We start from the raw sequence: 57,671 nt of genomic DNA, 5'->3' as shown, positions 1-57,671 counted from the left end.
AACTTTATCGACCACTTGTGGGGCCGCGAAAGAGGTGTTCGCCACCAGGACGACACCGAGAAGCAGCGTTCTCCAATTCTTCATACTTTTTCCATTTCTTAGCCGCAAAGCGGACTGCTAATTCAAGTCAAAGTGAATTACATCGAGCTCTGATACGGCAGAATGTTTGAACGCAACATCTGCTGTGTGCCCAGGCCGTAGTTGGAACTCAGGCCACGTAACTCGATGTTAAAGCCAATTACGTTGTCGTATTTGCTTTGGTTATCTTCCCAACCGTTAATTTTGCGCTCATAACCTAAACGAATCGCATAACAGCAAGAGTTGTACTGCACGGCTAACATGGAATCAGCCGCTTGTTGTGCATTGGTATCGTAGTAATACGCTCCAACAACAGACCAGCGATCAACGATAGGCCAGCTCGCTGTCATCCCAACTTGTGAGATGCCATCTTTGTACTGGTCTTTATTGATGTCGATTTTAGAAACAGTAGCACCGATGTATTCAGGGCTTGCGTAACGGTAGTTAAATTGTACCAGGCGATCGTTATCTTTACGATATTCGATAACGCCGTTACCGGTCGCAATATTATCAAGGCGTGTATCGTACTGTACGCCACCGCGTAAGCCCCAGCGGTCAGTCATGCGCCAATAGGTATCACCAGCCCATACCACAGAACCTGTTTCGTCACCTTTTTCACTGTTAATCGTTTCATCACCAGTACGAGACTCGGTGAAGTAGTAGATTTGACCAACAGAAACATTAAAACGTTCAACCGCTGCGTCATCATAAACACGAGTTGTAACCCCCGTGGTGACCTGGTTGGCTGAAGCTATACGGTCAAGGCCGCCGTAAGTACGATCACGGAATAAGCCTGAGTAGTCAGATTGCAACAGCGCAGAATCATAGTTGTTGATGTTACTTTGGTCACGATACGGCACATACAGATACTGTACGCGTGGCTCAAGGGTTTGCGCCCATCCTGCAGCAGAGTCCATATCACGGTCGAAAATCAGCTTCCCGTCCATTTTGAATTGAGGCAGGGTACGGTTAACCGAGGATTCTAATTTACTGTTTTTATTTACGTTTTTTTCGTATTTTTCGAGGTTATCCTGCTGATAGTGTGTTGCCATCAGCTTGGCTTCGGTATTCAGGCTCGCCCAACCATTGGATAACGGTAGGCTAATGGTTGGCTCAACATGCAAGCGTGTAGCTTCCGGCATGTTGTTATTAAAGTTAGTAAACTTAACTGCCTGACCATAGATACGCGTATCAAAAGGTCCAACGTCGTTTCGATAGTAATTCATATCCAACTGCGGCTGAGCGCTATATGAATTTGCACCACTATTTTGTTGAGACTCAAATATCTGGAACTGTTTTGTCGCAAGGGTGGCGTCGAAGTTTTCGACGGCATAACCAATACTAAATTTCTGCGTGGCGTAACCGTCAGTACTGGAACCATATTGCGAAGTAAAGTCGTTGAAGTAGCTAGGATCGCTGACTTTGGTGTAGTCGATATTAAAACGCCACACCTGATCCATCACACCGCTGTGATTCCAGTAGAACAACCAGCGACGCTCATCCCCTTCTGGGTTCTTCGCGGTATCGTCTTTGTATTCCTCATCAGACAGCAGGTAGTCGAATTCCATAATACCCGCACCAGCTTTGGTCAAGTAACGGAATTCATTCTGCCATTGAGTACCACGTTGCTCCATATAGTGTGGAGTGATTGTGGCATCAAAGTTTGGTGCGATGTTCCAGTAATACGGCAGAGAAAACTCAAGGCCATTATTGGTACTGTACTTCGCATTTGGGATCAGGAAGCCGGAACGACGTTTATCACCAATTGGCAACTGCAAATAAGGGCTATAGAAGACCGGAACCGGGCCCAGTTTAAAACGGGCATTCCAGATTTCCGCGACTTCTTCTTCACGGTCCTGAATGACTTCACTTCCCACAACGCTCCAGGTATTAGAACCCGGCAAACAAGAAGTAAATGTGCCATTTTCCAGAATGGTGTAGCGATTATTGCCGCGCTGTTTCATCAGATCGGCAGTACCTCGCCCCTGGCGGTCTACCATTTGGTAGTCACCTTCCCAGACGTTGGTATCTTTGGTGTTCAGGTTTGACCAGGCTTTTGGCCCTTTAAGAATAACCTGATTATCATCGTAGTGTACGTTGCCGACAGCATCGACCGTGCGGACAGGGTCCGGCTGACCTTCAACCTGTTTTTGGTGTAGCAACACTTCATCAGACTGTAGGCGGCTATTGCCTTGCTGAATATCAACATTGCCAGTAAACACCGCATCATCAGGATAATTTCCTTTTGCGTGATCGGCATTTATAGTAACGGGTAGGTTGTTGGTATCTCCCTGAATTAAAGGGCGATTGTAACTTGGGATACCAAGCATACACTGCGACGCAAGATCGGCAGCCATACCTTGTTGACTATACAGCGCTGCGCCAATCAAGGTGGCCAGCAAGGTGGGAATACGTTTTTTCATACGTGTTATTCGTTGTTCCATCATCAATGGCTTAGCGTCGGCAAACGGTCAGAGACTAACTTACTCATCACCACAGCGCTAGTGTTAATCCTTCCCGTTCAGCAGAGTGCCGTTAGGCACCGCTATCAATGACGGGTATGATAAAGCAAATTCTAGCCGACGGCATGACGATTTGGGGAGTATATGCAGTATTGGGGAAAAGTACTCGGTGTCGCAATAGCACTAATTATGGGTGGTGGCTTCTGGGGTGTGGTTTTAGGATTGCTGATTGGCCATGCCATCGATAAGGTGCGTAGCCGTCGTCAGTCCTGGTTTTCTAACCAACAACAGCGTCAGTCACTGTTTTTTAGCACCACATTTGAAGTGATGGGCCACCTGACTAAGTCAAAAGGGCGCGTCACAGAAGCAGACATCCAAATAGCCTCGCTATTAATGGATCGCATGCAATTACATGGTGATGCGCGTAGTGCAGCACAACATGCGTTTCGTGTTGGCAAAGAAAATGGCTACCCGCTACGTGAAAAAATGCGTCAGTTACGCAGCGTATGCTTTGGCCGCTTTGACCTGATTCGGATGTTTCTTGAAATTCAAATCCAGGCGGCGTTTGCTGATGGCTCTTTGCACCCTAACGAACGGGAAGTGTTGTACGTTATTGCAGAAGAGCTTGGCATTTCACGCATTCAGTTCGATCAGTTCTTACGTATGATGGAAGGCGGGCAGCAATTTGGTGGTGGATACAACCAGTCGCAAGGCGGTGGTTTCCAGCAACAGCGTGGTCCGACACTCGAAGATGCATGCAATGTACTCGGTGTTAAAAGCACTGATGATGCGACTGCCATTAAGCGTGCATATCGCAAATTAATGAGCGAGCATCACCCTGATAAGCTGGTTGCTAAAGGTTTACCACCAGAGATGATGGAGATGGCCAAGCAGAAAGCGCAGGAAATCCAGAAAGCGTACGATCTGATTAAGACGGCGAAAGGATTTAAGTAATTGAAAAGCCTCTCAGGTTGAGAGGCTTTTTTTTAGAAGTCTGCCGGCGCGCGGAACGTCATGGGTGTTCCATACTCGGGATGGGTAATGGTCAGCATTTCAGCATGAAGCTGTAAACGCGGAGCCATTGCCAGTGCTTCCGGTGTAGCGTAGAAGCGATCGCCAAGAATGGGATGACCCAATGCCAGCATATGAACGCGTAACTGATGTGAGCGTCCGGTAATCGGTTTTAACAGCACTCGAGCCGTGTTATCCGCTGCATAATCCAGAACCTGATATTCCGTCTGCGCCGCTTTTCCGGTTTCATAACACACTTTCTGCTTTGGCCGGTTCGGCCAGTCACAAATTAGCGGTAAATCCACCAGGCCTTCTTCCGGCTGTGGATGGCCCCAAACCCGCGCCACGTACTGCTTCTTCGGCTCACGTTCACGAAACTGGCGTTTCAGCTCGCGCTCTGCCGCTTTCGTCAGCGCCACGGCAATCACGCCGCTGGTCGCCATATCCAGACGATGCACCGATTCTGCCTGCGGGAAGTCACGCTGAATGCGCGTCATCACGCTGTCTTTATGCTCATCCAGACGGCCCGGTACCGACAACAAGCCCGAAGGCTTATTGACCACCATGATGTGGTCATCTTGATAAAGGATGACCAGCCAGGGATCGATGGGCGGGTTATAGGGTTCCATTAACATTATTGGTGTGTCACCACAATCAGACGTAAAGCATCAAGACGCCAGTTAGCTTGCGCGAGGCTTTCCAAAACTTGCTGACGGTTGCTTTCGATTGCTTCGAGTTCATCATCACGGATGTTTGGGTTCACCGCTTTTAGTGCTTCCAGACGGGAGAGCTCGGAACTCAGTTTCTCATCAGCTTCTTCACGAGCAGCTTTGATCAACACTTGCGCTGCAGCTTCCACTTTCTCTTCTGCCAATTGCAAAATAGCGTGAACATCTTGCTGAACTGCATTCACCAATTTGCTACCAGTGTGACGATTCACCGTGCTGAGCTGGCGGTTAAAGCTTTCAAACTCAACCTGAGCGGCAAGGTTGGTGCCATTTTTGTCCACCAACATACGCACTGGCGTTGGCGGCAGGAAGCGGTTGAGCTGCAATTGCTTCGGCGCTTTTGCCTCAACAACATAAATCAGCTCCAGCAATAATGTCCCCACAGGCAGCGCTTTGTTTTTCAACAAAGAGAGCGCACAGCTACCAGTATCGCCAGACAGAATCAGATCCAGACCATTACGGATGATCGGGTGTTCCCATGTCACAAACTGCGCATCTTCACGCGACAGGGCCACTTCACGCTCAAAGGTAATCGTGCAACCGTCTTCCGGAAGTCCCGGAAAATCAGGCACCAGCATGTGATCGCCAGGGGTCAGCACCACCATGTTGTCGCCGCGGTCATCCTGATTAATACCGACGATGTCGAACAAGTTGAGAGCAAAACTCACCAGATTGGTGTCGTTATCCTGCTCGGAAATAGACGCTGCTAACGCTTGTGATTTCTCACCGCCGTTAGAGTGAATTTCCAACAGGCGGTCACGGCCCTGTTCCAACTGAATCTTCAGCGCATCATGCTGTTCACGGCATTGCTTGATAAGCGCATCGAAACCGTCGGTATTTTCAGGAGCTGCTAAATACTGAATCAGTTGCGGATAAACGCTGTCGTAAATTGTGCGGCCGGTAGGGCAAGTGTGTTCGAATGCATCCAGACCTTCGTGGAACCACTTCACCAGTACTGATTGCGCAGTTTTCTCAAGGTAAGGAACGTGAACCTGGATATCGTGCGCCTGGCCGATACGGTCCAGACGGCCAATACGCTGCTCCAGCAGGTCCGGGTTAAACGGCAGATCGAACATCACCAACTGGCTTGCGAACTGGAAGTTACGGCCTTCGGAACCAATCTCGGAACACAGCAGTACTTGAGCGCCGGTGTCTTCTTCGGCAAACCATGCGGCTGCACGGTCACGCTCGATGATGGACATGCCTTCATGGAATACTGCGGCACGAATACCTTCGCGCTCACGCAGAACTTGTTCGAGCTGTAATGCTGTCGCGGCTTTGGCACAAATCACCAGCACCTTCTGAGAGCGGTGGCTTGTCAGGTAACCCATCAGCCATTCGACACGCGGGTCGAAGTTCCACCACGTGCCGCTATCACCTTCAAATTCCTGATAAATCTGCTCCGGGTAGAGCATGTCGCGTGCACGCTCTTCCACGGATTTACGTGCGGCCATTATGCCGGACACTTTAATCGCGGTTTGATACTGCAGCGGCAGTGGCAAACGAATGGTATGCATTTCGCGTTTCGGGAAACCTTTAACGCCATTACGGGTGTTACGGAACAACACACGGCTGGTGCCATGGCGGTCCATCAGCATGGAAATCAGCTCCTTGCGCGCCGCATCACTACCTTCACGGTCACTGTTCGCGGTTTGCAACAGAGGCTCGATATCCTGCTCGCCAATCAATTCACTCAGCATATTGAGCTGATCGTTGGTCAAGTGATTGCCTGCCAGCAGCAGCGCAACGGCATCGGCCACCGGGCGGTAGTGTTGCTGCTCTTCAACAAATTGCTCGAAATCGTGGAAGCGGCTCGGGTCCAGTAAACGCAGACGGGCGAAGTGGCTTTCCAGGCCCAACTGCTCAGGCGTTGCGGTTAATAGCAAAATACCTGGAATATGTTCTGCCAGTTGTTCAATGGCCTGATATTCACGGCTTGGGGCATTTTCGCTCCACACCAAATGGTGGGCTTCATCGACCACCATCAAATCCCACTCGGCATCACAAAGATGCTCAAGGCGTTGCTTACTGCGGCGCACGAAATCAAGCGAACAGATAACCAGTTGTTCTGTTTCGAATGGGTTATCGCTGTCGTGCTGGGCTTCGGCATAACGCTCATCATCAAAGAGAGCAAAACGCAGATTAAAGCGGCGGAGCATTTCAACCAGCCACTGGTGTTGCAGGGTTTCCGGCACCACGATCAATACGCGTTCAGCGCTGCCAGCCAGCAACTGCTGGTGCAAAATCATCCCGGCTTCAATCGTTTTCCCTAAACCGACTTCGTCAGCCAGCAATACGCGTGGCGCATGACGACGACCTACATCGTGGGCAATGTTTAGCTGGTGTGGGATCAGGCTGGTGCGCATGCCGCGCAAGCCGCTCCAGGGTTGGCGATACTGCTCGCTTTGGTAAACGCGGGAACGGTAACGCAGGGCGAAGCGGTCCATTCTGTCAATTTGCCCGGCAAAAAGACGGTCTTGCGGCTTGCTGAACACCAGTTTGCTGTCGAGGAACACTTCGCGCAGCATGGTACCGGCTTCTTCTGTATCCAGGCGCGTACCGATGTAGGCAAGTAAGCCGTTTTCTTCTTTAACTTCATCAACTTTGAGTTGCCAACCTTCATGGCTGGTGACGGTATCACCCGGGTTAAACATCACGCGTGTGATAGGTGAGTCATTTCTGGCGTACAGTCGATTTTCACCGGTGGCAGGGTAGAGCAGGGTTACCATACGTGTGTCTAAAGCGACCACGGTTCCCAGTCCCAGTTCGCTTTCGGTATCGCTGATCCAACGTTGACCAAGTGTAAAAGGCATAAGATTTCGGCTCTATTATCAGTTACTAAGATTTGCAGGCAATAGTAAAACGACCGCGCGCAAAGGGGGCGGTAGTTCAAAAGTAGATTTAAGGATGATTCAGGAGGGCGCTATGGTACTGGAAGCAAACGCATTCGTCACCAACTCGTCATACTTCAAATTGCAACTGCGTTGACTGCACTCACTCACCCCAGTCACTTACTCTAGTAAGCTCCAGGGGATTCGTTCCCTTGCCGCCTGGTTGCACTTTGAATTATTTAGAGTTTCTCAAAATAACCCTAACTGCCCTGTCATCAGTGTAGCAAAGTCATCCTCGAGGAAAGGTAAAATTCCTTCAGCGACGGGCTGAAGCTGGCGGGTCAGGTAATGATCATAGTCCAGGGGGGATTCCTGGTAATCCACGGGTTCAGGGCCGTTGGTTGTAATCACATACTTAATGGTCCCACGGTTCTGATATTGAGGCGCACGCCCAAGCCGTTGATTATGCTCATCAGCGAGCCGAGCGGCACGGACATGTGGCGGCACATTTTTTTGATATTCGCTTAACGGCCGGCGCAGACGTTTACGGTAAATTAACTGCTCATCAAGCTCACCGGCCATCAAACTGGCGATAGTTTCACGGATATAATCCTGATATGGCTCGTTACGGAACACGCGCAAATAAAGTGTTTTCTGGAACTCCTGGGCCAGCGGCGTCCAGTCAGTACGCACGGTTTCCAGTCCTTTGAACACCATGCGCTGCTTGTCATGTTCCTGAATCATTCCTGCGTAGCGTTTTTTGGAACCTTCAACCGTGCCACGAATGGTTGGCATCAGGAAGCGGCAAAAGTGGGACTCGTATTCCAGTTCAAGTTTACTGTCTAGCTGCTGGGTTTCTTGCAGATGCGCTTTCCACCACGCATTAACGTGATTCACTAATTGCTGGCCGATACGCGCCGCATCTTCTTCTGAGCGGGCTTTTTTCAGCCAGACAAACGTGGAATCCGTATCGCCGTAAATCACGTCGTAGCCCTGAGATTCAATCAGCTCCCTGGTTTGTAGCATGATCTGATGCCCACGCATGGTGATCGACGAGGCAAGGCGAGGATCAAAGAAGCGGCAGGCACTGGTGCCCAACACCCCGTAAAACGCATTCATAATGATCTTCAGCGCCTGGGACAATGGCTTGTTGCCATGACGTTTGGCTTCATCGCGACCAGACCAGATTTGCCCGACGATTTCGGGCAGGCAATGCGTATTCCTGGAAAAATGCGCGCCAAGAAAACCATCAACGGAATGCTCAGCTTCCGGGTGCGCCATCCCCTCAACCAGGCCAACCGGGTCGATAAGAAATGTGCGAATAATCGACGGATAAAGACTTTTGTAATCGAGTACTAACACTGAGTCATAAAGGCCTGGGCGCGAGTCCATGACATACCCGCCAGGGCTCGCCTGCGGAGGCACATCTCCAAGATTTGGAGCAACATAACCGGCACGGTGCATGCGTGGAATATACAGATGACCAAATGCTGCAACAGAGCCGCCGTGGCGGTCAAGCGGCAAACCGTTAACCGTTGCCCGCTCAAGTAAAAATGGCATTAGTTCGGTTTTGTGGAAAATCCGCGTTACAAGCTCGCAGTCTTTAAGATTGTACTTCGCAAGTGCCGGCTTATCTTCGGCAAAACGACGGTCAATTTCGTCCATCCGCTGCCACGGGTTATCAATCGCTTTACCTTCGCCGAGTAGTTCCTGAGAAACAGTTTCGAGAGAAAATGAGGAGAAATTCCAGAAGGCAGATCGCAGTGCTTCGATACCATCGATAATCACGCGCCCTGCGGCCTGTGCGAAAAACACACCTTGCTTGAAACCATGCTCGCGCCATTCCAGCAGACTGTTTTCACGCCCAAGGCGCAGAGGAACCTGATAGCGCTCGGCCATTTTTTGCAGCACGCGCAAATCGAACTGCACTACATTCCAGCCAATCAACACATCGGGGTCGTGTTTGGCAAACCAGCTATTGAGTTTTTCGATAAGTAAAGGACGGCTGGCGACATATTCCAGCGTAAAATCCAGCCCGCTGGCGTCGCCATTTTCCGGGCCAAGCATATAAACGATACGCTGCCCGCAACCTTCCAGGCCGATGCAATACAGCTCGCCGTGGCGAGTGGTTTCGATATCCAGCGACACCCATTTCAACGGTGGGCGGTAATCCGGCGCGGGTTTTAGCTTTGTTTCAACCACCAGGTTGTTGCGCTGCTCACCGCTAAACCACACCGGGGCGGTAATAAAGCGCTCCATCAAAAAGCGCTCTGGTGGGCGAATATCGGCTTCGTAAACTCTGATGCCGCCATCGCGCAACAGTTTTTCGATACGCATAAGCTGGCGATGCTGGCGGCAATAAAGGCCGCAAACGGGCTGACGATGGAAATCTTTGAGGGACAGCGGTGTGAGCCGATACTGGCTTTCGCGCTCAAGTAAACGTGCGGCTTCGGCTTGTTGTGACTGTGGGATAAATGCGACCGATTCCTGGCGCGGCAGGCGCACTTTTACCGGGCCATCATCTGTTGCCAGCCAAAATTCAACTTCAGTACCGAGCGGGGTATCTCGCCAGTGACGCGTAAGTAGAAACCCCTGACGAGCTTGCGACACGCTGCATTCTCATAAAGGAAAAAGTGGTCTGATTATAGACCACTTTGTCAGGGGTTACTGCTTTTATATACAGTGTTCACTGCCCGTAATAGGCTTTTGCACCATGTTTACGCAGGTAGTGTTTATCGAGCAGAGTTTGCTGCATATCAGGTAATTCCGGCGCAAGTTGGCGGCAGAATATGCCCATATAGGCGACTTCTTCCAGCACGATGGCATTATGTACCGCATCGACCGGATCTTTTCCCCAGGCAAACGGGCCATGTGAATGCACCAGCACGCCGGGCATCTGTGTTGCGTCGATTCCACGCTCAGCAAAAGTTTTTACAATCACTTCGCCGGTTTGCCATTCGTAATCGCCATTGATCTCTTCATCGGTCATTTTGCGGGTGCAAGGAATGGTGCCGTAGAAGTAATCCGCGTGGGTGGTGCCCGTTGCGGGAATGGATTTCCCGGCCTGCGCCCAAATGGTCGCGTGGCGCGAGTGGGTATGGACGATACCGCCGATGTGCGGAAATTGCAGGTACAGCAGGCGGTGGGTTGGTGTGTCGGACGAAGGTTTCTTATTACCTTCAACCACTTCGCCGGTTTCGAGACTCACCACCACCATATCTTCTGCCGTCATCACGCTGTAATCGACACCGGACGGTTTGATGATCAGCACACCGCGCTCGCGATCCACCGCGCTGACATTGCCCCAGGTGAGCGTCACCAGATTATGTTTCGGCAGCGCGAGATTCGCTTCGAGTACCTGACGTTTGAGATCTTTTAACATATTAAGTCCCGGTCAAATTAGTGTCGGATGGCGCGTGTGCTTATCCGACCTACTTGAAGTTGTAGGGTGGATAAGCGCACGCGCCATCCACCGTTCTCCTGACTAACGTTTGTAGCTGTAATAAACCTCGTTCCAGCGCAGCGAATCTTTAAACGCAGGCAGGCGGGTGTCGTTATCAATAACCGCCAGTTCGATACCGTGCAGTTCGCTGAACAGGCGCATATCGTCAAGCGTCAGAGACTGGCTGAACACGGTGTGGTGCGCACCACCAGCCAGGATCCATGCTTCAGAAGCGGTTGGCAGATCCGGCTGCGCTTTCCACAGTGCATTCGCCACAGGAAGTTTCGGCAACTGGTGAGGAGCTTCAACGGTATCAACGCAGTTCACCAGCAGACGGAAACGATCGCCCAGATCAATAAGGCTCGCGTTAAGTGCCGGACCAGTTTGGGTGGAGAAGATCAAACGTGCAGGATCGTCCTTGCCACCGATCCCCAGGTGTTGAACATCAAGGATTGGTTTTTCAGCAAGAGCAATGGATGGGCAAACTTCCAGCATATGGGAACCGAGCACCATATCGTTGCCGTTTTCAAAGTGATAGGTGTAGTCCTCCATGAAAGAGGTGCCGCCCTGCAGACCGGTTGACATCACCTTCATGATGCGAAGCAGAGCGGCGGTTTTCCAGTCGCCTTCGCCCGCAAAGCCGTAGCCTTGTTGCATCAGGCGTTGCACTGCCAGGCCAGGAAGTTGCTTCAGGCCGTGCAGGTCTTCAAATGTGGTGGTAAAGGCATTAAATCCGCCTTGCTCAAGGAACTGTTTCATTCCCAGTTCGATGCGCGCGGCATCCAGTACGTTTTGGCGTTTATCGCCGTTGATTTGCGCGGCGGCTGTCAGGCGATAGCTGCTTTCGTATTCATCGACCAGCGCATTGACGTCGCCGTCGCTAACAGCATTCACGACCTGAACCAGGTCGCCAACGGCGTATGTATTGACTGAGAAACCGAACTTCATCTGCGCGGCAACTTTGTCGCCATCGGTCACGGCAACTTCACGCATGTTGTCGCCAAAACGCACCACTTTTAGCTGACGAGTATCTTGTTTTGACACCGCCTGGCGCATCCAGGAACCTATGCGTTGATGGGCTTGCGGATCTTGCCAGTGGCCGGTCACCACTGTGTGCTGCTGGCGCATACGTGCGCCGATGAAACCGAACTCGCGGCCGCCATGCGCGGTCTGGTTCAGGTTCATAAAGTCCATATCAATGCTGCCCCATGGGATTTGCGCATTGAACTGGGTATGGAATTGCAGCAGCGGCTTGGTCAGGATGCTCAGGCCGTTGATCCACATTTTTGCTGGCGAGAAGGTGTGCAGCCACACCACCATCCCTGCGCACTTATCGCTGTAGCTGGCATCGCGGCAGATAGCGGTAATTTCATCCGGCGACGTGCCCAATGGTTTTAACACCAGTTTGCACGGCAGTTTGGCTTCTTTGTTGAGCGCATTCACAACCTGCTCGGCGTGTTGATTCACCTGACGCAACGTTTCCGCACCGTAGAGATGCTGGCTGCCAATTACAAACCACACTTCATATTGTTCAAAAATGTTCATCGTCATGTCCTTAATGGGTCACAGTGGCCTGAGCTACACGAGTAACCGCAGCTGGGGCAGAAGGGAGATAGTGTTGTTCCGCGCTAATCGCCCATTGCTGGTAACGGCGATAGAGCTGTTCAAAGCGCTCGGCGCGTTGAGAATCGGGTTGCAGTGTGCTTTCAATCTGGCTGGCCATGGCGAGTTGGGCGCGGGAAATATCTGCGTGAATACCCGCGGCAACAGCGGCAAAAATGGCCGCGCCTAATGCACAGCACTGGTCAGAAGCGACAATTTGTAGCGGGCGATTCAGTACATCAGCGCAGACCTGCATGATGACCGGGGATTTGCGTGCAATACCGCCAAGTGCCATCACGTTAGTGACGGGAATTCCTTGCTCGGTGAAGCATTCCATAATCGCCCGGGCACCAAAGGCGGTTGCGGCAATCAGCCCACCGAACAGCGCGGGTGCATCTGTCGCCAGGTTTAAATCGGTGATTACACCTTTCAGGCGCTGGTTGGCATTCGGGGTGCGACGGCCGTTAAACCAGTCGAGCACTACCGGCAGATGTTCAAGGGAAGGATTCTTCGCCCAGGCTTCAGTAAGCGCTGGCAGCAACTGCTTCTTGCTGGCGTTGATTTGTTCGCTCAGTTCCGGATGCGCAAGCGCCAGTTGTTCCAGCGGCCAGCCAAGGACACGGCCAAACCAGGCGTAGATATCGCCGAATGCCGATTGCCCGGCTTCGAGGCCGATAAAATCAGGGATCACGCTACCATCAACTTGCCCACAAATACCTTTTACTGCGCGGTCGCCAACGGTGGGTTTGTCAGCAATCAAAATGTCGCAAGTAGAAGTGCCGATAACTTTCACCAGCGTGTTCGGCTGCGCACCAGCCCCAACGGCACCCATATGGCAGTCAAACGCGCCACCGGAAACTACCACGCTTTGTGGCAAACCAAGGCGCTCAGACCATTCGGCGGAAAGGTTGCCCACCGGAATATCCGCAGTCCAGGTTTCGGTAAACATCGGGTAAGCCAGATTCTGGTTAATCACCGGATCTAACTCATCAAAGAAACTCGCCGGAGGCAGACCGCCCCAGCTTTCATGCCACAAGGATTTATGCCCGGCGCTACAGCGTCCACGGCGAATATCCTGTGGTTGAGTTGTGCCGGAAAGCAGCGCCGGGACCCAGTCACACAATTCAATCCACGACACAGCAGCTTGCGCTACTTTTTGGTCGGCACGGGTAACGTGCAGGATTTTCGCCCAGAACCATTCGCTGGAGTAAATGCCGCCGATATAACGGGAATAGTCATTTTTCCCAGGCTGGTGGCACAAGCGGGTAATAGCTTCGGCTTCTTCTACCGCGGTGTGATCTTTCCACAACACGAACATGGCGTTCGGGTTGTCGGCAAATTCTGGGGTGAGTGCCAGCACATTGCCGTTAGCGTCAATTGGCGCGGGTGTTGAGCCGGTGCTGTCAACGCCAATACCACGAACCCGGGCGCGCTGTTCAGCCGTCAGTTCGGCGAGAACGGTTTTTACTGCCCGTTCCATGGACTCAATATAGTCTCGTGGGTGATGGCGAAACTGGTTATTTGGGGCGTCGCAGTATTGGCCTTCTTGCCAGCGCGGATACCATTCCACACTGGTCGCAAGCTCTGCACCGTTTTCACAATCAACGGCTAAAGCGCGAACAGAATCGCTACCAAAATCGAGGCCCAGCGCAATCGACATTTTTAAACTCCCTGACCTGTTATCTATGGAAATGACATTAGTTTTTATGCAGAAAAACAGTCAGGTCGTATTCGCTGTAGTTATGGAGAAATGTGCTGTGCCGTTGAGAAGTGTGACGCCCCGCAAATAATCGATGTGGATATTTCTGCTACTTTTATAAACACATTGGTTATCTTCTTAAAACCCCCAGGTTGTCAGATAAAAAGCATAGGTGCAGGTAAATTGCGGCTTTATGATGAGAATCTGACGGTTTACGGTTCAGACAGTGTTGCCCTGGCAAGGAATAGCACGGATATGGACAAATTGTTTCTACACCCTTCTTGAATAGCGAGCTTGTAGATGGCTGAAATGCAAAATGACCCACTGTTGCCGGGGTACTCTTTTAATGCCCATTTAGTCGCGGGATTAACGCCGATTGAAGCCGAAGGGCCGCTGGATTTTTTCATCGACCGCCCGTTAGGAATGAAAGGTTACATCCTGAATTTAACGGTGAAGGGTGAAGGAGTTATCAATAATCAGGGTAAAAACTACGTTTGCCGCCCTGGCGATATTCTGTTGTTCCCCCCGGGTGAGGTGCATCACTATGGCCGCGCTCCGGATAGCAAAGAGTGGTATCACCAGTGGGTTTACTTCCGCCCGCGTGCGTACTGGCAGGAGTGGTTAAACTGGGACCCTATCTTTGCGCATACCGGTTTCTTCCGTCCTGATGACGCCCATCAGCAGAATTTTTCACAGTTGTTTGGCCAGATAATTGAATCCGGGCAGGCAGAAGGGCGCTACGCCGAATTACTGGCGATTAACCTATTAGAGCAGCTGTTGTTGCGGCGTATGGAAGTGCTGAGCGCATCCCTCAATCCACCGCTTGATAACCGCGTTCGCGATGCCTGCCAGTACATCAGCGACCATCTGGCCGATAACCATTTTGATATTGCAGGTGTGGCGCAGCATGTCTGTTTATCGCCTTCACGTCTGTCGCATCTGTTCCGTCAGCAGCTTGGTGTCAGTGTTTTAAGCTGGCGCGAAGACCAACGCATCCTGCAGGCAAAACTGTTGTTGAGCACGACCCGCATGCCGATTGCCAGCGTCGGGCGCAATGTCGGTTTTGAAGACCAGCTCTATTTTTCTCGCGTCTTTAAGAAATGTACCGGTGCCAGCCCGAGTGAATTCCGTGCAGGCTGTGAGTAGCTTTACCCTTCGTACTTCACGCTGTCTCTTTGTTGGCTGCGTTTACTCACCCGAATCACTTACTTGAGTAAGCTCATCGGGACTCGTTCTCTTGCCGCTGCGATACAGCCCGAATTACTTTGGGTAACTATAATTGGATGACACAAATCATGTCTTGACGGTTGTCTCATCACTCAGGAGAATCGCCCACTCGTTTCTCGACGGATGCTTTATGGAAGCTTTGCTGGAACACTTTATTACTCAGTCAGTGGCGTATTCACTTTTCGCGGTGATGCTGGTGGCCTTTCTGGAATCACTTGCGCTGGTCGGGCTAATCCTTCCTGGTACAGTCATGATGGCAGGGCTTGGCGCGCTGATTGGTGGCGGTCAGGTGGGCTTTTATCACGCCTGGGCTGCCGGAATTGTCGGTTGCCTGTTGGGCGACTGGATTTCGTTCTGGCTGGGAGGCCGCTTTAAAGGGCCACTGCATCGCTGGTCGTTTATGAAAAAGAACAAAGCGCTGCTGGATAAAACCGAGCATGCGCTGCATCAGCACAGCATGTTTACCATCCTGGTCGGCCGTTTTGTTGGCCCGACACGCCCGCTGGTGCCGATGGTCGCAGGCATGCTAGACCTCCCGGTTTCTAAATTTATCATCCCGAACATTATTGGCTGCATTTTCTGGCCACCCATCTACTTCTTGCCGGGGATTCTGGCGGGTGCCGCGATTGATATTCCTGCGGATATGCAAAGTAGTAGCTTTAAATGGCTCTTGCTGCTAGTAGCACTGGGGCTGTGGCTGGCGGGATGGTTGTGTTGGCGCTGGTGGCGCAGTGGTAAAGCAAGTACTGACCGTTTAACTCAGTACTTGCCGCGATCTCGTTTGCATTGGTTAGCACCAACAATGACGGTGCTGGCCTTGGGGAGCTTTGTTGCAATCCAGATGCACCCGATGATGCCGATTTACCGCAGCATTCTTTGGAAAGTGCTCACCGGGCAACACTAATTCCTAACAGCGCTGATGCGCTAGCTTCTCCGCTTAATAAGGTTGCCGTGTCGCCATCCCAGGCGATACGGCCATCGACCACAACAAGACTTCTTTCAGCGATTCGCGCTGCATCTTCAATACTGTGTGACACCATCAATAGCGTCAGTTGTTGCTGGCGGCATAGATTATCAAGCAGTTGCAGCATCTCCTGGCGTAGTGCCGGGTCGAGTGCTGAAAATGGCTCATCGAGCAGCAAAATCGGTTGTTCACGAACCAGACAGCGGGCGAGGGCGACACGCTGGCGCTGACCGCCAGAAAGCTGCGCTGGCAGCCTGTCGAGTAAATCGCTTATCGCCATTTGGCTGGCAATTGTTGCCAGACGTTCGAGCTGTGCGGCATTAAGCTTCAGGCCAGGATTTAACCCCAGCCCAATGTTCTGGCGCACAGTCAGGTGGTTAAAAAGATTGTTCTCCTGGAACAGCATCGACACCGGGCGCTGTGCGGGTGCCGTCGCCGTATGGTCATTGCCATTAAGCATAATTTTCCCGCTGGCAGGTGCGAGAAAACCGGCAATTAAACTCAGCAGCGTACTTTTCCCCGCCCCGCTAGGCCCCAACACCGCAACGCGCTCTCCGGCGTTAATTTGCATCGAAAAGCGCATCGGTAAATGGTGATAGAGCCAGGTTATATCAGTTAGCTTTAGCATTCCCTTCATCCTTCAAGTTGCAGGTGTGTTGGCTGCTTTCTTTCATCCAGGTCACATAGTTTTCTATGTTCCCAGGCTTCATTCACTTGCCGCCTTCCTGCAACCTGAATCATTTTGGGAATCGCGTCCCGGAAGTTTTTCAATCAATGTGAATAAAGCAAAGCACAGTATCAGCAGAATTAGCGCGGTAACGGCACCATCCTGGCTGCGATATGAACCAATTTGTTGATAGAGATAGAACGGTAGCGTGCGGAAATCTTCATTACCAAACAGCGCCACTACGCCAAAATCACCAATCGACAGCACGCAGGCAAATGCCAGCGCTTGCGCCAGTGGGCGCTTCAGGGCGCGCAACTCGATATAACGCAGGCGGTTTAAGCCGCTGATATTCAGCGACTGGCACAGCTTGTTGTAGCGTTCAGCCACGTCCAGCATCGGGTTTTCCAGCACTTTCAGGGCGTAGGGAACCGCCATTAATGCATTGGTGAAAATCACAATGCCATCGGCGGATTGCGGCAAACCTACCGTGTTATTGAGCAGCAGGAAAAAGCCGGTCGCCAGCACGATACCCGGCATCGCGAGGATTAGCATGCCGCTTAACTCCAGCGCCTGCCCGGCAAATGCGCGGTTGCGCAGGCGTAATTCTCGTGAACTCCATAGCAGCATTACCGTGATGATTACGCTTATCAATCCCGCGCCGACTGCAATTCTTAACGAGGTGAATAATGCCTGCCAGAGAATCGGCTGGGAAAGCACGCTGTTAAAACCACTATTGATGCCATCAATGATGACCGCCAGCAGCGGAGGCAACAGCAGCAACAGTGCGAGTGAAATTAACAATCCGTCGCACAGTTTCCGGCGCAGGTTATCTTGCGGGTCACGCCAGCCCTGCATTTGGCTGATACCCACAGGAATGGCTTTACTGAGTCGTTGGCTCATCAGCACCAGGCCAAGACAGCAAACCATTTGTACTATTGCGAGCAGTGCCGCACGAGCAGGGTCGTAGTCATAACTGAGTGCCTGGAAGATGGCCAATTCAATGGTGGTTGCCTGCGGCCCGCCGCCGAGCGAAAGCACGGTGGCAAAACTGGCGAAGCAGAGCATAAAAATTAACGCGGCGGCAGGAAGAATCTGACGGCGTAGCCACGGCCATTCGACAAAACGGAAGAAGTTCCAACCCTGCATGCCAAGCTGTGCGGCGACCTGTCGTTGTTCGCTGGGGATATTTTCCAGCGCCTGAAGGAGCAGGCGGGTTGCCATCGGCAAGTTGAAAAAGATGTGGGCCAGCAAAATGCCTTTCAGGCCATAGGGTGAGAACCCCCATTCGATGCCAAGCCAGGCGCACAGTGAGGCCAGCCAGCCTTCACGGCCATACACCGTCAGAATACCGAACACTGCCACCAACACTGGCAAAACCAGCGTCATGGCGCACAGACGTAACAGTGCTAATCGCCCAGGGAAACGGCGTCGGTAAAGCGCCCGGGCAAGAAAAATGGCCGGGAACACCGAAAGGGTGGCTGAAAGAAATGCCTGCCAGAAGGAAAAGCGAAGTACGTGCCACAAATAGCTATCCTGCACCAACGCGCGGATATCGGTTTGCGGCGCGTTAAACCACAGCGCCAGAAAAGCCGCCAGGGCTACGGCTACCACGAGAGTGGCGGCGCATAGCCCTGGAATCAGCCAACCGGGAATTAGCGGCTGACGGAGCGTTGCCATTCACTGATCCAGCTGGCGCGATGGGAAGAGACGTCTTGCGGGCTAAATTCCAGCGTGGTCTGCGGTTTTACCAGACCATTAAAGCCTTCTGGCAATTTCACGTCTGTGACCGGGTACATCCAGTTGCCGGTTGGAATGGTGTTCTGGAACTCAGGCGTGGTAATGAACTTCATGAATTTCGCTGCCAACTCTGGCTGCTTGCTTGAAGCCAGGCGACCCGCAACTTCCACCTGCAAGTAATGTCCTTCGCTGAAATTGGCTGCCGCGTAGTTATCTTTTTTCTCTTCGATGATGTGATATGCCGGCGAGGTGGTGTAGCTCATCACCAGGTCGCCTTCGCCTTTGAGGAACAGACCGTAAGCCTCAGACCAGCCTTTGGTGACGGTGACGGTTTTTTTGGCCAGTTTCGCCCAGGCTTCAGGCGTTTTGTCGCCATATACTTTTTGCATCCATAACAGCAGGCCGAGACCTGGGGTGCTGGTGCGTGGATCCTGGTAAATCACTTTCCATTTTTGGTCACTTTCGACCAGTTCTTTCAGGCTTTTCGGCGGGTTTTTGAGTTTGTTTTTGTCATACACAAAAGCGAAATAGCCGTAATCGAACGGCACAAACGTATTGTTATTCCAGCCACCTGGGATTTTTAGTGAACCAGTGTCAACGTTGCTCGGCGCGAACAGTTTGGTTTGCGCAGCCGCTTCCAGCAGATTGTTATCCAGCCCCAGAACCACGTCGGCTTTGCTGTTTTTACCTTCCATGCGCAGACGGTTAAGCAGTGACACGCCATCTTCGAGTGCGACGAATTTCAGCTCGCAATTGCAGTCTGCTTCAAAGGCTTTTTTTACCGCAGGGCCTGGGCCCCAGTCGGCAGCGAAAGAGTCGTAGGTGTAAACAGTCAGCAGGGGTTTGGCGAAAACAGGGGCGGCGACGAGCGCCAGTAACGGCAGGAATTTTTTGAACACTTTGCACCTCTTTAAATTAGGGGTGGCAAAGGACTTTGAGAATTGAGCCTCAAATCCCTTCGCCGGCGTTATCCGGATCAGGTTCGACGGGTATTATCTCAGCCAGACTTTCGTCTTAGCACCCCGTTGAGAACGCGTGCATTGTAATGATTCTGTGAATGAATCGGAAGTATTAAGGTTCCGGTGGTGCAAACCATGCCGATTTAAAGTCAAACCAGCCGAGCGTGTTCATACGCACGCCGCGCATACTGCGCTGCCCTTCAATGCGCAACCAATGGTGGATTAATGGCAAAATATCATTGTTTTCAACTCGCTTCTGGCACCATTCAGGCAAAGAAAGCTCGCCGTTGTGCCATTTCCGGGTATCGGTTTCCCAGTCATTTTCGATGCATTTTTGAATCAGAGGGACTTCATACAGATGCGAATAAAGGGAGAATTCTAAAGGCAGAGTGAAGTTTGCGCTGTTAAGCCAGATATCGCTTTCGGCATTGCCCTGGTGCCACTCCTCATAGCTGACTTCCTGCACCACAAGCTTAACGCCTGCGCGAGCCAGCAGTTCCTCCATGACTTTACTGATAACCCGGTGTTCGACGTGATCGCGGTAAAACGTCAGCGTTACAGATTCCAGACCAGCAGGTTTTTCAAACACCGGTTGTGGACGTGCGTGGTGCCAGCGCGGCAGTAAACCATACGCCGGGAACCAGTACTGCTGGTTTTGAGCTCCCGCGCTATAAAGCAGATGAATGGGGGCCAACATATGGCTTAGCCAGCGGCGAACGTCGTCATTACTGCCAGATTTGGAGCGTCTATCAAACAAAATGTAATAGCAGCCTTCTTCCAGGCGGCTTTCGACGGCTTTTTCACTGTCAGGCATGCCCGATAGTTGCACTGCGCAACTGACATCTTCACCGATCTCTGGCAATACCCAGAAATTTACCTCGTCAATCAATGCGCGATAGCCGAAGTAATCATCGTAAGCCTGAATCTTCAGCTGGTTAGTGTTATTGCGCACAACAGAGTACGGCCCAGTACCGACTGGCTGGCGTGAAAAATTGCTTAGGGTTTGCCATTCACGGGGCAGAATCATGGCATGAACGCTACCCAGCAACCACGGCAGCCAGTTGTCCGGTTGCGAAAGGGTGATATCCAGTGTCCACGCGGTAGGTGAGGTGATTTGCGTAATGTGCGAATACAGCGGCAGCGCGTTAATCCGCTGCAAAGAGGTGACCACATCCAGCATGTCCAGCTCGCGGCCATGGTGAAAATGAATGCCGGGGCGCAAATAAAAACGCCAGTGTAATGGGGAAATTTGCTGCCAGTGATGGGCAATATCTGCTTCCAGTTCCCCATTTTCCTCATTTATACGAATTAAGCCGCTGAAAATTTGGCGGGCAATATGGGTTTCTGAACGACGTAAAGCCGAGCCTGGTAACAGATTTAACAGTGGACGGTAATAGAGAACGCGCAGGATATGCCGACCCTGGCGGAAGCTGCGGCCAAGATGCGAAATCAACATTTGGCGTACAGCGGCTTTATCACCAACGATCTGCACCAGTTGATCGATCCTGTCTTGCTCAAGAAGATCTTCAGCCCGCTGTTGCTGGAGTGCAAGGCCGGTATACAGGAATTCCAGCTGTGAACGCTTACCGCGCCCGACCTCTGCTTTCCAGCTGAGCCAGCCCGTTTCCTGCATTGCACTAAGCAGCGTACGCATATGGCGACGGGAGCAATTCAGCAGATCTGCCAGCTCATTGAGCGTGGTTTCCTGCGGCTTACCTTCAAAGTTTTGCCATAAACGTATGAACTGTTGTTGCAGACGACTGCTGGACATAAAAGAGGAACTCCCGTCAGAAACTCATCAATTTAACTTTCCTCATATTACGCCAATAATCATCAACGTTGAAACGAGGAAGTGGAGATGTATATGAAACGGTCACCAGTTATTAAGTTCTATCATCAGTATTTTGCCGCAACACAAAATGTTTCTGCTGGATGGCTGGCTCGCCTGACAGCAACGCAACGTCTGAAGATGCTCGAGGACTTAATGCAGTGGGAAATTACCGTTCCCGAGACCGGAAAGCACTAACTCGTTGATACATGTGTGACTGAGAATTGGTGAATTTCACCTGGCCAGCAGATTGTTCCTGCTGGCTTTTTTATACCCGTCATTAGGGTATAGTTTACGTTTTGCACACCCAATGAGCGCTCGAACAAAAGGAATTTCTGCATGCTTTGGTTTTTGACGCGAGGACGTCGCCTCAATCCGGTATATGCCGCATTTATGATTGTGGCTTTCATGATGGGGATTGCGGGGGCACTCCAGGCGCCCACTCTTAGCCTGTTTTTAAGTCGCGAAGTAGAAGTGCGCCCATTTTGGGTTGGGATGTTTTATACCGTCAATGCGATAACCGGGATACTCGTCAGCCTTGCGTTGGCGAAGCGTTCAGATAACCGGGGCGACAGGCGAAAACTGATTATGGTTTGCTGCGTTATGGCCGTGGCAAACTGCGTGTTGTTTGCTTTTAACCGCCATTACCTGACGTTAATCACCATTGGCGTTATGTTCGCGTCTATTGCCAACACGGCGATGCCACAAATCTTCGCTCTTGCCCGCGAGTATGCAGATAACTCAGCACGTGAAGTGGTGATGTTCAGCTCGATAATGCGTGCGCAGCTCTCGCTTGCGTGGGTTATCGGGCCACCATTATCGTTTATGCTGGCGCTAAACTACGGTTTTACCACCATGTTTCTTATCGCGGCCGGGATTTTCGTTATCTCGCTCGCGCTAATCTTCTTCGCACTTCCTTCAGTTGCAAGGATTGAGCAGCCCGCGGATGTTGCCCTTACGCAAGTCAGCGGCTGGAAAGACAAAAACGTCCGTATGTTGTTTATCGCCTCGATGCTGATGTGGACCTGCAACACTATGTACATCATTGATATGCCGTTGTGGGTCAGCACTGATTTAGGGCTGCCTGAATCACTGGCGGGGCTGTTGATGGGAACGGCTGCGGGGCTTGAGATCCCGGCAATGATCCTTGCAGGTTACTACGTTAAGCGTTTTGGTAAACGCCGTATGATGGTGATTGCTGTGGCGGCGGGTGTGTTGTTTTACGTTGGTTTGATTCTGTTCCATAGCCGCACTGCGTTAATCCTTCTCCAGCTGTTTAATGCGGTGTTTATCGGCATTGTCGCGGGAATCGGGATGTTGTGGTTCCAGGATTTAATGCCCGGCAGGCCGGGTTCGGCGACTACCCTGTTTACTAACAGTATTTCGACGGGCGTGATTCTGGCGGGTGTTTTACAGGGAGCACTGGCGGAAAGTTTTGGGCACCATTCGGTGTACTGGCTGATTGCCGGGCTGTCGGTGCTGGCGTTGATTTTGACCAGCCGGGTGAAGAATATTTAAGCTGAAATAATGTCGGATGACGTTGCGCGTCATCCGACAGCTAATCAGTCGGCCAGAAAAATCTCTAATAACGAATTCAAAAACAGCTTTCCGTGCTCGGTAATCTGCCAAAAATCTTCTGTCTCAACCAAATAATCCTTCGCAATTGCTTCGTCTAACTGCGCACGAATCACCGACTCATCAAGCCCGGTATACAGGCTAAATTCGTTGCGTGGCGCTGCTTCCAGCAGGCGGAAACGGTTCATAAAGAACTCGAATGGCTTGTCGGCTTGTTCAACATCGTGCTGCTTATCGAGGTATTTACCTTCCATATAACCGCGCGGATGGCGTGTTTTTGCGGTGCGCAAAATACGGCCGTCTGGAAATGTAACTTTACCGTGCGCACCGCAGCCAATCCCCAGGTAATCACCAAAGCGCCAGTAGTTCAGATTGTGCTGGCATTGGTAACCCGGTTTTGCATAGGCTGAGGTTTCATATTGCTGATATCCCGCAGCGGTCAACAGCTTGTCGCCTTGCTCGAAAATATCCCATAACGCGTCATCATCCGGCAATTTTGGCGGGCGTGAGCTAAACAAAGTATTCGGCTCAATCGTCAGCTGATACCACGAAAGATGCGGAGGATTGAGCTCAATCGCCTGGCGCAAATCGTCGAGCGCCTCTTCCAAAGATTGATCCGGCAAGCCGTGCATGAGATCCAGGTTAAAGCTGCGCAAGCCAAGCCCGCTAGCCAGATGTGCTGCACGCTTTGCTTCGCCAGAATCGTGAATACGCCCCAGGCGCTTGAGTTTCGGTTCGCTGAAACTCTGCACACCGATAGAAATGCGGTTCACGCCGGCGCGCTGGTAACTCACGAAACGGTCTGCTTCTACCGTCCCGGGGTTAGCTTCCATTGTGATTTCCGCATCAGCTGCCAACGGCAGGCGAGCACGCACACCGTCGAGCAGGTTTTGCATCGCCTCGCCTGAAAGCAAACTCGGCGTACCGCCACCAATAAAGATGGTCTTTATTTCACGTCCTTGTGCCATTGGCGCGTCATTTTCCAGATCGCGCAACAGGTGGGCGACATACTCGTCGTGCGGTACGTCGCCTTTGAGTGCATGAGAGTTGAAGTCACAGTAGGGGCACTTCTGTACGCACCACGGGATGTGAATATAGAGACTCAGAGGTGGCAAATTAGCCATTTTTCATTGCTTCCAGTAACAGTTTTAGTGCGCGTCCACGGTGGGAAATCGCACGTTTTTCATCACGAGTCAGTTCAGCGGCAGTTTTGCCTTCACTCGGGACGAAGAAAATAGGGTCGTAGCCAAAGCCACCCTGGCCTGCAGCTTCGTGGGTAATCTGACCTTCCCAGCAACCGTGACACACGAGTGGCGTTGGATCTTCTGCGTGGCGCATATACACCAGCACACAATGGAATCGCGCTTTACGTTGCTCGTCCGGCACATCTTTCAATGTAGTGAGTAACTTTTCCAGGTTCTGCTGATCTGAGGCATCAACACCTGCATAGCGTGCGGAGTAAATCCCCGGCGCGCCACCCAGCACATCAACAGCCAGACCGGAGTCATCGGCAATTGCAGGCAGGCCGGTAACTTGTGATGCATGGCGTGCTTTCAGAATCGCATTCTCGATAAACGTCAGGCCGGTTTCTTCGGCTGACTCAACGCCCAGCTCAGTTTGCGCCACCACATCCAGACCAAAATCGCCCAGTAAATCGGCGAGTTCACGCACTTTACCGGCGTTACCGGTCGCGAGGACAACTTTTTGCATAGTGAGAAAATCCTGTGAAATTGGCTAATTATTCGAGCAAAGCCGCGACTTCCGTCGGGATGTGTTGCGGGTCGATAATCTTAATTTGTTTATGACGGCCCAGTTCGCCTTTCTCAAGCAGCACCTGGCTTTTGGCAACTTTGAACTGCTTAGCCAGGTACTTTACCAGATGGGCGTTGGCTTTGCCGTCTATCGGCGGGGCGGTGATGGCGACTTTTAGCTCGTCGCCATGCAGCCCGATAATACTATCCCGGCTGGCTTTAGGCTGAATATACAGCCGTAAAACCAGCCCGTCAGAGTTAAGACTCACTGCACTCACAGCAAATACCAAAGCCCCGGGAACAAGTCCATGCCGAGGTAATTCAGCGCATAGAGAATCAAAATGACGATCATCGCTGAAAAATCGATGCCACCCATGGCTGGAAGCACGCGGCGAATTGGCGCCATCATAGGCTCAGTTAGTTGCATCAAAACGTATTCAATTGGGCTGCGGCCCTGGCTTATCCAGCTCATCAGCGAGCGGATAATAATCACCCAAAACACCAGCGTACCGGCGGATTTGAGCAGTGATAACAAGCCAACAAGCAAGTTCATCGGGTCAAGCGACAATGCGCCAACCTGAATGAGCAGCAAAACCGGGTACTTCAATGTGGTGAGAATAAACGCCAGCAACAATGAAGATGTATCAATCGGGCCAATGGATGGAATTACCCGGCGCAGTGGCCCGACAATCGGTTGAGTAATCTTGACGATAAACTGTGCAAAAGGATTATAAAAATCACAACGTGACCACTGCATCCAGATGCGAATCAGCAGCACCATTACATACAGTTCAATCAGCGTTTTGACCAGGAAAGTCAACGTCAGCATGGCGTTCCTCAACAATTATAATGAATTAACGAGCAGGGTAATCCCGCGCGCCGAAAATAGCGGTTCCAATGCGCACCATGGTGCTGCCTGCAGCAATCGCGGCGTCCATGTCATCGGTCATGCCCAGGGACAACGTATCAACCGTTGGATAACGGTTTTTGAGCGATGTGAAAGCGTCTGCCATTTTCTGGCAAACCGCTAACTGATGCTCGTAATCAGGTTCAGGGGCAGGAATTGCCATCAAACCTCGTAACACCAAACCCGGCAGAGCAGCGACATCAGCCGCCAGTGCATCAAGCTCACTGAGCGCAATGCCGGATTTGCTTTGCTCATCACTAATATTAATTTGAATCAGTACGTTAAGCGGCGGCAGATCAGTTGGGCGCTGTTCGCTCAGGCGAGTTGCAATTCGCAAACGATCGACGGTGTGGCACCAGTCAAAATGTTCAGCAACCAGACGGCTTTTGTTCGACTGCAATGGGCCGATAAAGTGCCATTCCAGTGGGATCTCACCGTTTTCGGTAAAGTAACGAATTTTGTCCACGCCTTCTTGCACGTAGTTTTCACCAAAAATACGTTGTCCGGCAGCAACGGCTTCTGCGATGGCACTCGCAGGCTTAGTTTTGCTGACTGCAAGCAGAGTAACTTCTTCTGGAGCACGGCCGCAGCGTTCAGTTGCCGCCAGGATTTTGTTCTGAACCTGTGCCAGATTGTGCGCTATCTCGTTCATAGGTTGGAAAGTGATATGGATATCGAAGAAATTGTGGCCCTTAGTGTAAAGCATAATGTCTCTGATCTACACCTGTGCGCGCAGCTTCCTGCTCGCTGGCGCAGACGAGGGCGGCTTGAACCTGTGCCTGAAAACGCGCCAGCCCCAGCAACATTGCTGGGTGCCTGGCTGACAAACGGGCAAAGAGAAGAGCTGGAAGAGCATGGGCAATTGGATTTTGCTGTCACCCTCGCGAGCGGTACGCGGCTGCGTGCCAATGCTTTTCACCAGTTGCAGGGGGACTCACTCGCACTGCGGATACTCGCTTCCCACACTCCAAAAATTGAGTCGCTAAATATTCCTGCCATCGTCCCGGAATTACTAAAATCTGCTGATGGATTGATTCTGGTAACGGGGGCCACAGGCAGTGGGAAATCCACCACGCTTGCCGCAATGGTAGACCACCTAAATCATCAGCTCGACGGGCATATTCTCACACTGGAAGATCCTATCGAGTTTGTTCACTACTCGCAGCGTTGTTTGATTCAACAGCGGGAGCCTGGTCGGCATTGCCGATCGTTTGCCGCCGGTTTACGTGCGGCACTTCGCGAAGATCCAGACGTTATTTTGCTGGGGGAATTGCGCGACAGCGAAACTATACGCCTTGCGCTTACTGCAGCAGAAACCGGGCATCTGGTATTAGCCACACTCCATACTCGCGGGGCGGCGCAAGCCGTGGAGCGTCTCGTAGACGTCTTTCCCGCAGAAGAAAAAAACATGGTGCGTAGCCAACTGGCGGGCAGTTTAAAAGCAGTGCTGGCGCAGAAATTATTGCCTGATAGCCGTGGAGGGAGGGCGGCAGTGTTCGAATTACTGGTTAATACACCCGCCGTGGCGAGCCTTATCCGTGAAGGGAAAACCCACCAATTACCGGGGCAGATTCAAACTGGACAGCAGTATGGCATGCAAAGTTTTGCTCAAGGTGAAGCGGTGTTACGTGCGGAAGGTCGTATTGCCGATGGGGAAAAAAATGATGGTTAAAATTATTGCCTCTGTGTGTATTGGTGTGTATTGTTTTTCCGTCAGGAGAAAACCATGAATTCTTCTGACCTTATTAAGGAACTGAAGGCCGCAGGATGCGAACCCGCCAGAAATTCTGGAGGCAGCCACTGGATATGGTGGTCGCCAAATACTGGGAAAACTTTCCCGGTTCCGCATCCAAAGAAAGATCTTCCCATTGGTACTGTCAGATCCATTCGTAAACGCGCGGGAATATGATTCCCAACTCACGGAGATTACCTATGTTTTTTTCTGTTGGCGTGGAGATGCCTGCAAACGAGAACGAAGCGTTCGGTCTGGTTGTGCCGGCGTTATGCAATGATGAGTTTGGCTGTGTATCAGCGGCAGATTATCAGGATGAAATCGCAGAAATGGTACGCGAAGCCATTTTGTTGATTGTTGATCTAATGGTTGAGCGCGGTATGGATATCACCCAGCTTAAAGATGCCGGGCCATTCGTCTACGCGGCAAATCCAGAATATGCGTATTGTAGCCAGTGGCTGCTCGTGGATGTGGATTTGTCAGCCCTGGAAGGAAAGCAGCAGCGGATCAATATTTCACTGCCAGATGCCCTTTTGGAACGAATTGATAACCGTGTAAAACAGCCATCATCGGGTTACCGGGATCGCAGTCATTTTCTGGCGGTCGCAGCAAGGCATGAGTTGATTAATGAGTCTTCAGATATGCCTGACAACAAAAAAGACTAAGGATTATAGTCAAACCAGCTTTCAAGAATGATAACCGCCGATGCAGAGTCAATACTGCCTTTATTGAGGGCGCGGAAACCGCCGTGCTCGAATAACCCAGCGCGTGCTTCCACGGTGCTGAGGCGTTCATCCTGCAAAGAGACTTTTACGCCAAAGCGGCCATGCAGGCGGTTGGCAAATTTACGTGCACGTGCGGTGAGTGGTTGCTCGGTGCCATCCATATTCAGTGGCAAGCCTACGACGACTTCATCGGGTTGCCACTCTTTGAGGATTTTCTCGATAACGTTCCAGTCGGGTGTGCCGTCTTGTGCTTTCAGTGCAGTTAAGGGGCGTGCCGTCCTGGTAATGCGTTGGCCGATGGCGACACCAATACTTTTGGTACCGAAATCAAAGGCTAATAAAGTTCCACTGCTCATCAGGCGTGTCCCGCTTCACTTGGCATGTTATGGATATCAATGCCGATTAATTTTGCGGCTTCACGCCAGCGTTCAGAAATCGGGGTGTGGAAAAGAATAGAGGCATCTGCCGGAGCTGTTAGCCACGCATTGTCCAGAATCTCTTGTTCCAGTTGGCCTTTTTCCCACGAGGAATAACCGAGTGCGACAATCACATCCGCAGGCTGTTTTGCCGTGCCGATGGTTTCCAGGACATCGCGAGATGTGGTGATCACCGTGTCATCTGAAATACGGATACTGGAGGCGAAACAGTCTGGGGCGGAATGCAAAATAAAACCACGGTCTTCCGCCAGCGGGCCGCCAATAAAAACAGGCTTATCAAGGCGAATAGCTGGATCACGTGGCTCCGGGTCGATCTTTAGTTTTTGCAGGACACCGTCAACCTTGAGATTTTCGAGGGGTTTATTAATGATTATCCCCATCGCACCGTCTTCGTTGTATTCGCAAATATAAACGACAGCACGCTTAAACAATGGGTCCTGGAGCGCCGGCATGGCAATTAGAAAGTGATGCTGTAAATTCATTGTCAGAGGTTCTGGTTCCGGTTGAAAAAGCGAGCAGTCAGTTTATCACTACTGAGCGGGCTAAACCCGCTCACAGGACTATTTTGCCAGACGTGTCTCGATAGCATCAAACAACATGCCAGTTATAGAAACCGGGAATTCAGCTTCGATTTCACGAATACAGGTTGGACTGGTGACGTTAATCTCAGTCAGGCGATCGCCGATGATATCCAGGCCAACAAAAATCAGCCCTTTAGCTTTAAGCGTTGGGCCAACACGACGGGCAATTTCCCAGTCGCTATCGGTCAACGGACGCGGTTCGCCACGGCCACCAGCTGCCAGGTTACCACGAGTTTCGCCACCTTGCGGAATACGCGCCAGGCAATACGGCACAGGTTCGCCATCAACCACCAGAACACGCTTGTCGCCATCGACAATCGCAGGCAGGTAATTTTGCGCCATGCAGTAACGGTTGCCGAGTTCAGTCAGCGTTTCCGCGATAACACCAATGTTAGGGTCACCTTCTTTAACACGGAAAATTGAAGCACCACCCATGCCATCTAACGGCTTGAGGATGATGTCGCCGTGCTTTTGCCAGAATGCTTTAAGCTGCGCTTTGTTGCGTGTCACCAGCGTTTCTGGCGTCAAATCAGCAAACCAGGCGGTGAACAGCTTTTCGTTACAATCGCGCAGACTTTGCGGTTTGTTAACGATCAACGTGCCTTGTTCTTCGGCGCGCTCAAGAATATACGTCGCGTAGATAAATTCGGTATCAAACGGAGGATCTTTACGCATCAGGATGACGTCGAGATCGGCAAGCTGGATGTCTTGCTCACTACCAAATTTGTACCATTTATCGTAGTTCTGCTCGACAGTGACCAGGCGAGTGCGTGCGTGTGCTTCGCCGTTGATCAAATACAGATCGGCCATTTCCATGTAATGCAGTTCATAACCACGGCGCTGTGCTTCCAGCAGCATGGCAAAGCTTGAGTCTTTCTTGATGTTAATGTTTGCGATGGGGTCCATCACGATGCCGAGCTTGATCATTGTTTTTCTCCATTAAAGCTGGCTACAGGGCGTTATCGTTGCGGGCAGTCTGGGTGCGGACAGCGCGCAGTATTCGCAGCGTACATTAGTACGTGAGAATGCGAGCACTGCCCAAGGCCAGAATGGCAAAAAAGATAGCCTTGTACCAGTTTTTAGCCCAGGTCGCCAAAACGCACTTGCAGCGCGGTAATGGCGGTGAGCGCGGTAGTCTCAGTACGCAGAACGCGAGGTCCCAACAGAATATCAGTAAACTGGTGACGTGCGGTCATGGCAATTTCATCCGCCGTTAAACCGCCTTCTGGGCCAATTAGCAGGCGCACACGTTCAACAGGTTGCGGCAAGGTATTAATACTGGCGCTGGCACGAGGATGCAGATTGAGCTTCAGACTCGCATCTTCTTCAGCACACCACACTTCAAGATCCATCGCCGGGCGCACTTCCGGCACGATATTTCGACCGCATTGCTCGCAGGCTGCAATAGCAATTTTCTGCCACTGGCCGAGCTTCTTATTCAGGCGCTCGGCATCCAGTTTTACGCCACAGCGTTCGGAAAACAAAGGCGTAATCACGTTCACACCCAGCTCGACTGCTTTCTGAATAGTGAATTCCATCTTTTCACCGCGCGACATCACCTGACCGAGATGTAGATGAAGTGGGGACTCACGGTCATCAACATTTGCGCTCAGGACTTTGACCCGCACGCTTTTTTTATCGGCCTGAACAATTTCAGCCTCAAAAATCTGATTGCTGCCGTCAAACAATTGCAACGCGTGGCCTGCACTCATGCGCAGTACGCGACCAACATGGTTTGCTGCATCTTCGCAAAGCGCGATGTCCTGGCCGACGGAAAGGAGTTCAGGGTGATGAATGCGGGGTATACGCATGGTTTTTAATATCCAAAAGCGGGAACAGTGATAACAATTCCCGCTAGTGTAGGTTAGCTGTTTTGTGCCTGGCAAGCCCGCAGCACATAAGGGTTATGATTGCCCTGAACTTTAGCGATGCGTTCGTCGCGCTCACACTCCCAGGTGGTGACTGGATATTGCTTATTCCACGCCTCAAATAGTTGGGTTTGCTGGCGAGAAAGGTTGAGCTGATATTGGTCACGCATATAGAAGTAGGTGCGGGCGATGGCACCACGGGCACGCTCTGGTGGCTCGGCAATCTTCTCTTTAAAGTCCACTTTCATGGCACATTGTCCATACTGGCCTTCACCGCCATTCCACTGGCTATACATAAAGTTGTTACGGTCAGCATTAACTTCACCAACCGCCGGTTGCAGGTTATGCATATCGCTTTCCATCTTGCGATATTCCGGGTCTTTAGCGCAGTTTTTACGGCCACCATCTTGCCAACACTGGCGCTGATGGCCGAATTGCCAGGCTGGAACAACATGTTCCCATTCGATACGTGAGGCGCGGTTTTCATTTTTACGCACTTTGTAGCCGCATGACGCTAGATCGGGAACACCTTTTTTCCCTTCCCAGTTAATTTTACATCCGCAATAGAAATCACCTGGCGCGTCGGCATTCACTTTGACGCCAGCCGCTTTTGCCTGAGAGAAATTATTGATACCGGCGCTGAACGTAGAGAAAGAGCAGAGGGCTGCAACAAGTGCAACAGCCAAAGAAATTTTGCGAGACATTTCCAGAATCCTTTTTAAAACGTGCTCGCACGGTACTTGAAGCTTTATTGGGATTCAATAAGCTAAATCAGGAAACTTTATGAATAATATTTTTAATTACAGGGAGTTGTAACGTCAGATTTTAACAGGTCGCCACATTGCACGCAGCGGTATTCTGATTCGCCGCGCAAAACTTTGTTATGACGGCGCACCGTCAACTGATGTTGTTGGCAACGGCAGCGATACGGGAAGGTGTTTTTGCGAACGGATTGCACTTCAAACTTATGTGTCCGGCGGGCAGGAACACCAAGCACTGTTTCCATCATCCATTTCCACTCTTTGCCATGTGGCGCAGCGCGACCAAAGTGTTTCCACACCAACAAATGAGCCAGTTCGTGCGGCACCACCTCATCAATAAAGGTTTGCTGGTTTTCCATTAACAACACCGGGTTGAGGCGGATTTCGTAGCTATCCATCCATGCGGTGCCCGCAGCCGTGCCTCGCTGCTGATATACCAGCTTCGGTTCCGGGTAGTTACGGCCTAAGTGCAGATTTGCCTGTTGAAGCTTTTCCCGTAGGCAACGCATAACGGCTTGTTGGATGGCGATGGGGAGTCTTGGGGATTTCATAGCGGCAAAGAATAGTGCGAGGTGGTACAGGGTGCAAGCCCTTCTCCCGTTAAGGAGAAGGGCGGCTATTGCTTAGTTGTGAGCACCAATCTCACGTAACCGGCGACCTTTCATCAGGTTACGTTCGATGTGTTCCAGGGAAACGTGTTTAGTTTCCGGAACCAGCCACACAGTGAGAACAATAAAGAACAGGTTCAACGCGGCGTATACCCAGAAGGTATTCGCATTGCCCAGCGTGTTAAGCATGGTCAGGAACGTTGCACCGACAATCATGTTCGCAATCCAGTTGGTGGCGGTTGAGCAAGTGATACCAAAATCACGCCCTTTAAGCGGCTGGATTTCAGAACACAGTACCCAAATCAGCGGGCCGGCACTCATTGCAAAACCAACGATAAACATCAGCAGCATGGCGATAGCGAAGTATTGCGCACCCTGGGAATGAATGCCGACGTGGAGCATCGTACCGAGAATGCCCATGCCCACGGCCATAACCATGAAGCCCAGTACCAGTGTAGGTTTACGGCCCCAACGGTCTACCAGACCAATCGCAATGAAGGTTGCCAGTACGTTGATAAGCCCAACGATAACGGTGCCCCACATTTGCTGGGTGGTATTGGTGAAGCCGGCAATTTCGAAGATTTTCGGTGCGTAATACATGATGACGTTCATACCGGTGAACTGTTGCATCACCTGAAGCAGAACACCCAGGAACACGGCACGACGGAAGTGGCTGTTTTCTTTAAATAATGACCATCCGCTTTGTTTCACCTTCAGGCTTTCACGGATTTCTTCCAGTTCGCGTTTTGCTTCGGCACTGGTGTCACGTAAGCGCATCAGGACACGCTCAGCATCATGGAAGCGACGTTTTGCGGCGAACCAACGTGGGCTGTCTGGCAGGAAGAAGACGCCAACAAGCAAGATCAACGCAGGAATGGTGATAACACCCAGCATCCAGCGCCATGAGCCGTTATAGCTGAAAGCTGTATCGGAAAGGTAAGCGCCAAGAATACCGATGGTAATCATCAACTGGTACATCGAGATCATGCTGCCACGGATTTTCTCAGGAGCAATTTCTGACAGGTAAAGCGGGGCGGTATAAGACGCAACACCCACGGCCAGGCCGAGCAATACACGGGAGAGAATCAGAATTTCAGTGTTCGGTGCAAAAGCCGAGCACAGTGAACCTGCAACGAAAAGTACTGCGCCAATCATCAGGCTGTATTTACGCCCGATGCGGAAGGAGAGCCAACCGCTGCCAACGGCACCGACAGCGGCACCAAACATCATCGAACTCACAACCCACTCTTGCTGGTGCGCAGTTATCTGGAAATCTTTAGCGATAAACGGTAACGCACCGGCAATCACGCCGATATCGAGGCCAAATAACAAACCGGCCAGGGCTGCAAGAAAACAGACAAAAAAGGTCATGCTTTTGTTCGAGCGCCCTTGTTTTTTTATTTCAGGCATAGTGCTCTCCAGTTGAATAATTTGGGGGATATCTCGCTATTAAGGTTAGGTTAACGCGACGTAAAATTGTGTGATTCAACTCACGTTAGTGTAATCGGTTACACTAGTGTCAAGAACTGTATGTATAATTTATTTAATTAAAACAGTGAATTGAGTGTAGAAAATAAAACCAAAATTTTCCATGCAAGACTAATCTGAAATGTTTTGTAACTAGCGCAGCAACAAAATGTTGTCATGCAGAACTGTCTTAATTAATGCCTTGTTAACGACAATGTAACCGTTTCCACTGGTGTTGTTTGTTACGAGAGATTTTGCGGGAAGAGGGTTTAAGTACTGAAGGGGAGTGAAAAATGAAAAAGGCCAGCGAAGCGCTGGCCTTTAAAGTTTGATGGTGAATTGGCGAGGAGTTATTTCAGGCCAGCAGCATCACGCAGCAATTCTGCTTTGTCGGTTTTTTCCCAAGGGAAATGCTCACGACCAAAGTGACCGTATGCTGCGGTTTCTTTGTAGATTGGGTGCAGCAGATCCAGCATCTGAATCAGGCCGTACGGACGCAGGTCGAAGAACTCACGTACCAGCAGGGTCAATTGCTCGGTAGAGATTTTCTCAGTACCGAAGGTTTCAACCATGATGGAAGTTGGCTCAGCAACGCCGATTGCGTAAGAAACCTGGATTTCACAGCGGTCAGCAAGGCCAGCAGCAACGATGTTTTTCGCCACATAACGTGCCGCATACGCTGCAGAACGGTCCACTTTAGATGGATCTTTACCAGAGAATGCACCGCCGCCGTGACGAGCCATGCCGCCGTAGGTATCAACGATAATTTTACGACCGGTCAGACCGCAGTCACCCATTGGGCCACCGATAACAAAACGGCCTGTTGGGTTGATGTGGTATTTAGTGGAAGCATTCAACCATTCTGCTGGCAGAACTGGCTTGATGATCTCTTCCATCACAGCTTCTTGCAGCGTTTTAAGCGCAACATCTTCTGAATGCTGAGTAGACAACACAACCGCATCGATGCCAACGATTTTACCGTCGTCATACTGGAAGGTGATCTGGCTTTTTGCATCCGGACGCAACCATGGCAGTGAGCCATTCTTACGAACTTCAGCCTGGCGTTGAACCAGACGGTGTGCGTAAGTGATTGGCGCTGGCATCAGCACGTCGGTTTCGTTGGTCGCATAACCAAACATCAGGCCCTGGTCGCCTGCACCTTGCTCCAGCGGGTCAGTACGGTCAACGCCCTGATTGATATCCGGGGACTGCTTACCGATAGCGCTCAGCACTGCGCAAGAGTTGGCATCAAAGCCCATATCAGAATGCACGTAGCCGATTTCACGAATCGTTTGACGAGTGATCTCTTCGATATCAACCCAGGCGCTGGTGGTGATTTCACCGCCAACCAGAACCATGCCGGTTTTCACGTAAGTTTCGCAAGCTACGCGCGCTTTTGGATCCTGTTCCAGGATCGCATCAAGCACCGCATCGGAGATTTGGTCAGCGATTTTATCGGGATGCCCTTCTGATACAGACTCGGACGTAAAGAGGTGTTTGGCCATGTTTTATTCACCCTAAGAGAATTAGGTTAGTGCAGACTGCTGTTTATCGGCGCTCGAACCAGTGCGATGTACTGGTAACTTGAGTTTTCACCACAGGTTTCATTTCAGGCAGTCTAACAGTTAATCGGTATAGATGGATTAACATCTGGACGTCTATTCTAGGTTATCCATTAATCAGATTACCAGTGATTTTTACGCCTGCAAGTCTGCGCAAATAATCTCGGGTGGCAAATTTTACTGACAGTGCCGCAATCCAGGGATTTTTACTTTGCAATTTGCGTCTGTTATCGGTATAAAGCGGCGCGCGCGGCTCATTCAACAAGCACACAGTTTTTGTGTTGCCCACTTCCAGCCGGGTTGAGCAAATTTCTGAGCTTTGGCTTGTCGCATACCCAAACCGTATGCGTGGAGGTGATACGATTGAAAAACCGCTTTAATTCGCAAACTCTGGCGACCGTCCAGGTCGTGCATATGCTCCTCGCATCCAGCAATTCTTTGCTACAGCTGCATTCCTTCCGATGTTATTCCCATCTTGGCGCATCGATGGATTCTCGGGCCGGTTTTTAAACCCTCGAAATTCAGAACTTGGGCTCTCTTGTCATCGATAAGAGTATTCTCGTGGTTTCGCCGCTCCGCGCAACGGAGTTCGGTTACGTGTTTTACTATGATATGAAAAAGAAACCGGTCGCACAGTTAGTCTGTCAGCGTCTTATGCTGCTTTTACGCGCTGTTAATGGGTTGTTATTGCGGGATACCCCTGCGATAGTAGTCAACTGTTTTGCACATTCGTTTAAATTTGAGGTTCGCCATGTCTGACAAAATCTCTTCTGTTTCGGGTTCGTCAGTGGGCGAGCAGGATGTACACCGCTCCATGCAGGAGGTTGCCATGAGTTCCCAGGAAGCCAGCAAGATGCTGCGTACTTACAACATTGCCTGGTGGGGCAATAACTATTACGACGTCAACGAACTCGGCCACATTACCGTTTGCCCGGACCCGGATGTCCCGGAAGCGCGTGTTGATCTCGCTGAACTCGTAAAAGCCCGTGAAGCACAGGGGCAGCGTTTACCTGCACTGTTCTGCTTCCCGCAGATTTTGCAGCACCGCCTGCGTTCTATAAATGCAGCGTTCAAACGTGCTCGTGAATCCTATGGCTACAACGGCGACTATTTCCTCGTTTATCCAATCAAAGTGAACCAGCACCGTCGCGTAATTGAATCACTGATTCATTCCGGTGAACCTCTGGGCCTGGAAGCGGGTTCTAAAGCGGAACTGATGGCGGTTCTGGCCCATGCCGGTATGACGCGTTCAGTTATTGTGTGTAACGGCTATAAAGACCGTGAATACATCCGCCTGGCGTTGATCGGCGAGAAGATGGGCCACAAGGTTTATCTGGTCATCGAGAAGATGTCAGAAATCCGCATCGTACTGGAAGAAGCAGAGCGCCTGAATGTAGTGCCACGTCTTGGCGTGCGTGCGCGTCTGGCGTCACAAGGCTCCGGCAAATGGCAGTCTTCTGGTGGTGAGAAATCCAAATTTGGCCTGGCAGCAACGCAGGTTCTGCAACTGGTTGAAATGTTGCGTGAAGCCGGACGTATCGACAGCCTGCAATTGCTGCACTTCCACCTCGGCTCGCAAATGGCAAACATTCGCGATATCGCCACTGGCGTGCGTGAATCTGCCCGTTTCTACGTTGAACTGCACAAGATGGGCGTCAACATCGAATGCTTCGATGTCGGCGGCGGTCTGGGCGTGGACTATGAAGGCACGCGTTCTCAGTCCGATTGTTCGGTCAACTATGGCCTGAACGAATATGCGAACAACATCATTTGGGCGATTGGCGACGCGTGTGAAGAAAACGGCCTGCCGCACCCAACGGTTATCACCGAATCTGGCCGTGCTGTGACCGCGCACCACACCGTTCTGGTGTCTAACATCATCGGTGTTGAGCGTAACGAATACACCACGCCAACGGCTCCGGCTGCAGATGCGTCCCGTGCGCTGCAAAGCATGTGGGAAACCTGGGGCGAAATGCATGAGCCGAACAACCGTCGCTCGCTGCGTGAATGGCTGCACGATAGCCAGAATGATCTGCATGATATCCATACCGGTTACTCAGCGGGGAGTTTCTCCTTGCAAGAACGTGCCTGGGCGGAGCAGCTTTATCTGAGCATGTGCCATGAAATTCAGCGTCTGCTCGACCCAAGTAACCGTGCGCACCGCCCAATCATCGATGAACTGCAAGAGCGTATGGCGGATAAGATTTACGTCAACTTCTCGCTGTTCCAGTCGATGCCGGATGCGTGGGGCATCGACCAGCTGTTCCCGGTGTTACCGCTTGAGGGGCTGAACCAGGTTCCTGAGCGCCGCGCGGTACTGCTGGATATCACTTGTGACTCAGACGGTGCTATCGATCACTACATCGACGGTGACGGTATTGCGACGACCATGCCGATGCCAGAATACGATGCAGAAAATCCACCGCTGTTGGGCTTCTTCATGGTTGGCGCATACCAGGAAATTCTGGGCAACATGCACAACCTGTTTGGTGATACCGAAGCGGTTGACGTGTTTGTCTTCCCTGACGGCAGCGTAGAAGTGGAGCTTTCTGATGAAGGCGATACCGTTGCTGACATGCTGGAATATGTTCAGCTTGATCCGAAAACTTTGCTGAAGCATTTCCGCGATCAGGTTAAACAGACCGATCTGGATGCGGCATTACAGCAGCAGTTCCTCGAAGAGTTTGAGGCTGGGTTGTATGGCTATACTTACTTAGAAGACGAGTAAATTACGTAGAGTAATTAGTGTACAAATAAAGCTGCATTGGGCGATAATCCGCGCCAACAAGCAGTCTGAACGAATCCAGTCCCTTCCTCGTCGGGTTTAACGACGCGGCGGGGACTTTTTTTTGCTAAATAATCATCACCACGAGGTCAAACCATGAGCACCTTAGGCCATCAGTACGACAATTCCCTGGTATCCAATGCCTTCGGTTTTTTACGTTTTCCGCTGAACTTTATGCCATACGACAGCGATGCTGATTGGGTTATCACTGGCGTTCCTTTTGATGCGGCAACGTCTGGCCGTGCAGGTGGACGCCATGGCCCTGCGGCAATCCGTCAGGTGTCTACCAACCTGGCATGGGAAGGCAATCGCTTCCCGTGGAATTTCGATGTGCGCGAGCGTTTGAATGTTGTGGACTGTGGCGACCTGGTTTACGCCTTCGGCGATGCGCGTGATATGAGCGAGCGCCTGCAAGCTCACGCCGAAAAACTGCTGGCATCTGGCAAACGTATGCTCTCTTTCGGTGGTGACCACTTTGTGACTTTGCCGCTATTGCGTGCCCACGCAAAGCACTTCGGTAAAATGGCGCTGGTACATTTCGATGCGCACACCGATACCTATGCGAATGGTTGCGAGTTCGACCACGGCACCATGTTCTACACCGCACCTAAAGAAGGTTTGATCGACCCGAACCACTCTGTGCAAATTGGTATTCGTACTGAGTTCGATAAAGACAACGGTTTCACCGTGCTGGATGCCGGCCAGGTTAACGACCGCACTGTTGACGACGTACTGGCTCAGGTTAAGCAGATTGTTGGCGATATGCCGGTTTATCTGACCTTTGATATCGACTGTATCGACCCGGCTTTCGCACCAGGTACAGGTACTCCGGTTATCGGTGGTTTGACGACTGACCGCGCGCTGAAACTGGTCCGTGGTTTGAAAGACCTGAACATTGTGGGTATGGACGTTGTGGAAGTGTCTCCGGCTTACGATCAGTCTGAAATTACTGCGTTGGCTGGTGCGACGTTGGCGTTAGAAATGTTGTATATCCAGGCTGCCAAGAAAGGCGAGTAATCAGGCTATTTTACTTGCCATTTTGAACCCGGGCAGTGCTCGCCATCCTCACGTACTGAGTGTACGCTCCGGTGGCTGCGCGCGGTCCGGGTTCAAACTGTCTGCGACAATAACGCCTGAAGTGCTTATTAGTTGACTGAAATTACTTCAAACCATCCGCCGCCATACGGTCGCGAATATGTTGCGCACGTTCGGCTGAAGCGGGGTGGTCATCAAGCATTGAGCTTTGGCGGCCTTCTTCTGCTTTCGCTAACTTCTCAAAACTGGTTGCTAGGCCAATTGGGTTGATTCCACGTTTCCTCAACAAATCATACGAGTAGTCATCAGCTTCAGACTCCTGGCGCTGGGAGAACTGCGCATTCACGAGCTTCTCACCCAAATCACCCAGTTGTGACTGCGATAAACTACCAATCACACCGCCCGCTGATGCTGCTGCTACGCGTGCTGCGTTAGTACCCAACGCAACCTGCATCCCTTTCTTCACATGGCCGAGCGCGACGTGACCCATTTCGTGGCCGATAACTGCTTCGACTTCGTTATCGTTCATCATGTCCATCAGGCCGCTGTATACGCGGATACAGCCGTTAGCCATGGCAAAGGCGTTCACATCTTTGGTGACATACACCTTGTAGTTCACCGGCATGCCGTTGATGTTGTCGCCCAGGGCTGAGGAAATTTTGCTGAGACGTTTAGCATATTCGCTACTGGCTGGTGCGATGCTGGCTTTGCTGTCGAGCTCCGCACAAGATTTGTCACTCAACTCTTTCACCTGCGCATCACTTAATGTGTACGCCTGAAATGCTTCCGCACCGGAAGCGAGCAGACCGTTAGAGTCCATGTTCTGGCAGCCGCTCAGTAGGGCAGCAACGCTCAGGCTTAATAAAATTGGGCGCAATTTCATGCCAATATCCTTAATTAGTGATAACTGCTCAGAGGTGATTTAGCCACAAACCATTGGCTAGTCGCTTCAGTATAAAGAAGTTAGCCAAACTCGCGCATCAACTTGCGCAACATGCGAGCTGGTTCCAGAGATTTCTTAACCAGACAAAAGGATGCTCCATGTACATGGCACATCGCTTGCGGTACATTGATGGCAATTTTTTGGGCGTAGCCCATAACGCATAGTAGTCAAGGCCTGACCTTCAACCATCCGATCTGGAGTCAAAATGTCCTCTCGTAAAGAGCTTGCCAATGCTATTCGTGCACTCAGCATGGACGCAGTACAAAAAGCCAAATCCGGTCACCCGGGCGCCCCTATGGGTATGGCCGACATTGCCGAAGTCCTGTGGCGCGATTTCCTGAACCATAACCCGCAGAACCCTGCATGGGCTGACCGTGACCGCTTCGTGCTGTCTAACGGCCACGGCTCAATGCTGATCTATAGCTTGCTGCACCTCACAGGTTATGACCTGCCGATTGAAGAACTGAAAAACTTCCGTCAGCTGCATTCCAAAACTCCGGGTCACCCGGAAGTGGGCTACACCGCGGGTGTTGAAACCACAACTGGCCCGCTGGGTCAGGGTGTTGCGAACGCAGTGGGTATGGCAATTGCTGAACGCACCATGGCAGCACAGTTCAACCGTCCAGGTCACGACATCGTTGACCACTTCACCTACACCTTTATGGGTGATGGCTGCATGATGGAAGGTATCTCCCATGAAGTTTGCTCTCTGGCGGGTACGCTGGGTCTGGGTAAACTGGTTGCCTTCTATGATGACAACGGTATTTCTATCGACGGCCACGTTGAAGGCTGGTTCACAGACGATACCGCAAAACGCTTTGAAGCCTACGGCTGGCATGTAGTGCGCGGCGTTGACGGTCACGATGCAGACGCAATCAAACGCGCTGTTGAAGAAGCTAAAGCGGTTACTGACAAACCTTCATTGCTGATGTGCAAAACCATCATCGGTTTCGGTTCGCCAAACAAAGCCGGTACGCACGATTCCCACGGCGCACCTTTGGGTGACGCGGAAATTGCACTGACCCGTGAAGCTCTGGGCTGGAAACACGCGCCATTCGAAATCCCGTCTGAGATTTATGCTCAGTGGGACGCGAAAGAAGCAGGCCAGGCGAAAGAAGCGGCATGGAACGAGAAATTCGCTGCATATGCTAAAGCCTTCCCGCAAGAAGCTGCTGAATTTACCCGTCGTATGAAAGGCGACATGCCAGCTGATTTCGCAGCTAAAGCGCAAGAGTTCATCAAGAACCTGCAAGCTAACCCTGCAAAAATTGCCAGCCGTAAAGCGTCTCAGAACACCATCGAAGCATTCGGCCACCTGCTGCCTGAATTCCTCGGCGGCTCCGCTGACCTCGCGCCTTCTAACCTGACTATCTGGTCTGGCTCTAAAGCAATCAATGAAGATCTGGCCGGTAACTACATCCATTATGGTGTACGTGAATTCGGTATGACGGCGATTGCGAACGGTATCGCGCTGCACGGTGGTTTCCTGCCGTACACCTCTACCTTCCTGATGTTTGTTGAATATGCACGCAACGCGGTGCGTATGGCAGCTCTGATGAAGCAACGCCAGGTGATGGTCTACACCCATGACTCAATCGGTCTGGGCGAAGATGGCCCAACTCACCAGCCTGTAGAGCAGCTTGCTGCCCTGCGCGTGACGCCAAACATGAGCACATGGCGCCCATGTGACCAGGTTGAATCTGCGGTGGCGTGGAAATACGCTGTAGAACGTCACGACGGCCCGACCGCGCTGATCTTCTCCCGCCAGAACCTGGCACAGCAGGATCGTACTGAACAGCAACTGGCGGATATCGCTCGTGGCGCATACGTTCTGAAAGATTGTGCAGGCACGCCTGAGCTGATTCTGATTGCAACCGGTTCTGAAGTTGAACTGGCTGTTGCAGCCTGGGATCAACTGACTGCTGAAGGCATCAAGGCGCGCGTGGTTTCTATGCCGTCTACCGATGCGTTCGACAAACAGGATCCAGCGTACCGTGAAGCCGTGCTGCCGAAAGCAGTTGCTGCGCGTGTTGCTATCGAAGCCAGCATCGCTGACTACTGGTACAAATACGTTGGCCTGAACGGCGCTGTTGTGGGCATGACCACCTTTGGTGAGTCAGCACCTGCTGAGCTTCTGTTTGAAGAGTTTGGTTTCACCGTTGCAAACGTAGTGAAACAGGCTAAAGCCGTTCTGTAAAACGTCATACATGAAAGGCCAGCAAGATAGATTGCTGGCCTTTTTTTTATCTGTTGTTGATAACGCAATTGAAAATCATTATCATTCACATTCGTAAATAAATGTGAATCTAAGTAAATGAATCGACATACTTTGTACGGATACCAAAAATCGGGCTTCATTGCTTTAACCATCGCACTATTGATGAACTCACTGAGCGCGAGCGCTAAACCACTCCCTGAAAAGGATTTTCTTACCGTCCCTATGGGAAATGGCGTGTATGAGTTGGCATATGACGCCTCTCAAAACGTTCTGTTCGCCGCCTCTGCCCCTTCGTTTGATAAAGATAAAACTGATGGTCTTGTCTATAAACTGAACCCAGAGACGCTGAAGACAACGGGAAAAATCACTACTGAGCGACGCGCATTTGCCACTGTGCTGGATGAAGAAAACCATATTTTGTATATCGGTAACACCCTTGAAGGGTCCGTCACTCTTATCGATACACGCACTGATAAAGAGATTAAAACGGTTCAACTGAGTGATATCAGCAATCCCAAAGAAATCGTTCACACCCGTGAAATGGCGCTCGATAAAAAACACCAGCGCTTATATGTCTCCGGCGTTGCTCAGCAAGGTATTATTTGGGTTATCGACACGCAAAAACAACAGCATATTGCGACCATTGAAAATATGGGTGAATATCCAACCGGGCTGACTGTCGATGAAGATAAAGGGCGAGTTTATGCTGTAAACGGCAGTGGGGAATTTATTACGCTTGATGCCAGCGATAATAAAATTATTTCACGTGTTAAAGTTGACCCCCAGAAAAAACACTTCTTCTTAAATATCGCGCTGGATAATAAAAAAGAGCGTGCATTTATTACCGATCCCGATTTACCGGATGTGTTGGTGGTTTCACTAAAAGACGGGAAAATCATTGATCGTATTAAGGTGATTAACTCTCTGGCAGTGATGTACAACAGTGGCCGCAACGAAGTTTATATCACTCACCGTAATGCACAGCTGATAAGCGTTGTCGACGGCGACACTTACAAAGTAAAAGCTAGCATTACGACGTCGGCCTTGCCTAATAGCCTTGCGCTTTCAGCAGATGGCCACACTCTTTACGCCAGCGTGAAACAGGGCGAAAAAGAGATGGGCAAAAAACCGGATTACATTATTAAAGTCAATCTCGACAAAATCTAATCCACTTTTAATTAAAAGAACAATAAAGCCCTGTGGTGAAAATTCACAGGGCCGGCAGGCTTTTTTCAATATCTCAGGTAATTAAAAAATGGGAAATAATAAGCGGTTGGTGTTGGCACGCACAGTGGCAGGAATAGCGGTGCTGGCTGGAGGCTCAATGCTTACAGTGTTAGCCGAGGGAAATAACGCTTCTCTTAACGAAAATGAAGATCAAATGGTGGTGACTGCGTCGGGTTTTTCTCAGCAGAAAAAAGATGCCCCAGCCACCATTTCCGTTATTGACCGAAAACAGCTCGATGAAAAACCAAACAGAAATGTTGCCGAAGCTATTCAGGATTTACCAGGCGTTAATATCGGTAGTGGTTCGAGTGATATGGCGACCGGCAGTATTATGATGCGGGGTATGGACTCAAGCTATACCGCGTTTATGGTCAACAGCGTCAAACAAAATACCGGTGAGTCGCGCCCTTATGGGCAAGATATTGGTGCTGAAGTTAATTTCCTGCCACCGATGGAAGCTATCGAACGAATTGAAGTGATTCGTGGGCCCATGTCATCGTTGTATGGCTCCGATGCGATCGGTGGTGTGGTTAACGTTATCACCAAAAAACCTTACGGCGTGCAGGACTGGACCGGAGCATTGGCGGCCAATACTTTCCTTCAGGAAGACAGTTCATTCGGTAATACCAACCAGATGAATTTGTTCGCCATGGGGCCTATTGTGCCCGACGTGCTGGGTATTAGCGTCGCCGCCGACTGGCTTAATCGTCGCGACGACGAGCGCAATAATTACTTCAGCAAGAACGATCGTAAATCAATTGATATGACCGTAGGCCTTGCGGCCAATGAAACAAACTTATTTGATCTGAACGTTGTCTCCGGCGAGCAAAAGAAAAACCGCGATAATGCACCGTGGATGTGGAAGTTTGATCGTGATGCGGTGACGCTAAGCCATAGTGGTTGGTACGCTGAAGACACTATCGCGACAAAAAACTACATCAACTACGAGAAAGGGCGCTCAAAATACAGCCTGGATGGCGATGCTCCACAGTACATTGAGACCGAAAACTACGTTGCCAACAGCCAGACGACTTTCACATTCGATAATCACAAACTCACCGTTGGGGCTAACTTCACGCGTGAAGAACTTAACGACCAGTTCGCTGTTTCCAGTAAAGAAGCGCCTGGCGTTGAACCGGTGACCAAAATCAGTCGCAATGGTTGGGCGCTGTTCGCTGAAGATGGTTGGCAAATTGGCGACTTTACGCTGACCACATCCGCACGTATGGATCGCGACAACTATTTCGGTACACACATCACGCCAAAACTTTATGGCAACTGGGCGATTACGGATGCCTGGGCTCTGAAAGGCGGTGTATCCGCAGGCTATAAAAAACCTGAGCTGCGCGAAACCTCCGCTGATTTTGTTACGCCACGTGGCTCATTACCGCCGTACCCGTATTTGACCGTAGGTAACGATGACCTGAAACCAGAGAAAAGCGTCAACTCCGAACTCGGCCTGTACTGGGCAGGAGAGAGGCTGGCGTTAGACGGCACGGTTTTCTATACCCAATTCAAAGATAAAATCTCCGAAGAGACGATTTGCGAAACGACGGCGACTAACCAGTGCCAGATGAACGGCTATAAAGCAGACTCCATCAGCAAATACTTTAACGTCGGCAAAGCCGATGTCTATGGTGTTGAGCTTAATGCGGACTGGCAGATGACTGAAACGGTAAAAGCTAACGCAAACTACACCTATAACCACAGCGAGCAGAAAACAGGCGTAAATAAAGGCTACGCGCTAAACGACTACCCGAGCCATATGGCAAACGTGTCGCTGACCTGGTCGGCTACCGAAGCGTTGGATTTGTGGAGCAAAGCGAATTATCGCAGCAGCAACCGCGATACTGGCGATCATATTGACTACGAAGCCTGGACGATGGTTGATCTCGGCGCGCGTTATCAGTTGAACAAGCACACGCAGTTGATGGCAGGGATTTACAACATGTTTGATGCCGATCCACAACGCATCACCCAATGGGGTGATTACGGGCTGGTCGAAGGGCGTCGCTATAACTTGGGTGCTCGAATCGAATTTTAATTGAGTGCATATATTCAGTGCATAAAGGACAAACGCTGCTCGGTGGTGGCGTTTGTCCTTCATCTTTTAATCCGATCATGCTCTAAAGCCTGTGAGTATGAGTGGTTGCTTGTTTACGCTGGCTACTATTCGTCCTTAGCCTTTAATTCGTTGCAGTTATTCCATCGAAAATGTGACCTGCGTCAGAAGATTAGTTGCCTGTCCTGGGGTAACGTTCCATTTATTCCCTGTTTCGCTTACCATAGCTGAAGCGTTTCAGTCGACTAAATGTTCGACAATTAAGCAAACAAATGCAGTTTCAATAGTGCGAGGATTCCCCTCAGACGATTGCTGGATTACTCTGTCAGCCACTTAGTCTCAGGGATTCTGGCAGGAGAGATATGACCGTACGCATAGCAATTAATGGCTTCGGTCGCATTGGGCGCAACGTGGTACGTGCTTTGTACGAATCCGGTCGCCGTGCGGAAATTACCGTCGTAGCAATCAATGAACTGGCTGATGCTGCGGGTATGGCGCATCTGTTGAAGTATGACACCAGCCATGGCCGCTTCGCCTGGGACGTCCGTCAGGAGCGTGACCAGCTATGGGTAGGCGACGACGCCATCCGTATTTTGCACGAACCGGAAATTGCTAATTTGCCGTGGCGTGAACTGGGCGTTGATGTGGTGCTCGATTGTACCGGTGTGTTTGGCTCCCGTGCAGACGGTGAAGCTCATCTGGCAGTCGGTGCTAAAAAAGTCCTCTTTTCTCATCCAGGCGGTAACGACCTCGACGCCACCGTTGTTTACGGTGTGAATCATGAAAGTGTGGTTGCTGAGCATCGCATTGTTTCAAATGCCTCTTGCACCACAAACTGCATCATTCCAATAATCAAACTGCTTGATGATGCTTACGGTATTGAGTGGGGCACAGTCACCACTATTCATTCGGCCATGCATGATCAACAGGTTATCGACGCCTATCACCCGGACTTGCGCCGCACCCGTGCTGCCAGCCAGTCCATTATTCCCGTAGATACGCGTCTGGCTGCTGGTATCGCACGCATTTTCCCGAAATTTAACGATCGTTTTGAAGCGATCGCGGTGCGAGTTCCTACCATCAACGTCACGGCGATAGATTTAAGCGTGACGGTGAAAAATGCAGTTAAAGCCAATGAAGTCAACAAGTTGCTGCAAAAAGCAGCACGAGATTCATTTCATGGTATAGTTGACTATACGGAATTACCGTTGGTCTCGACTGATTTTAACCACGATCCGCATAGTGCCATTATTGATGGCACACAAACCCGGGTCAGTGGGCAACATCTGATTAAAACTCTAGTCTGGTGTGATAATGAATGGGGCTTTGCTAACCGAATGCTCGACACGACGTTAGTCATGGCCGCAAGTGGTTTCAGGTAGAGCGCATATGCGTTCGCAAAACTTTAAGAATCAACGAGAGGATTCACCATGTCTGTAATTAAGATGACCGATCTGGATCTGGCTGGTAAGCGCGTTCTGATCCGTGCAGATTTGAACGTACCAGTTAAAGAAGGGAAAGTGACATCTGACGCACGTATCCGTGCATCACTGCCAACTATCGAACTGGCCCTGAAGCAAGGCGCTAAAGTGATGGTAACTTCTCACCTGGGTCGTCCGACTGAAGGCGAGTACAACGAAGAATTCTCTCTGCTGCCGGTTGTTAACTACCTGAAAGACAAACTGTCTTCCCCGGTTCGTTTGGCTAAAGATTACCTTGACGGCGTTGAAGTTGCTGAAGGTGAGCTGGTTGTTCTGGAAAACGTTCGCTTCAACAAAGGCGAAAAGAAAGACGACGAAACTCTGTCAAAAAAATACGCTGCACTGTGTGACGTATTCGTAATGGACGCTTTCGGTACTGCTCACCGTGCACAGGCTTCTACTCACGGCGTTGGCAAATTTGCAGACATCGCTTGTGCAGGCCCGCTGCTGGCTGAAGAGCTGAGCGCACTGGGTAAAGCACTGAAAGAACCAGCTCGTCCAATGGTTGCTATCGTTGGCGGTTCTAAAGTTTCTACCAAACTGACTGTTCTTGATTCCCTGTCCAAAATCGCTGACCAGCTGATTGTTGGTGGTGGCATCGCGAACACCTTCGTTGCTGCTCAAGGCCACAATGTAGGTAAATCTCTGTACGAAGCAGACCTGGTTGACGAAGCTAAACGCCTGCTGACTATCTGTGATATCCCAGTACCTGCAGACGTTCGCGTTGCAACTGAGTTCTCTGAGACTGCTACTGCAACTCTGAAATCTGTAAACGACGTGAAATCTGACGAGCAGATCCTGGATATCGGTGATGCATCTGCGCAGCAACTGGCTGAAATCCTGAAGAATGCAAAAACCATTCTGTGGAACGGCCCGGTCGGCGTGTTCGAATTCCCGAACTTCCGTAAAGGTACTGAAATCGTTGCTAATGCAATTGCAGACAGCGAAGCATTCTCTATCGCAGGCGGCGGTGACACTCTGGCAGCAATCGACCTGTTCGGTATTGCTGACAAGATCTCCTACATCTCCACTGGTGGTGGCGCATTCCTCGAATTCGTGGAAGGCAAAGTCCTGCCAGCAGTAGCGATGCTCGAAGAGCGCGCTAAGAAGTAATGATTCCGGGCAGGGTTAACCTGCCCGTTGATTTTATGCCGCTGTAAAGTATTCGGCGGCACAAACGTTTTTTCTAAATGCGACGATACAGGACGACAAACATGTCTAAGATTTTTGATTTCGTAAAACCAGGTGTTATCACCGGTGATGACGTACAGAAAGTTTTCCAGGTAGCAAAAGAGAACAACTTTGCTCTGCCAGCAGTTAACTGCGTAGGCACCGACTCTATCAATGCCGTACTGGAAACTGCTGCGAAAGTTAAAGCTCCAGTTATCGTTCAGTTCTCTAACGGTGGCGCTGCATTCATCGCTGGTAAAGGCGTGAAAACTGACGTTCCTCAGGGCGCTGCAATCCTGGGTGCTATCTCTGGCGCACATCACGTACACCAGATGGCTGAACATTACGGCGTGCCAGTAATCCTGCACACTGACCACTGCGCTAAGAAATTGCTGCCGTGGATCGATGGCCTGTTAGACGCGGGTGAAAAACACTTCGCAGCAACTGGCAAACCACTGTTCTCTTCTCACATGATCGACCTGTCTGAAGAGTCTCTGGAAGAAAATATCGCGATCAGCTCTAAATACCTGGAGCGTATGTCTAAAATGGGCATGACTCTGGAAATTGAACTGGGTTGCACCGGCGGCGAAGAAGATGGCGTAGATAACAGCCATATGGACGCTTCTGCTCTGTACACTCAGCCAGAAGACGTTGATTACGCTTATACCGAACTGAGCAAAATCAGCCCACGTTTCACCATCGCTGCTTCTTTCGGTAACGTGCACGGTGTTTACAAACCAGGTAACGTGGTTCTGACCCCGACTATCCTGCGCGATTCTCAGGATTATGTTTCTAAGAAACACAACCTGCCGCACAACTCCCTGAACTTCGTATTCCACGGCGGTTCCGGTTCTACTGCTCAAGAAATCAAAGATTCCGTGAGCTACGGTGTTATCAAAATGAACATCGATACCGACACCCAGTGGGCAACTTGGGAAGGTATCCTGAGCTACTACAAAGCTAACGAAGCGTATCTGCAAGGTCAGTTGGGCAACCCGAAAGGCGAAGACCAGCCGAACAAGAAATACTACGATCCGCGCGTATGGCTGCGTTCTGCACAGACTTCTATGATCACCCGTCTGGAGCAAGCTTTCAAAGAACTGAACGCAGTAGACGTTCTGTAATTTGAAGCGCTAAACGCTTGAATCTGGCCCGCCTCGTGCGGGCTTTTTTGTACCCTAAAGAAAATTTTATTTTCAGCCTTAGCTTAAATAACCAGCATTTTGATTTGAAATAAACTGATAATAGAAACACTATTTTCTGATGCGAGATCTTTCTGAGCGTTATTTATTTCAGCAACTTTATGAGATTATTTTAGTTTTATTATAAGTAACTATAAAAGTGGGAGTTATTTGTACAGATACGATTTTATTATCACCATAACTTTATTTTATTACTCCAGCTAAGGTTGACCTTAGTCATGTAAAAGGCAAATGGTGAATATTCAATATATTGATTTTAAAGGATTAAATTTGTTTGTTTGCTTTGCGTACGATTAACGCTCTGGTAATTGTGAGTCACTGCACACTACAACTCATACATAATTCGATATGATCTGCTGCATGGAACGTTAATAGGCGCAGATTCACATGGACAATAATACCTTACCCAAGACACAACACCTGCTTGTTTTTCAGGAAGTGGTGAGGAGTGGATCATTTGGTTCTGCGGCCAAGCAATTGAGCCTGACCCAACCTGCCGTCAGTAAAATTATAAGTGAGATGGAAAGCTATTTCGGCCTTGAGCTTATTATTAGAAAAAATACCGGCGTTAAATTAACTGAAGCAGGGAAAGTATTGCTGACTCACGCAGAAACCATCACCCGTGAATTACGTAATATGTGTAGTGAAATGAATCGTATGGTAGGCAATAGCGTTGTGGATGTGTCGTTTGGCTACCCGTCGCTTATCGGTTTTACTTTTTTGCCTGGCATGATGAAAGAGTTTAAACAGCTTTTCCCACAGGCACAGGTTTCAATGTTCGAAGCCCAGCTTTCCTCTTTCTTGCCCGCTATTCGCGATGGTCGCCTGGACTTTGCGATTGGCACATTGAGCGACGAAATGCTGCTTCAAGATTTGCACATTGAACCCTTGTTCGAGTCAGAATTTGTTTTGGTTGCTGACCGAACGCGGGTAGTGAAAGGGACAACCACGCTTAGCGCATTAAGCCATGAGCAATGGGTTTTGCCACAAACGGAAATGGGATATTACAGCGAGCTTTTGACAACACTGCAAAAGAACAATATTAAAAGCGAGAACATTGTCAAAACGGACTCAGTAGTCACAATTTATAATCTGGTACTCAATGCTGGTTTCCTCACTGTTATTCCACGCGATATGATTTCTCCATTTGGGTCAAATCAATTTATTAAAATTCCAGTTGAAGATAAATTACCTGTCGCACGTTATGCTGCCGTTTGGTCTAAGAATTATCGAATTAATAGATCTGCAGCCACATTAGTTGAGCTTGCCAAAAAACATTCATTGCGTAGCCAGTTTCAATTTAATCAATTAACTGAAGTTGCTTAGCCTAATTCAGTTAATTGATAAACATATAACTCATTCAAGGTGATTGATTTAATAAGCAGTCACCTCCTGTATTGTTTTAGCTTTTTAATGTTGAGGTCAACATGCATATCGACTATGAACTTCCTGTTACTATTATTGATGTTCTTGAAGCGAAGAAAAGACTCGCTGGATATATATATAAAACAGGAATGCCCCGTTCTAATTATCTCAGCGAATGCTGCAAGGGCGAGATATTTTTGAAATTTGAAAATATGCAGCGTACAGGTTCATTTAAAATACGTGGTGCTTTTAATAAACTTAGCTCCTTAACTGAAGAAGAAAGAAAAAAAGGGGTAGTGGCTTGCTCTGCTGGCAACCACGCGCAAGGGGTTTCACTTTCCTGCGCTATTCTGGGAATCAATGGCAAGGTGGTGATGCCTAACGGTGCACCGAAATCTAAAGTGGCAGCAACTACCGATTACTCAGCACAGGTAGTGATGCACGGTGATAACTTCAACGACACCATCGCTAAGGTTAGCGAAATTGTTGAGATGGAAGGGCGTATCTTCATACCGCCGTACGATGATGAACATGTTATTGCCGGGCAAGGCACCATCGGCCTCGAGATTCTTGAAGATTTATATGATGTAGATAACGTTATCGTGCCGATTGGCGGTGGTGGATTAATCGCAGGTATTGCGTTGGCGATTAAATCAATCAACCCGACAATTAATATTATCGGTGTGCAGGCTGAAAATGTGCATGGTATGGCCGCATCGTTTTATAAAGGTGAGCTGATGGCACACCGTACTTCAGGGACATTAGCCGATGGTTGTGATGTTTCCCGTCCTGGTAGAATAACTTATGAAATCGTGAAGAAATTAGTTACCGATATTGTATTAGTCAGTGAAGATGAAATTCGCAACAGTATGGTGGCGCTAATCCAACGCAATAAAGTTGTTACTGAAGGCGCTGGCGCACTGGCCACTGCAGCTTTATTGAGTGGCAAGTTGGATCATTATATTAAAGGCCGTAAAACAGTAAGCATTATCTCCGGAGGAAACATCGATCTCTCGCGTGTTTCGCAAATCACAGGATCAGCAGATATTTGATATAGCCAACTAATTCGGGTTGCACTCAGGATAATAAATGTGTAACCCGAAATATAACGGATATTGAATTATTAAAGGAACTCTATTATGAGTAATACTGATGCAACCCTTATTGGCCAAAAAGCTGTATCGCAATGGCGGAAATCTGACACCACCTGGACATTAGGCTTATTTGGCACCGCAATCGGTGCCGGGGTTTTATTCTTCCCGATCCGTGCAGGCTACGGCGGTTTAATTCCAATATTGATCATGCTATTCCTGGCTTATCCCATTGCATTTTATTGCCACCGCGCATTAGCACGCCTGTGTCTGTCGGGCAGCAACCCTTCTGGAAATATTACCGAAACGGTAGAAGAGCATTTTGGTAAGACAGGTGGTGTGGTCATTACCTTCCTGTACTTCTTTGCCATTTGCCCGTTGCTGTGGATTTACGGCGTTACGATTACCAACACCTTTATGACTTTCTGGGAAAACCAGCTGCAACTCATGCCGCTAAACCGCGGTGTGGTGGCACTGTTCCTGCTACTGTTGATGGCTTTTGTTATCTATTTTGGCAAAGACCTGATGGTCAAAGTCATGAGCTATCTGGTGTTCCCGTTCATTGCCTGCCTGATCCTGATTTCCGTCTCGCTGATCCCTTACTGGAACTCTGCGGTTATCGATCAGGTGAGTCTCAGCGATATTTCGTTTACCGGCAGTGACGGCATTCTTGTGACCGTATGGCTCGGTATTTCCATCATGGTTTTCTCCTTTAACTTCTCACCGATTGTCTCTTCGTTTGTGGTTTCCAAACGCGAAGAGTATGAGAAGGACTTCGGCAGGCAGTACACCGAAGACAAATGCTCGAAAATTATCTCCCGTGCCAGCATGTTGATGGTGGCTGTTGTAATGTTCTTCGCCTTCAGCTGCTTATTCACGCTTTCACCGCAAAATATGGCCGAAGCAAAAGCGCAAAACATTCCGGTGCTTTCTTATCTGGCAAACCACTTCTCATCGATGTCAGGTTCGAAGTCTACCTTCGCCACTACGCTTGAGTATGGTGCGTCTATTATTGCCCTGGTCGCAATCTTCAAATCCTTCTTCGGCCACTATCTCGGCACACTCGAAGGGCTTAACGGTCTGGTTCTTAAGTTTGGCTTTAAGGGCGATAAAACCAAAGTCTCCGGGGGCAAACTCAATCTCATCAGTATGGTCTTTATTATGGGGTCGACCTGGGTTGTGGCTTATGCCAACCCGAACATCCTCGATTTGATTGAAGCCATGGGTGCGCCGATAATTGCCTCTCTTCTTTGCCTGCTGCCAATGTATGCCATTCGCAAAACGCCTGCGCTGGCGAAATATAAAGGCAGAACCGAAAACATTTTTGTCACAGTAATTGGTTTGCTGACCATTCTTAATATTGTCTACAAGCTTATCTAATTACTTACTCAGGACGAGTGGAATTTAAAAATGAATGAATACCCGGTAGTGTTGACGATTAACTGTGGTTCTTCTTCGGTTAAGTTTTCAGTGTTAGATGCAGAAACTTGCGATGTGCTTTTATCGGGAATTTGCGAAGGTATTAATACCGAGCGTGCATTTTTAACGGTTAATGATGGAGAGCCAGTTATTCTGGCTCACCAGAATTATGAAGAGGCACTTGCTGTAATATCTTCGGAACTTGAGAAACGTCATTTAATTGATAGTGTGGCCTTTGTTGGCCACCGTATTGCTCACGGTGGTTCTTTATTTAGCGAGTCGGTATTAATTACCGATGACGTTATAGAAAAAATTCGCCAGGTTTCACCATTGGCTCCGTTACATAATTACGCCAATTTGCATGGGGTGGAATCGGCGCGGGCGCGTTTCCCTGGCGTTCCGCAGGTGGCGGTATTTGATACCAGCTTCCATCAAACGCTGAAACCTGAAGCGTATTTATACGGTTTGCCGTATCGCTATTTTGAAGAATACGGGGTACGTCGTTACGGCTTCCACGGCACTTCGCATCGCTACGTTTCCCAGCAGGCGAGCGAACTACCCGGCCTGGAGTCAGCAAAATCGGGGTTGGTGATTGCTCACTTAGGAAATGGCGCTTCGGTTTGCGCGGTGCAGAATGGCGAAAGCGTTGATACGTCGATGGGCATGACGCCGCTCGAAGGGCTGATTATGGGCACGCGCTGCGGCGATGTGGATTTCGGCGCTATGGCCTGGCTTGCCCGCCAGACCGGGCAATCGCTGGATGACATGGAACAGGTCGCCAATAAAGAGTCCGGGTTATTAGGCCTTTCAGGTTTGTCATCTGATTTACGCACCCTGGAAAAAGCCTGGCACGAAGGCAATGAACAGGCGCAATTGGCGATTAAAACCTTTGTTCATCGAATCGCCCGAACCATTGGCGCGCATGCCGCGGCATTAGAGAGTTTTAATGGCGTTATTTTTACCGGTGGCATTGGTGAAAACTCCATTCTTATTCGCCGACTGGTTTCAGAACGATTGCGGGTATTTGGGATTGAACTGGATACTGAAAGAAATAATCGGCCTAACCGAATCGGACAACGAATTATTTCCAGTGATAGTTCAGCGATTATTTGCGCCGTTATTCCGACTAACGAAGAGAAAATGATTGCACTTGATGCCCTGCAAATAGGTCAATCATGCTGCCTCGCAGAATATGCCTGAATTAATAATATGCTTTAAAGGAATGAAGTAATGAAATTAGATGTCGATATTACCCGCGAAAATTATTCTGAAGCCTGGCAGCATTTTTCGGGCGACGAATGGAAAACAAGTATTAATGTGCGGGACTTTATCCAGCATAACTACACCCCGTATGAAGGCGATGAATCATTTTTAGCGGGAGCCACTCCTGCAACCACGGCGCTGTGGGAAAAGGTCATGGACGGTATTCGTATCGAAAATGCCACCCATGCCCCGGTGGATTTCGATACCAATATTGCCACCACGATTACCGCCCATGCACCGGGCTATATTCTCAAAGAGCGTGAAAAAATTGTTGGTTTGCAAACCGATAAACCGCTGAAGCGTGCCCTCCATCCGTATGGCGGCATCAATATGATCAAAAGCTCATTTGAAGCTTATGGTCGTGAAATGGATGCAGACTTCGAATACCAGTTCACCTCACTGCGTAAAACCCATAACCAGGGCGTATTTGACGTTTATTCACCGGATATCCTGCGCTGCCGTAAATCGGGAGTGTTGACCGGCTTACCGGACGGTTACGGGCGCGGACGTATCATCGGTGATTACCGCCGTGTGGCGCTTTACGGGATTGCGTATCTGGTACGCGAGCGTGAATTGCAGTTTGCCGATCTACAGGGCCAGCTTGAGCGCGGTGAAAACCTGGAGGCCGTGATACGCCTGCGCGAAGAGTTGTCTGAACATCGCCGCGCACTGTTACAAATCCAGGAGATGGCGGCGAACTATGGCTTTGATATTTCACGCCCTGCCAACAATGCACAAGAAGCGCTGCAATGGCTCTATTTTGCTTATCTGGCCGCGGTGAAATCGCAAAATGGTGGAGCGATGTCACTGGGCCGCACCACAACGTTTATCGATATTTATATTGAACGCGATCTGAAATCGGGATTGCTGACTGAGCTGCAGGCTCAAGAGCTGGTCGATCATTTCATTATGAAGATCCGTATGGTGCGCTTCTTGCGTACGCCAGAGTTCGACTCGCTGTTTTCCGGCGACCCTATCTGGGCGACCGAAGTGATCGGTGGGATGGGTTTAGACGGGCGCACGCTGGTCACCAAAAATGCCTATCGCTACCTGAACACGCTGTACACCATGGGGCCTGCGCCGGAGCCGAACCTAACGATTCTGTGGTCGGAAGCGCTGCCGAAACCATTCAAAGTGTATGCAGCTAAAGTTTCCATCGAAACGTCATCGCTACAATATGAAAACGACGACCTGATGCGTTGCGATTTCGAGAGTGACGACTACGCGATTGCCTGCTGCGTCAGCCCGATGGTTATCGGCAAACAGATGCAGTTTTTTGGTGCACGCGCCAACCTCGCCAAAACGCTGCTGTACTGCATCAACGGCGGGATGGACGAAAAACTGAAAATCCAGGTCGGCCCGAAAATGCCAATGTTGTTGGACGATGTTCTGGATTATGAAACGGTGATGAGCAGCCTCGACCACTTTATGGATTGGCTGGCGGCGCAATACATCACGGCGCTCAATCTCATCCACTATATGCATGATAAATACAGCTACGAAGCCTCGCTGATGGCACTGCACGACCGGGATGTTTATCGCACAATGGCATGTGGTATTGCCGGGCTCTCAGTGGCGGTGGATTCGCTTTCCGCAATCAAATACGCGACGGTGAAACCGGTGCGCGATCAGAACGGGCTGGCGGTTGATTTCGTTATTGAAGGTGAGTACCCGCAATACGGCAATAATGACGATCGTGTTGATGTCATTGCCTGCGATCTGGTTGAACGCTTTATGAAGAAGATCCAGGCGCTGCCAACTTATCGTAACGCGGTGCCGACTCAGTCGATCCTGACGATCACCTCGAACGTGGTGTATGGGCAAAAAACGGGTAACACGCCAGATGGTCGCCGTGCCGGAATGCCATTTGCACCAGGGGCGAACCCAATGCACGGGCGGGATCGGAAAGGTGCTGTGGCTTCATTAACGTCGGTCGCCAAACTGCCGTTCAGTTACGCCAAAGATGGTATCTCTTACACCTTCTCGATTGTTCCTGCGGCATTAGGGCGTGATGACGCCGTGCGCCAGTTAAACCTGGTAGGATTGCTGGATGGTTATTTCCATCACGATGTGCGAACTGAAGGCGGCCAGCATCTGAATGTAAACGTCATGAACAGGGAAATGCTGCTTGATGCCGTTGAACATCCAGAAAACTACCCGACGCTGACCATCCGCGTTTCCGGCTATGCGGTGCGTTTTAATGCTCTGACGCGAGAACAGCAACAGGATGTGATTTCTCGCACCTTTACGCACTCGATCTGATGCCACGCTGCATTTATTCACTCTCCTGAACCCGCCTCGTGCGGGTTTTTTTCGGCCAAATTTGTGACTAACTTGGCACATTCGCTTGTTTTGTTTACCCTTTAAAGTCTCTGTTGTGCCTTTCAGGCGCAAATTTCAGTAATGACAAGGAACCGTGAATGGAAGATCTCAACGTAGTAGACAGTATTAATAATGCTGGAGGCTGGCTGGTACGCAACCAGGCGTTACTGCTGAGCTATGCGGTCAATATTGTGGCGGCGATTGCGATAATCATCGTCGGGATGATCGTGGCTCGCGTGGTTTCCAATACGATTAACCGTGTGATGTTGGCGCGTGGTATTGATGCGACGGTAGCTGATTTCCTTTCCGCTCTGGTGCGTTACGGCATCATCGCATTTACGTTAATTGCTGCGCTCGGGCGCGTTGGCGTGCAGACTGCTTCCGTTATCGCGGTACTCGGTGCCGCAGGTTTAGCCATTGGTCTGGCGTTACAAGGTTCGCTTTCTAACCTGGCGGCAGGCGTGTTGCTGGTGACTTTCCGTCCATTCCGCGCGGGTGAATATGTCGATCTCGGCGGTATCGCCGGAACCGTGCTGAACGTGCAGATTTTCTCCACCACTTTGCGCACTGTGGACGGCAAAATCGTTGTGGTGCCAAACGGCAAAATCATCGCCGGCAATATTATTAACTTCTCCCGCGAACCGGTGCGCCGCAACGAATTTATCATCGGCGTGGCGTACGATTCGGATATCGACCAGGTGAAGCAAATCCTGACAGATATCATCAACAGCGATGAGCGCGTGCTGAAAGACCGCGAAATCACCGTGCGTCTTAATGAGCTTGGGCCGTCAGCCATTAACTTTGTGGTGCGTGCCTGGAGCAACAGCGGTGACCTGCAAAACGTCTATTGGGATGTGCTGGAACGCGTTAAACGCGAGT

Annotated in this window: 49 protein-coding genes and 1 riboswitch (2 of these 50 cut by a window edge); of the genes, 23 read left to right on the top strand and 26 right to left on the bottom strand. The window is 50.4% G+C overall.

What is annotated here, in order from left to right; genetic code table 11:
- Both surA and lptD read right to left on the bottom strand, forming a co-directional pair.
- Positions 1-84: the 5' portion of a peptidylprolyl isomerase SurA gene (gene surA, locus LVQ79_RS08350; RefSeq protein ID WP_064513744.1), read on the bottom strand. The gene continues 1,209 nt to the left of window position 1, outside the view; the window shows 84 of its 1,293 coding nt (coding positions 1-84); it begins with the start codon at positions 82-84; its stop codon lies beyond the left edge, outside the window.
- A 53-nt stretch (positions 85-137) separates the two neighbouring features.
- The gene (lptD, locus tag LVQ79_RS08345; RefSeq protein WP_232864584.1) at positions 138-2,501 is read right to left on the bottom strand and encodes an LPS assembly protein LptD; all 2,364 of its coding nucleotides are present in this window, start codon (positions 2,499-2,501) and stop codon (positions 138-140) included.
- A gap of 183 nt (positions 2,502-2,684) precedes the next feature.
- Between lptD and djlA the strand changes: the two genes are divergently transcribed.
- A complete protein-coding gene (gene djlA / locus LVQ79_RS08340) occupies positions 2,685-3,494 on the top strand; it encodes a co-chaperone DjlA (protein ID WP_151993131.1) in 810 nt (269 codons plus the stop codon).
- A gap of 32 nt (positions 3,495-3,526) precedes the next feature.
- Here the strand turns inward: djlA and rluA are convergent, their stop codons facing one another.
- From rluA to araB, 6 genes are all read right to left on the bottom strand, one after another.
- A complete protein-coding gene (gene rluA / locus LVQ79_RS08335; protein ID WP_232864583.1) occupies positions 3,527-4,186 on the bottom strand; it encodes a bifunctional tRNA pseudouridine(32) synthase/23S rRNA pseudouridine(746) synthase RluA in 660 nt (219 codons plus the stop codon).
- Positions 4,186-7,092 carry an RNA polymerase-associated protein RapA gene (gene rapA, locus LVQ79_RS08330; RefSeq protein WP_232864582.1) on the bottom strand — a complete coding sequence of 969 codons (2,907 nt, stop codon included), beginning with the start codon at positions 7,090-7,092 and terminating at the stop codon, positions 4,186-4,188. The genes rluA and rapA overlap by 1 nt, the downstream gene beginning before the upstream one ends.
- Positions 7,093-7,359: 267 nt before the next feature.
- A complete protein-coding gene (gene polB / locus LVQ79_RS08325; RefSeq protein ID WP_232864581.1) occupies positions 7,360-9,720 on the bottom strand; it encodes a DNA polymerase II in 2,361 nt (786 codons plus the stop codon).
- 76 nt (positions 9,721-9,796) lie between these two features.
- Complete coding sequence (araD, locus tag LVQ79_RS08320; protein ID WP_232864580.1) at positions 9,797-10,492, bottom strand: L-ribulose-5-phosphate 4-epimerase; 696 nt, start codon at positions 10,490-10,492, stop codon at positions 9,797-9,799.
- A gap of 102 nt (positions 10,493-10,594) precedes the next feature.
- The gene (gene araA, locus LVQ79_RS08315; protein ID WP_232864579.1) at positions 10,595-12,097 is read right to left on the bottom strand and encodes an L-arabinose isomerase; all 1,503 of its coding nucleotides are present in this window, start codon (positions 12,095-12,097) and stop codon (positions 10,595-10,597) included.
- A 10-nt stretch (positions 12,098-12,107) separates the two neighbouring features.
- On the bottom strand, positions 12,108-13,814 hold the full coding sequence (gene araB, locus LVQ79_RS08310) for a ribulokinase (protein ID WP_232864578.1): 1,707 nt from the start codon (positions 13,812-13,814) through the stop codon (positions 12,108-12,110).
- A 339-nt stretch (positions 13,815-14,153) separates the two neighbouring features.
- On the opposite strand from araB, the gene araC reads away from it, so the two are divergent.
- A complete protein-coding gene (gene araC, locus LVQ79_RS08305; RefSeq protein WP_151993138.1) occupies positions 14,154-14,999 on the top strand; it encodes an arabinose operon transcriptional regulator AraC in 846 nt (281 codons plus the stop codon).
- A gap of 211 nt (positions 15,000-15,210) precedes the next feature.
- Positions 15,211-15,984, top strand: a complete 774-nt coding sequence (locus LVQ79_RS08300) for a DedA family protein (RefSeq protein WP_232864577.1) — start codon at positions 15,211-15,213, stop codon at positions 15,982-15,984.
- On the opposite strand, the gene thiQ is transcribed toward LVQ79_RS08300, so the two are convergent.
- From thiQ to sgrR, 4 genes are all read right to left on the bottom strand, one after another.
- A complete protein-coding gene (gene thiQ / locus LVQ79_RS08295) occupies positions 15,968-16,672 on the bottom strand; it encodes a thiamine ABC transporter ATP-binding protein ThiQ (RefSeq protein WP_232864576.1) in 705 nt (234 codons plus the stop codon). The genes LVQ79_RS08300 and thiQ overlap by 17 nt on opposite strands.
- 78 nt (positions 16,673-16,750) lie before the next feature.
- A complete protein-coding gene (gene thiP, locus LVQ79_RS08290; RefSeq protein WP_232864575.1) occupies positions 16,751-18,388 on the bottom strand; it encodes a thiamine/thiamine pyrophosphate ABC transporter permease ThiP in 1,638 nt (545 codons plus the stop codon).
- Complete coding sequence (gene thiB / locus LVQ79_RS08285) at positions 18,364-19,347, bottom strand: thiamine ABC transporter substrate binding subunit (protein ID WP_232864574.1); 984 nt, start codon at positions 19,345-19,347, stop codon at positions 18,364-18,366. Before thiB ends, thiP begins: the two co-directional genes overlap by 25 nt.
- A 36-nt stretch (positions 19,348-19,383) precedes the next feature.
- A riboswitch (TPP riboswitch) is annotated at positions 19,384-19,483 on the bottom strand.
- A 36-nt stretch (positions 19,484-19,519) separates the two neighbouring features.
- Entirely contained in the window at positions 19,520-21,178 is a 1,659-nt protein-coding gene (sgrR, locus tag LVQ79_RS08280; protein ID WP_232864573.1) for an HTH-type transcriptional regulator SgrR, read from the bottom strand.
- Positions 21,179-21,271: 93 nt separating this feature from the next.
- Here sgrR and sgrT point away from each other — a divergent pair, with 93 nt between their 5' ends.
- Together sgrT and LVQ79_RS08270 are read left to right on the top strand one after the other, a co-directional pair.
- Positions 21,272-21,433, top strand: coding sequence for a glucose uptake inhibitor SgrT (sgrT, locus tag LVQ79_RS08275; RefSeq protein ID WP_232864572.1), 162 nt, complete (start codon positions 21,272-21,274; stop codon positions 21,431-21,433).
- A 141-nt stretch (positions 21,434-21,574) separates the two neighbouring features.
- Positions 21,575-22,753 (top strand): sugar efflux transporter, encoded by a 1,179-nt coding sequence (locus LVQ79_RS08270; protein ID WP_232864571.1) that lies wholly within the window; start codon positions 21,575-21,577, stop codon positions 22,751-22,753.
- 44 nt (positions 22,754-22,797) lie between these two features.
- On the opposite strand, the gene hemW is transcribed toward LVQ79_RS08270, so the two are convergent.
- Genes hemW through LVQ79_RS08245 form a run of 5 tightly spaced genes read right to left on the bottom strand, consistent with a single transcriptional unit; the run spans position 22,798 to position 26,120 of the window.
- Positions 22,798-23,934 (bottom strand): radical SAM family heme chaperone HemW, encoded by a 1,137-nt coding sequence (gene hemW, locus LVQ79_RS08265; RefSeq protein WP_232864570.1) that lies wholly within the window; start codon positions 23,932-23,934, stop codon positions 22,798-22,800.
- Positions 23,927-24,520: an XTP/dITP diphosphatase gene (locus tag LVQ79_RS08260; RefSeq protein ID WP_232864569.1), complete on the bottom strand. Its 594-nt coding sequence runs from the start codon at positions 24,518-24,520 to the stop codon at positions 23,927-23,929. The genes hemW and LVQ79_RS08260 overlap by 8 nt, the downstream gene beginning before the upstream one ends.
- Before the next feature lie 28 nt (positions 24,521-24,548).
- On the bottom strand, positions 24,549-24,839 hold the full coding sequence (gene yggU, locus LVQ79_RS08255) for a DUF167 family protein YggU (protein WP_064513708.1): 291 nt from the start codon (positions 24,837-24,839) through the stop codon (positions 24,549-24,551).
- Positions 24,836-25,390 carry a YggT family protein gene (locus LVQ79_RS08250; RefSeq protein ID WP_232864568.1) on the bottom strand — a complete coding sequence of 185 codons (555 nt, stop codon included), beginning with the start codon at positions 25,388-25,390 and terminating at the stop codon, positions 24,836-24,838. The genes yggU and LVQ79_RS08250 overlap by 4 nt, the downstream gene beginning before the upstream one ends.
- A gap of 25 nt (positions 25,391-25,415) precedes the next feature.
- Entirely contained in the window at positions 25,416-26,120 is a 705-nt protein-coding gene (locus tag LVQ79_RS08245) for a YggS family pyridoxal phosphate-dependent enzyme (protein WP_232864712.1), read from the bottom strand.
- 15 nt (positions 26,121-26,135) lie between these two features.
- Here LVQ79_RS08245 and LVQ79_RS08240 point away from each other — a divergent pair, with 15 nt between their 5' ends.
- Genes LVQ79_RS08240 through LVQ79_RS08230 form a run of 3 tightly spaced genes read left to right on the top strand, consistent with a single transcriptional unit; the run spans position 26,136 to position 27,865 of the window.
- Positions 26,136-27,140: a type IV pilus twitching motility protein PilT gene (locus LVQ79_RS08240; protein ID WP_232864567.1), complete on the top strand. Its 1,005-nt coding sequence runs from the start codon at positions 26,136-26,138 to the stop codon at positions 27,138-27,140.
- A 54-nt stretch (positions 27,141-27,194) separates the two neighbouring features.
- The gene (locus tag LVQ79_RS08235) at positions 27,195-27,377 is read left to right on the top strand and encodes a type II toxin-antitoxin system HicA family toxin (protein ID WP_151993150.1); all 183 of its coding nucleotides are present in this window, start codon (positions 27,195-27,197) and stop codon (positions 27,375-27,377) included.
- 23 nt (positions 27,378-27,400) lie between these two features.
- A complete protein-coding gene (locus tag LVQ79_RS08230; protein ID WP_232864566.1) occupies positions 27,401-27,865 on the top strand; it encodes a type II toxin-antitoxin system HicB family antitoxin in 465 nt (154 codons plus the stop codon).
- Here the strand turns inward: LVQ79_RS08230 and ruvX are convergent.
- The 8 genes from ruvX to metK all read right to left on the bottom strand — a co-directional run bounded on the left by ruvX (position 27,862) and on the right by metK (position 35,152).
- A complete protein-coding gene (ruvX, locus tag LVQ79_RS08225; RefSeq protein WP_034457792.1) occupies positions 27,862-28,281 on the bottom strand; it encodes a Holliday junction resolvase RuvX in 420 nt (139 codons plus the stop codon). The genes LVQ79_RS08230 and ruvX overlap by 4 nt on opposite strands.
- A complete protein-coding gene (locus LVQ79_RS08220; protein ID WP_151993152.1) occupies positions 28,281-28,844 on the bottom strand; it encodes a YqgE/AlgH family protein in 564 nt (187 codons plus the stop codon). The genes ruvX and LVQ79_RS08220 overlap by 1 nt, the downstream gene beginning before the upstream one ends.
- 78 nt (positions 28,845-28,922) lie before the next feature.
- On the bottom strand, positions 28,923-29,870 hold the full coding sequence (gshB, locus tag LVQ79_RS08215; RefSeq protein WP_232864565.1) for a glutathione synthase: 948 nt from the start codon (positions 29,868-29,870) through the stop codon (positions 28,923-28,925).
- 152 nt (positions 29,871-30,022) lie between these two features.
- Positions 30,023-30,754: a 16S rRNA (uracil(1498)-N(3))-methyltransferase gene (gene rsmE, locus LVQ79_RS08210; protein WP_151993154.1), complete on the bottom strand. Its 732-nt coding sequence runs from the start codon at positions 30,752-30,754 to the stop codon at positions 30,023-30,025.
- A gap of 53 nt (positions 30,755-30,807) precedes the next feature.
- Positions 30,808-31,515 carry a deoxyribonuclease I gene (endA, locus tag LVQ79_RS08205; RefSeq protein ID WP_232864564.1) on the bottom strand — a complete coding sequence of 236 codons (708 nt, stop codon included), beginning with the start codon at positions 31,513-31,515 and terminating at the stop codon, positions 30,808-30,810.
- A 92-nt stretch (positions 31,516-31,607) separates the two neighbouring features.
- The gene (locus LVQ79_RS08200; RefSeq protein WP_232864563.1) at positions 31,608-32,123 is read right to left on the bottom strand and encodes a SprT family zinc-dependent metalloprotease; all 516 of its coding nucleotides are present in this window, start codon (positions 32,121-32,123) and stop codon (positions 31,608-31,610) included.
- Positions 32,124-32,195: 72 nt separating this feature from the next.
- Positions 32,196-33,590, bottom strand: coding sequence for a sugar porter family MFS transporter (locus LVQ79_RS08195; protein WP_151993157.1), 1,395 nt, complete (start codon positions 33,588-33,590; stop codon positions 32,196-32,198).
- A gap of 407 nt (positions 33,591-33,997) precedes the next feature.
- The gene (metK, locus tag LVQ79_RS08190) at positions 33,998-35,152 is read right to left on the bottom strand and encodes a methionine adenosyltransferase (RefSeq protein WP_034457781.1); all 1,155 of its coding nucleotides are present in this window, start codon (positions 35,150-35,152) and stop codon (positions 33,998-34,000) included.
- A 669-nt stretch (positions 35,153-35,821) separates the two neighbouring features.
- Between metK and yqgB the strand changes: the two genes are divergently transcribed.
- The 3 genes from yqgB (at position 35,822) to speB (ending at position 39,011) form a co-directional block, all read left to right on the top strand.
- Positions 35,822-35,968 carry an acid stress response protein YqgB gene (yqgB, locus tag LVQ79_RS08185; RefSeq protein ID WP_147295624.1) on the top strand — a complete coding sequence of 49 codons (147 nt, stop codon included), beginning with the start codon at positions 35,822-35,824 and terminating at the stop codon, positions 35,966-35,968.
- Entirely contained in the window at positions 35,961-37,937 is a 1,977-nt protein-coding gene (gene speA, locus LVQ79_RS08180) for a biosynthetic arginine decarboxylase (protein WP_151993158.1), read from the top strand. Before yqgB ends, speA begins: the two co-directional genes overlap by 8 nt.
- Before the next feature lie 153 nt (positions 37,938-38,090).
- Positions 38,091-39,011 carry an agmatinase gene (speB, locus tag LVQ79_RS08175; RefSeq protein ID WP_120064867.1) on the top strand — a complete coding sequence of 307 codons (921 nt, stop codon included), beginning with the start codon at positions 38,091-38,093 and terminating at the stop codon, positions 39,009-39,011.
- A 142-nt stretch (positions 39,012-39,153) separates the two neighbouring features.
- On the opposite strand, the gene loiP is transcribed toward speB, so the two are convergent.
- A complete protein-coding gene (loiP, locus tag LVQ79_RS08170) occupies positions 39,154-39,912 on the bottom strand; it encodes a metalloprotease LoiP (RefSeq protein WP_034457774.1) in 759 nt (252 codons plus the stop codon).
- Between the two features lie 265 nt (positions 39,913-40,177).
- Between loiP and tkt the strand changes: the two genes are divergently transcribed.
- The 12 genes from tkt to mscS all read left to right on the top strand — a co-directional run.
- The gene (gene tkt, locus LVQ79_RS08165) at positions 40,178-42,169 is read left to right on the top strand and encodes a transketolase (protein WP_232864562.1); all 1,992 of its coding nucleotides are present in this window, start codon (positions 40,178-40,180) and stop codon (positions 42,167-42,169) included.
- A gap of 117 nt (positions 42,170-42,286) precedes the next feature.
- Positions 42,287-43,357 carry a 7-bladed beta-propeller protein YncE gene (gene yncE, locus LVQ79_RS08160; RefSeq protein WP_232864561.1) on the top strand — a complete coding sequence of 357 codons (1,071 nt, stop codon included), beginning with the start codon at positions 42,287-42,289 and terminating at the stop codon, positions 43,355-43,357.
- Positions 43,358-43,514: 157 nt separating this feature from the next.
- Entirely contained in the window at positions 43,515-45,461 is a 1,947-nt protein-coding gene (locus tag LVQ79_RS08155; RefSeq protein WP_370639841.1) for a TonB-dependent receptor domain-containing protein, read from the top strand.
- Positions 45,462-45,841: 380 nt separating this feature from the next.
- Positions 45,842-46,861 (top strand): erythrose-4-phosphate dehydrogenase, encoded by a 1,020-nt coding sequence (epd, locus tag LVQ79_RS08150; protein WP_232864559.1) that lies wholly within the window; start codon positions 45,842-45,844, stop codon positions 46,859-46,861.
- Positions 46,862-46,909: 48 nt separating this feature from the next.
- The gene (gene pgk / locus LVQ79_RS08145) at positions 46,910-48,073 is read left to right on the top strand and encodes a phosphoglycerate kinase (protein WP_154150633.1); all 1,164 of its coding nucleotides are present in this window, start codon (positions 46,910-46,912) and stop codon (positions 48,071-48,073) included.
- 101 nt (positions 48,074-48,174) lie between these two features.
- Positions 48,175-49,254, top strand: a complete 1,080-nt coding sequence (gene fbaA, locus LVQ79_RS08140) for a class II fructose-bisphosphate aldolase (RefSeq protein WP_064513655.1) — start codon at positions 48,175-48,177, stop codon at positions 49,252-49,254.
- Positions 49,255-49,719: 465 nt separating this feature from the next.
- Positions 49,720-50,658 (top strand): transcriptional regulator TdcA, encoded by a 939-nt coding sequence (gene tdcA, locus LVQ79_RS08135; protein ID WP_232864558.1) that lies wholly within the window; start codon positions 49,720-49,722, stop codon positions 50,656-50,658.
- 101 nt (positions 50,659-50,759) lie between these two features.
- On the top strand, positions 50,760-51,749 hold the full coding sequence (tdcB, locus tag LVQ79_RS08130; protein ID WP_064513651.1) for a bifunctional threonine ammonia-lyase/L-serine ammonia-lyase TdcB: 990 nt from the start codon (positions 50,760-50,762) through the stop codon (positions 51,747-51,749).
- 87 nt (positions 51,750-51,836) lie between these two features.
- Positions 51,837-53,168, top strand: a complete 1,332-nt coding sequence (tdcC, locus tag LVQ79_RS08125) for a threonine/serine transporter TdcC (protein ID WP_151993172.1) — start codon at positions 51,837-51,839, stop codon at positions 53,166-53,168.
- Positions 53,169-53,198: 30 nt separating this feature from the next.
- On the top strand, positions 53,199-54,407 hold the full coding sequence (gene tdcD / locus LVQ79_RS08120; RefSeq protein ID WP_232864557.1) for a propionate kinase: 1,209 nt from the start codon (positions 53,199-53,201) through the stop codon (positions 54,405-54,407).
- Between the two features lie 30 nt (positions 54,408-54,437).
- A complete protein-coding gene (pflB, locus tag LVQ79_RS08115; protein WP_232864556.1) occupies positions 54,438-56,732 on the top strand; it encodes a formate C-acetyltransferase in 2,295 nt (764 codons plus the stop codon).
- A gap of 158 nt (positions 56,733-56,890) precedes the next feature.
- Positions 56,891-57,671, top strand: the 5' portion of a protein-coding gene (gene mscS / locus LVQ79_RS08110; protein WP_151993175.1) for a small-conductance mechanosensitive channel MscS. It continues 74 nt past the right edge of the window; 781 of the gene's 855 nt are visible here — the first part of the coding sequence; its start codon is at positions 56,891-56,893; its stop codon lies off the right edge, out of view.

Source organism: Buttiauxella cochleicola, assembly GCF_021282405.1.
Taxonomy (GTDB): domain Bacteria; phylum Pseudomonadota; class Gammaproteobacteria; order Enterobacterales; family Enterobacteriaceae; genus Buttiauxella; species Buttiauxella massiliensis.
The sequence above is the reverse complement of the archived record's forward strand: the minus strand, read 5'-3'. Positions and strand labels throughout refer to the sequence as shown.

Coding starts and splice junctions, on each gene's coding strand:
- lptD (WP_232864584.1), bottom strand. CDS start 2,501: ATGAAAAAACGTATTCCCACCTTGCTGGCCACCTTGATTGGCGCAGCG.
- djlA (WP_151993131.1), top strand. CDS start 2,685: ATGCAGTATTGGGGAAAAGTACTCGGTGTCGCAATAGCACTAATTATG.
- rluA (WP_232864583.1), bottom strand. CDS start 4,186: ATGTTAATGGAACCCTATAACCCGCCCATCGATCCCTGGCTGGTCATC.
- rapA (WP_232864582.1), bottom strand. CDS start 7,092: ATGCCTTTTACACTTGGTCAACGTTGGATCAGCGATACCGAAAGCGAA.
- araD (WP_232864580.1), bottom strand. CDS start 10,492: ATGTTAAAAGATCTCAAACGTCAGGTACTCGAAGCGAATCTCGCGCTG.
- araA (WP_232864579.1), bottom strand. CDS start 12,097: ATGAACATTTTTGAACAATATGAAGTGTGGTTTGTAATTGGCAGCCAG.
- araB (WP_232864578.1), bottom strand. CDS start 13,814: ATGTCGATTGCGCTGGGCCTCGATTTTGGTAGCGATTCTGTTCGCGCT.
- araC (WP_151993138.1), top strand. CDS start 14,154: ATGGCTGAAATGCAAAATGACCCACTGTTGCCGGGGTACTCTTTTAAT.
- LVQ79_RS08300 (WP_232864577.1), top strand. CDS start 15,211: ATGGAAGCTTTGCTGGAACACTTTATTACTCAGTCAGTGGCGTATTCA.
- thiQ (WP_232864576.1), bottom strand. CDS start 16,672: ATGCTAAAGCTAACTGATATAACCTGGCTCTATCACCATTTACCGATG.
- thiP (WP_232864575.1), bottom strand. CDS start 18,388: ATGGCAACGCTCCGTCAGCCGCTAATTCCCGGTTGGCTGATTCCAGGG.
- sgrR (WP_232864573.1), bottom strand. CDS start 21,178: ATGTCCAGCAGTCGTCTGCAACAACAGTTCATACGTTTATGGCAAAAC.
- sgrT (WP_232864572.1), top strand. CDS start 21,272: ATGAAACGGTCACCAGTTATTAAGTTCTATCATCAGTATTTTGCCGCA.
- LVQ79_RS08270 (WP_232864571.1), top strand. CDS start 21,575: ATGCTTTGGTTTTTGACGCGAGGACGTCGCCTCAATCCGGTATATGCC.
- hemW (WP_232864570.1), bottom strand. CDS start 23,934: ATGGCTAATTTGCCACCTCTGAGTCTCTATATTCACATCCCGTGGTGC.
- LVQ79_RS08260 (WP_232864569.1), bottom strand. CDS start 24,520: ATGCAAAAAGTTGTCCTCGCGACCGGTAACGCCGGTAAAGTGCGTGAA.
- LVQ79_RS08250 (WP_232864568.1), bottom strand. CDS start 25,390: ATGCTGACGTTGACTTTCCTGGTCAAAACGCTGATTGAACTGTATGTA.
- LVQ79_RS08245 (WP_232864712.1), bottom strand. CDS start 26,120: ATGAACGAGATAGCGCACAATCTGGCACAGGTTCAGAACAAAATCCTG.
- LVQ79_RS08240 (WP_232864567.1), top strand. CDS start 26,136: ATGGATATCGAAGAAATTGTGGCCCTTAGTGTAAAGCATAATGTCTCT.
- LVQ79_RS08235 (WP_151993150.1), top strand. CDS start 27,195: ATGAATTCTTCTGACCTTATTAAGGAACTGAAGGCCGCAGGATGCGAA.
- LVQ79_RS08230 (WP_232864566.1), top strand. CDS start 27,401: ATGTTTTTTTCTGTTGGCGTGGAGATGCCTGCAAACGAGAACGAAGCG.
- ruvX (WP_034457792.1), bottom strand. CDS start 28,281: ATGAGCAGTGGAACTTTATTAGCCTTTGATTTCGGTACCAAAAGTATT.
- LVQ79_RS08220 (WP_151993152.1), bottom strand. CDS start 28,844: ATGAATTTACAGCATCACTTTCTAATTGCCATGCCGGCGCTCCAGGAC.
- gshB (WP_232864565.1), bottom strand. CDS start 29,870: ATGATCAAGCTCGGCATCGTGATGGACCCCATCGCAAACATTAACATC.
- rsmE (WP_151993154.1), bottom strand. CDS start 30,754: ATGCGTATACCCCGCATTCATCACCCTGAACTCCTTTCCGTCGGCCAG.
- endA (WP_232864564.1), bottom strand. CDS start 31,515: ATGTCTCGCAAAATTTCTTTGGCTGTTGCACTTGTTGCAGCCCTCTGC.
- LVQ79_RS08200 (WP_232864563.1), bottom strand. CDS start 32,123: ATGAAATCCCCAAGACTCCCCATCGCCATCCAACAAGCCGTTATGCGT.
- LVQ79_RS08195 (WP_151993157.1), bottom strand. CDS start 33,590: ATGCCTGAAATAAAAAAACAAGGGCGCTCGAACAAAAGCATGACCTTT.
- metK (WP_034457781.1), bottom strand. CDS start 35,152: ATGGCCAAACACCTCTTTACGTCCGAGTCTGTATCAGAAGGGCATCCC.
- yqgB (WP_147295624.1), top strand. CDS start 35,822: ATGAAAAAGAAACCGGTCGCACAGTTAGTCTGTCAGCGTCTTATGCTG.
- speA (WP_151993158.1), top strand. CDS start 35,961: ATGTCTGACAAAATCTCTTCTGTTTCGGGTTCGTCAGTGGGCGAGCAG.
- speB (WP_120064867.1), top strand. CDS start 38,091: ATGAGCACCTTAGGCCATCAGTACGACAATTCCCTGGTATCCAATGCC.
- loiP (WP_034457774.1), bottom strand. CDS start 39,912: ATGAAATTGCGCCCAATTTTATTAAGCCTGAGCGTTGCTGCCCTACTG.
- tkt (WP_232864562.1), top strand. CDS start 40,178: ATGTCCTCTCGTAAAGAGCTTGCCAATGCTATTCGTGCACTCAGCATG.
- yncE (WP_232864561.1), top strand. CDS start 42,287: ATGAATCGACATACTTTGTACGGATACCAAAAATCGGGCTTCATTGCT.
- LVQ79_RS08155 (WP_370639841.1), top strand. CDS start 43,515: ATGCTTACAGTGTTAGCCGAGGGAAATAACGCTTCTCTTAACGAAAAT.
- epd (WP_232864559.1), top strand. CDS start 45,842: ATGACCGTACGCATAGCAATTAATGGCTTCGGTCGCATTGGGCGCAAC.
- pgk (WP_154150633.1), top strand. CDS start 46,910: ATGTCTGTAATTAAGATGACCGATCTGGATCTGGCTGGTAAGCGCGTT.
- fbaA (WP_064513655.1), top strand. CDS start 48,175: ATGTCTAAGATTTTTGATTTCGTAAAACCAGGTGTTATCACCGGTGAT.
- tdcA (WP_232864558.1), top strand. CDS start 49,720: ATGGACAATAATACCTTACCCAAGACACAACACCTGCTTGTTTTTCAG.
- tdcB (WP_064513651.1), top strand. CDS start 50,760: ATGCATATCGACTATGAACTTCCTGTTACTATTATTGATGTTCTTGAA.
- tdcC (WP_151993172.1), top strand. CDS start 51,837: ATGAGTAATACTGATGCAACCCTTATTGGCCAAAAAGCTGTATCGCAA.
- tdcD (WP_232864557.1), top strand. CDS start 53,199: ATGAATGAATACCCGGTAGTGTTGACGATTAACTGTGGTTCTTCTTCG.
- pflB (WP_232864556.1), top strand. CDS start 54,438: ATGAAATTAGATGTCGATATTACCCGCGAAAATTATTCTGAAGCCTGG.